The following is a 57,671-nucleotide window of genomic DNA, read 5'->3' as shown; positions in this document are numbered from 1 at the left end:
TTAGATGGGAGCAATAAGCGAATAAGTAATCCATTGGAATTCGAGCATAACACGATTATTTCCTTCGGAAATAATCGTGTATAAGTGCGCCCTTTACAGGGACTATTTTACCACCTTGCTTTTTCTTTTACAATTATTTATCTTTCTGTCATACTAGTTTGTATAGTTATTTAAAGATTAAGGGAGGAAACACACCATGACAAACATTTCAAAAAAATTAGAACAAATTGAAAAATTAAAAAAAGAGTTATTAGAGGAAAAAGAAAAAATTGAAAATACTTTAGGAAAAGAATTGATTAGCCAATTTGATTTAAACTACGAATCTTTAACAAAAAATGAAATAAAAGAATTTGTAAGTAATTTAAAAGATAGCTATGATTTAATGAATGAAGATCAATCTTTAAATTCTAGTAATTCAGTTGATTCACCTACAGTAGGTTAAACCTATGAGTAATCACTTTAAACAACTGCAACAAGAAATCAATCGAGTCGAACGATCCATTCAATTAGACTCTCAAAAGGAACGAAAAGAACGAACGAGAAGACTCATTCAAAAAGGCGCTTTACTAGAAAATTATTTTGAATGTGAACAGTTATCAGTTGCAGAAACAGAAGAATTATTAAAGATGTTTTCAAGTTATGTGAATGCGAATAAGACTAATAAATTTAAATAGTTAACTACTCTTTAAAAAATTAAGAAAATTAATTTTAAAAGTTATAATGTAGAAGAAAGGTATTTAAAAAAACAAGAATTGATGATTAAGAATGACTAATAAACAAGCTTTAGGTTATATGTTATTGGCTTGAAAAGATCTTAAATGAGATAAAGATCAAGCTGATAAATTATGGGATGCTATGTTTCAAAATATGGATGAATTTACTGAAGAAGAAGCTCAAGAAAAAGGGCATGAATGGTTAAATTCTCATTAATTAGTATACGTTTAAATACATTCATTAGATGGTAGTAGTAAGTCGGACAATTAACTTACTACTACACAATGAATACGCGAAACCCATCTAAAATTTTACATATAGTTATAAAAGGATACATTCAGTTTTTTTCAATCCTTTGATAGCAATAAAAAAAATAAAGGATGGAATAACTGATTGGTAACAGTTATTCCATCCTTTTAACCTTACTCATTTAATTTTAAATTAATCATTATTTTCATAATGATGGAGAAGATACTTTCTTAGTATCAGTGTTAAATTGAGTTGAAAAAATATTCATCGGTACTTTTTCATTTTCGGCTAGTTTAATTAAATCCTTTATTTTTTCCGTATTCAATTCTTGATTCAGATCCTTATCTAACACGCGATATTTAACGTCTTCTTTTAACCATTCATCAGCTGTCTTTTCTCCTACCCAAGTGGTTGCAATCTCTTTTTTATCTTTACCCGTAGCCATAACATAATCAAATGTCTGTTCCTTAGAGACGAGTTCAATCGAATAAAGAGTTAACTTACCGTTAGGGTTATTTTTTAACGGTTGAATGGTGTTTATTTTAAGAGTTGTATCTTTCAATTGATTGTATTGATTTTGATTGTTTTGATCTGTCAAAAATCCTAACTTTTTAGCAATCACTTCGTCCTTGTCGGGGATCAGTACTTGTTTACTTTCGGTTGTTTGTTCAATAATCAAATCTAGTTGATCAATTAATTTTCCAGAAGCTTTTTTCACTTCTGATAAAGAGGTTATTTTATCCTCAACTTTTTCTAAATTATCCGTCCAATTGGATATGTACCGTAAGGAATGATTTTCTGTATCTAGTCCGTAATATTTCCCTACTACATACGCTGTCATTTCTGCTTGGTATTCAAGAACAGGAGCTGCCTGCATAGTTAACTCTTTATTTTTCATTTTTTTATTATTATGCATCTCAGCATGTGCTAATTCATGAATTAACGTGTGTACATTCTCGGTTTCTGTATTTTTAGTATTAAGGGTAATAGAATGTGTAGACGGCATATAATACCCCTTAGCAGCCGAATCACGAAACGGCTCTTTAATTATTGGAATATTAGTGCTATTTGAATACTCCAGTAGTGATTGATTCAATAAATCTAAGTCTTTCCCTCCAAAATCAAACTGATTCTTTTTATTTGGGAAAATAGCTGGATAATCTTCTGGTTTCGCGTGTGTTTGTGTCACGTCAAAAACCGTCCCTAACTTAAAACGCGTAAATGTTTTGACGTTATCTGTAGACTGATTTTTCTTTATCCATTCCTTTTCTTCTATCGTTGCTTTCGTTTGATTTTTCCATTCACCATCTTTAGTTTTAAACTGGGTAACAGTCATTGGAACCCAAATTTTAATCCCTTTTTCTCCTTTTTGAACTGGAAAGCCTAATTCTTTAAATCGTTGATAGGATGCTACTCCATTTGCTCCTTTATGCTGCGAGCGAATCATGAATTGATTCCGGATAGAGTAATCTCTGAACTGGCTCATAAAATCAAGTAATTCCGTCATCTGTTCAGGTGTTTCTGTATAAGTTTGAACTTGTGTAGTCATTTTTTCGGTTAGTTGGTCAATTTCTTTCTTCTTTTCAGCTTCTGAACTTTTTTTATACTGGTTGGCCATTGCTATACTCCCCTCTTGGCTAAAGTAGCTTGACAGGTGTTTATCTAAAGGATAGGTATTTAATTCTTTTAAATACTTCAAACAGCCTTTTAATGAATTCTCCTGATGATCTGATAATGCTCCTGTATGATTAAACGTTGTAACTTGATACATTTTATTCTTTGTACTTTTTGAAACCGTTAATTCAAGATTTCCTGCTATAAATAACGGAAAATCTTTCTGAAGATGATTTTCCCTTTGTCTGTCTAAATTAATTTCAACTTGATCGGCAATAGTAGTACCCTCTTCGCTACTAAACCAATCATCGACTAAGAAATCGTTCAAAAATTATGAACTATGCTGAAGCTCATTTTTTAGCGTTATATCCTTTAATTCCAACATTAACTCATTCTCGTGTAGTGTTTTCAATAACCATTTATGAAATGTATTAGATGAGTTCTCCATGCTCAACAACTCCATCAGATTCTGTTTCTAAAAGTAAATAATAGCCTTCTTCATTACTTATATTTTCTTTCAGATCTGCAAAAATATACTCTTCTACCAGAATTTCTACTTCTTTTTTCTCTTCAGGAAGGTAAACAAGAACTTTATTCCCTTCTAAAACTCTTAAAGCTAACGCTAAACGATCAGACATAATCATCCCACCTTTCTTGTTTATTCTTCTTTAAGCATAAATAAAAGCTAGTTATAGGGCTAAAAATATGCCTACAACTAGCTTTTATGATTCAGAAAATATTAGTTATAAAATTAATTAGGGTTATGAGTACTTTTGTTAATGGTGATTATGTTAACTAATGAGTTAAACAACTAATTCCAATTACAATCTGATAACTTAGAATTGTTAAGAAAACTTTCATATTGATCGTAATCTTTTGATTTTATAGTTCTCAAAATCAGAGTTGCATCTTTACTAAATTCTGATGAATTAAGCTTTTGAGATACTCTATCAAATCTATCCATGCCATGTGAATACTCATTATTAATTCTGTTTATAAAAGTCTCTTCTATACCTTCTCCAAAGAATTTTTTAAATCTCCATAGGCTATCATTTTTTTCATCTATATAGCTTGGATATTTAAAAAATAATAGTGCTTCTAAAAATTTTCTAGCATTATTAGGGAAATTATAATATACATTGTAATTTTTATCGTTTATATCATCTTTAGCTACTGTATATATTTGCTCAAAAAGAAAATTAAATTCTGTTACTTTACTAGACATATATTTAGGCATTTGAGTAATGGAACTTCTCCAATTTCCATTTTCTTCTTTACTTTTATTTATAATTAAATATTTAGTTTGTTTTGCATTAATTTTATATCTCATAACATATTTTAAAAAATCTAAATTATGGGTGGTTATAAATATTTGGTCAGAATCTTTTGAAATAATTTCGCCAGAAATAAGACTGTATATATAAAATATATTATTTTCGTCTAAGCTAGAAATTGGATCGTCAATAACTATTATTACTTTTTTTCTCTCGTCTTCTGACAACGTCTTTAAACTAGCTAAATAATAAGCAAATGAAATAAGTGTCATTTCACCTTCACTTAAATTATAAGCTGGATTTCCTTGTCTAAAAATAGCAAATGAATACTGGTTATTTTTATCTTTATTTATATCTAAATGAAGTTCATCCTGCCCTAACCTATTATTTAAGTACGTATTTATTTGGTTTGCAGCATTTTTTTCATTTTTTTGATTTTTTCCTAATTTTTCTATCTTTTTACTTAGAGTTTCAATTTTCTCATCTGATTCTTGAAGAATTTTCTTCTCTTCTACTAATTGTTCCTTCAATACATCTATCCTTTGGTTTAAGTCATAATAATTATTATCTTCATACTCAATCTGAGAAAGTTTATCATTAATAACATCTTTTCTAAGTTCTTTTCTGCACTCATCTTTTTTTTCGTCTAAATTTTGAGCTGATTGGTTATTTTTCAAATATATTTTTTTATAAATATCATTAATTCCCTCAGTTTCTAGATAAAAACCATTAGGTAAGTCTTCTTCAATTTCTTCAATTTTTTGAAAAAGAGAGTTACTTTTTTTATCAATTACAGTAATAAGTTTTTCTATAAATAGTATTCCTATAGTTTTTTCTTGTTGAATATTATAATTTAATTCTTTTATATTTCTTTGATATTCAATATAGAAATCTTTTTCTGATAAGGGCTCCAAAGATAAAAGTTTCTCTTTCTCATTTACCAGTTTTTCTTTAAATTTTAATATCTTTTTTTCAAGTATTGTAACACTATCAGAAAAAAAATTATCTAGTTCTTCGTAACGATTATTTGTGAGTTCATTACCACAAAAAGAACAAATATCTGTTTCTTTATGAAGCTCCATACCATTTTTTGCCCATTGTTGCTTTTGAGGATTATCTTGAAATTCTTTTATAATCACGCTTGGTATAATAGTTTCTTTAATTATTCCATTAGTTTCATTCAGCAATTCCTGATAATTGATATTTGGAAATATTATTTTTGGGAAAGATTTTTTTCTTCTTCTTTTATCTTTTTTTATATTCATTTATAACTTCTGGACTTAAAATTGATTTATTATGTATACCAACTATTTTTTCTTTTTCTATTTCCTCATTCAAATTTCGGATGTCATAATGACCAATGAATAAATTATTGTCTTGTCTGATCTCTGTAGCAATTTTTACTTTTTTACTATGCAAATATTTTTCTTTTTTTCTTAATTCTTCTTCTAAAATTGTAAAATCATCTTTTTTTTTTACATCGTTATTTTGTATTTCACTCTTTATTTTGTTTAGTTCATTTATCTCTTTTTGGTTCTCTAAATTCTGTTCACCTAATAGAGTAAAAGTATTTATACCTTCATTTGAAAAGAAATTTAAATTTTTATGGATATATTGAGCATTAAAAACTTTAACTTTCAAATTATGTGAATTCACATTTTTTTCAGTTAAAGTTTTATTTGTTATATCGTCTGTAGTAATTTTAAATTGGATATCTTCATAATGAGCAGGTAATTCATTTCTTTCAAATGACTGAATTATTTTTGAAAAAGTACTTTTCCCTGAATAATTTTTCCCGTAGAAAACATTTAATTTTTTATAAACAGAATCAATATTCGAGTCATGCTTAAATTGGGAATACGATCCGAAGTTTCCAATATCTATTTTTTCTATCATGTTGTTTTCCTCACAATACTTTTCCTTCAGTTTATCATAGTATTAATAAATTAAAATTGTTATCTTTATAACTTGGATTAATTTTTGCAATAAGCAACCAACTAATTCAATAAAAAAGTCACTACTTCGTATAATATGAGATTATCCGGTCAATTAAAAGTTGCAATTGAAAAATTAGAAAATCATACTAATAAATCTATTGAATCAGAACAAATATACTCAGAAAAAACAAATATATTTAATCGTATGTTTAAAAATAAATAAGTATAAAACAAATATTTATACAATCCTAATCTGAAGTTAAGCAAGGTTTCACTAATTTCATCTTCATTGATTCCAATGTAGCGCTTCGTTATTTTCTCGCTGCTATGACCGAAGATTTCCATCAGTGTCGCCACGTCTTTGGTTTTCTTGTAATAGTGGTAACCAAACGTCTTACGAAGCGTGTGCGTCCCAATATCGTCTCTTCCTAACAGCTTAGCGACCTTTTGAAACATTTGATAGACCGTATTCACTTCCACATGGCCACCTTTGGTGCTTGGAAATAAATAATCCTCTGGTTCTAAGTCTTTTGTATAGTCTTGGATCAAGTCCTGCAGATTACTCAAATATAAAATGCGGGTTTTCCCTGTTTTTTTCTCGACAATACGAGGATTTTTGGAAGAAATCAGGTCTTGTTTCTTTAATTTAACGATATCGGACATGCGCAAACCGCTATTAATGCCGATCAAAAACAGAAAGACGTCTCTATCTGCGTTTTTATTGCGCCTTAAACAGAATAAAAAGTCGTTTATTTCTTGTTGTGTTCTTAATGGCTGGACGTTGTAACTCATTTAAAAGCCCTCTCCTCTCACAAAAGCGATACATGATTTTGCTTTTTATACCACATAATCGTGTGTTGGAGGGTGATATAAAAAAAGAACCCTATTGGAATAGGATTCCCGATACACGTTTTTATACAATTTCATGTATCAATGAAAATTAATTATTATTTTAAACTCGACTACTTTCTTTTAATAATGAGTGCTCCTATTCCTGAAATCCAGATATAAGAGAAGAAAAGAATCCATAAATAAAAGATTGAAATAGACTCTTTACCTAAAAGTGTAAAAACACCTAGGGATATAAATAAAATACCTAAAAAAATATGTGACGCATATGCAAAAAAACGAGAAATGTTTTTAATAACACGTTCGTCTGCTTCAGGGACATTATTTTTCTTTTTCTTTTGCTTTATTACTTCAATGACTGTCAAAAAGAGAGTTGCTACTATTCCACCAGTAAGAACTTCATATGGAAACTCGCCTTTAAAATAGTAAACAAGGAACGAACCCAAAATGGCACCTATAAGTGTACAGCTAATAATAAAGTATGGTCCCCATTTTGCTAATCGTTTATTGCTTGTTTTTTTATCTTTTGTATTCATTTATTGTCCTCCTCTAAAATAAATATATCGTCGATTGGTAAATCAAAATAGGCTATCAATTTTAACGCTAACTCTAGACTAGGATTATACTTATTTTTTTCAATTGCGTTTATTGTCTGACGCGTAACTTGCAGATCTTCAGCCATTTTTATTTGAGTTATTCCCTTTTCCTTTCGGATTTCTCGTATATAATTAATCACCTTCATTAATCAAACCTCCCAATTAGAGTAAAGATGTCTTTACATATATAATAACAAAACGCTAAATAAGCGTAAAGATATCTTTACGCTTATTTAGCGTTTTGTTGTTTTTGTAATATATATATTGAATATTGTTTTATATATGTTACTATATTTTATAAGATACAGCAAAGGAGGTCCATTATATCTGTGGATAATAGAGTGAAAATTGCACGTGTGCAGGTAAATTTAACACAACAACAATTGGCTGAAAAAGTAAATGTCACTCGTCAAACCATTAGTTTAATTGAAAAAGGTAAATACAATCCCTCTTTAAATTTATGTCTTAAAATATGTTATGCCGTCAATAAAACACTAGATGAACTATTCTGGAAAGAAAGGGACTAATATAAAATGAAAAAAATTACAGATGAGCGTTTAATATTAAAGAATTTAAAGAGTATCAGAGGTGCATATACTATTCAAACTTTAGGTATCTTAGGCATCTTAGGCTATGACTGGATTACTAGAGGATCAGAAGCAGTATTCGAAAGCCCCTTATGGTTTATTTTTATTGTTTCAACTACTGCCGGTTTATTCTTCTCTATGGATATTAGTGTATCTCATGAAACTCCTAAGAGAACTCCTAAAAAAAGCCTCGGTATCTCCACTGTTATTATTGCACTTATCTCTATTGCAGTTGGAATTTTTGTGCCGTTTTCTAGTAAATCTGATTCAATAAACGGATTAATCGTAGGAGGAGTATTATTTATTGTTGTTCTTATACCATATATTTATCTTTATTACCTACGTACCAAACAGCAAGATTAAATTATAATAACAAAAAAAGAACCTTGGTTTAACAAGGTTCTACATACATGACTTTATGTAATTTCGGGTATTCGGATTTCATGGTGGAAAAGGGCTTATAAATCACCCTTCTCCAAATTCTTAATAAGTGTGGAAAAATCGACACCAAAGTTGTCTGTAATGTCGTGATCATTCACTTCATACCAATTGAAAGTATCGTATAACATAGCTTTATTGAAAGCACTTGAATTAAATCGTGGCTTACGCTTTTTATGGAGCTTCTCATTGAAAAGGATTTTGGCTCGTAAGGCATCAAACGAGTAACCTCTACCCATTCGCTCTACCTGCCTAATAATGCTGTTAATTGACTCCGTATAAGCGTTAGTGAGCCTTTTATCAAAGTAGTTGAATATTTCGACATGCCAGTTGTCTACGGCTCTCACGAGGTCTTTATATGCGTCTTTAGAGTTACTGGACATACAACGGTGTCTCCATTGACTATAACGAAGACGACCTTCATCTGGATCAGGAGTATCCCATATCCAGTAAAACTCTTCTTTGAGTTCATAGGCTTCTTTTAAGGCAGGAAGATTACCTAACCAAGTCTCTAAGAGGAATGATTCACGTTCATTTAGATCGTGTTTACGCTTTAGAAGGATAAACCTTTCACGCATAAGGGTACGTCTTTCTTTTTGGCTCATATGAGCTTTCAAAGACTTTCTGACGTTATCTAAGGCTTGATTAGCCATTCTAACTACATGAAACTTATCTACGACCACTTTAGCGTGTGGAAGGATAGTGTTCACTGCGTCTTTGTAGGGCTTCCACATATCCATTGTGACGTACTCAATATAAGTCCTGTCACTGATTTCTGAAAGACGTTGGATGCCTGTTTCCTTGTTACGGTTAGGCTTGATGTCATAAATAGTCCTGCGTTCACGACACTTGTATCGTCTACGGTTCAATTGTAAGCCCACTCGCTTTAAACGAATGGGCAAATCCATAATTAGTTGATTTCTTGAACTGTGTTTGTACAACTTGTCAAAACCACATTCAGGACAACGTTCAGGTGGTCCGGCTGCTTCAACTTTAAACATCATATCGGTTTCATTTTCTTGTGGTGATTCTATTGTTTTAATGTCTGGTAGGGATAATAAGTCTGACATATTGTTCATCCTTTATTACTCTGCGGTGTTAAGGTATCAAATATAGATTTGATGTCGAAATCATCAGTGTTAAATTATTTTTGTGACCACAAATGCACTTAGAAAATCCCTTAAAGCATTTATATAATGGGTGATCGCAAAATAGTGTATGAAATCCTTTTGTAGACTTTGCTAAACTACTGCACACTTTAGTACAGTATTAGCTGGTTCACTTGAATAGGGAATTGTAAAAAAAGTTCCCTTAGCCTGCACAACAAGATAATTTCGAAACATCCTTATCAAAGGTAAGAGCAGCTAATTTTAATCCTTCTGCCATTGTTAAATATGGTGCAAGGCTGTCTTTTAAATCCTCGACTGTTAATCCAAACTTAACGGCTAATGTCGCCGCATATATCACATCTCCTGCATTTTCAGATACGATATGAACCCCTAGTAATTTTGAAGTTTTTGCATCGGCAACAAGCTTAAAAACGCCTGTTGTTTCACGATTTACTATTGCTCTTGGAACTGCATCTAAAGGCAATACAGATTTTTTTACTTCATAGCCTTTTTCTTTTGCTTGTTCTTCTGTTAAACCAACCGTTGCAATCGAAGGATTTGTAAAAATTACGCCAGGAACAACGGATAAATCTAATTTTTTATTTAATCCGCCAATCGCATTATCGGCAACAATTCCACCTTCATATGCTGCTACATAAACGAATTGAGGTCCTAATGTTACATCGCCTGCAGCATAAATCTTTTCATTACTTGTCCTAGCGTAGTCATTTATCAGGATTTCTTTTCGTTTTCCAACTTCAACCCCTGCGGCACTTAATTTCAAAGCATCTGTATTTGGTTTTCTTCCTGTTGCAACAAGTAACTGCTCTGATTCCACCACTTTTTTCTTACCATCTACTGTTACATGAACCTTTTTGATTTGCCCCTCTTGTTCTACACGCTCAAAAGTTGCCCCTTTTACAAGGTTAATACCTTGTTCAATTAACGCTTTTTCTACGGCTTCTGAAATTTCTTGATCATATTCTTTTAAAAGTCGCTCACTTCTTTGCATAAGCGTGACTTCTGAACCTAAATTATGAAACAATTGCCCAAGTTCCATTCCGATATATCCTGAACCAATAACCGTTAATCGTTTTGGTACCGTTTTTAATTCAAGTAATGTTGTACTTGTTAGATAATCCACTTTTTCAAGTCCTGAAATCGGCGGTAAGGAAGGAGAAACGCCCGTTGCAATTAAGAAACGCTTTGCAGAAAGTTTCTTCCCGTTAACTTCAACTGTATTTTCATCAACAAATATTGCTTCACCTTCAATTAACTCAAAGCCATATTCATCAATTAAATTGACATATTTTTGATTCCGAAGTTCGCTTACTAACTCATCTTTATGCTTTACTAAAGGAGCTAATTCCACTTTTCCAGCAGATGTTTGTAAACCTATAAATGGGTTGACTTTTGCCAAATGATTGATTTCCCCAGCTCTAAGAAGTGTTTTTGATGGCACACAACCAATATTTACACATGTTCCCCCAACGGTTCCACGCTCAATCATAGCTACTTTTGCCCCATATTCAACCGATTTAATCGCAGCCGAAAAAGCAGCCCCGCCAGAACCAATGATAAGTAAGTCATAGTCTCCCTCATCACCTAAAACTATTTTTTCTTCAGATTGTACTTCTTCTATTTCTCCAGGCTGGTATTTTGCTTCATCAATTGCCTTTTTTGCACTTTCCACCCCAATATCATCGGGTAATTCAAATACTGCTTCACCACGACGAAAACTAGCTTCAACGTTCTTAGCTCCCACATTTTCAAGTGCTACGGCTACATGTTCTTCACAACCTGTACAAGTCATTCCTTGAATATTTATCTTAAATTTATTCATTACCTCAACCTCCTGTTTTATCTTAAATTTTCCTATTTCCTTATTTCATACCCTAAATCAGTAATTATTTCTTCAATTTCTTCTAAACTAGTTTTCGATTTATCAAATGTAAGTTGGGTTTCTCCTGATCCTTCAACTTCTATATCTTGAATACCCTCTAAATTAGAAACGGCGGAACTCACCGTAAGAGCGCAAGATACTCAAGTAAAACCATCTATTTTAAACGAAACAGATTCTAAGTTTTCTGATGGAACCTCACTTGTTTTTGAACCTTCTTCAACTGCTTTTTGACCACACCCAGAAAGGACAACAACCAATCCAAATATAATGAATAGATATATTAAATATTTCATCATGCCTTATATCCCCTGACTGAACAATGTATAGATAAGCATTACCCCAGAAACGATTGTACTAACCCATAACAACTTCTTCGTTTTCTTTGAACTATTTTTTTGTTTCCATACAAGTAAATGAGCAAAAGAAAGCATAACAACAGTGATAACAATAAACCAAATTCGATATGGCGCAAACGTAACGGCAAGTGTTCCAGCTAAACCACTTAGACCAAGTGGTATTAAGATCGCTAAGCCAATTCAACAAAGACTTGCTAAAAAAGCTGAAAACATCGAAGCAATTGCAACAACTCTTTCTTTCATTTTTTACATCTTCTTATTTTTATGTGATTTTTCATATTTAGAATAAGCATAAAAAGTTAAACCAAGAAAAACAGCTAAAACAGGAATCAGAACAAAATCTAAATAGCCTGTTATTGCACCTAATCCAAGCGTACCTAATAAAATAACTAAAATAGGTGTAGCACAACATAACAAAACCAAAAATGTACCTATAAGCCCTGCAATAAAGGTCTTTTTATGTTTCATTTCAAAATTCCTTTCATTCTTCCTCAATTAGGGTTTCAATTATCGGACAAGCATGTAAACTTTTTTCATCTGGACATCGTTGTTTTAAGTCGTCTAACATAGTTTCAATTCGTTTTAAATCCTCTATTTGTTTTTGAACTTCCTTTTGTTTTTTAGAAACAAATTCGAACATATCTTGACAACGAACTTCATCTTTATCTACAACACCAAATAATTTATAAATCTCGTTTAAAGAAAATCCAAGTTCCTGTATTCGTTTAATAAACCCAACACGCTTAACGTCATCATATGAATATATCCGATAACCAGCTTCCGTTCGGTGAGGTTCTTGTAGTAAATTTTTTCGCTCGTAATATCTAATCGTTTCTTTATTAACGCCACATTTTTCTGCAAACTCACTAATGCGGTAAATCATCTTATTTCACCCCATGAATATTATAAACCGTGTACCATAGTACACGGTCAAGTAAATTGGACTATTTTATTTTTTTCCCAACGTATCACTCGTATGTGATTGATACTTTTATAATACTATTGATTGTCCTAACATCCCACTAGAAAATCCGATTTAAACACCAGTTGTTTTTAAACTATTAAGAAAGTAATTCCACTATATATTCCGAAGACCCGTAATTTCATGTATGACATTTACTAAATAACGAAATTTAATCAAACATGGTCTCTTGAATAAAGTAAAAAAATTAGCGACAATATCAATATCTATAAAGTTACATAAAAATAATAATTATAAGGAGTTTAAAAAATGAATAATATAGTTATTTTTTTACTTATTGCAATAATAATATCCCTTACTTCAAGCATTAGACAGTTAAAGACAGAAGTTGATCTTATAAAAATGAAATTGACTACTATCAGTAAGCATGTTGATTTACCCGATCCAACAAATAATGAACTAAAAATAATTGTTTTAGAGCTTATCTCAAAGGGAGAAAAAATTAAGGCTATTAAAGAATATAGATTGGCTACTGGAGCTGGGTTACTTGAAGCTAAACAGTATATTGATCATTTGAGCAAATAAGAATCCCTATTTTATAAAGGTCTTAGATACACGTTTTTAAGCAATTTCATGTATTTATTCAAAATAACCCTAATAAATTAAATGGAGGTTAATAATTATGAGCGAACCATCCCTTGTCCCAGAATTACTAATTACCGATATAGAATCTAGCATAAATTTTTGGTGTACTCTATGCGATTTCTCAATCCAATACGAGCGAAGAGAAGAAGGGTTTGCTTACCTCGTGTCAGGTAACACCCATATTATGCTAGAGCAGAGAGGTTTTTCAAGAAATTGGATAACAGGAGACTTGGATGTCCCTTATGGCAGAGGAATTAATTTTCAGATATCGATTGAGTCTGTTGATCTTATCGTCAATCGATTGCAACAACAAAAGTGGCCGCTTTATATGGATCCAGAAGAAAAATGGTATCAAAAAGGAGACAGAGAAGTGGGGGTTCGACAATTTTTAGTTCAAGATCCAGATGGTTATCTTTTACGCTTCTCAGAACATCTTGGAGAACGCAGTTTATAATTTTTATACAGGGCTGTTTAGCTCCTATCTAAAATTGACACTTACCAGGTATTGATCTGATTAATTTTTCGCTGTCTATTATAAGTGTCGATTAAAATATTTAGATTTCCTAACTTAAAAAATCATGTATATATACCCTTGATTTAATAAGGTTTTATATACACGACTTTATCTAATTTCATGTATTTAATATTTATAAAAAGCATTAGATAACTTAAAGGAACGATTGGCTATATAATTTAATTGATCTTTCCATATTGACTAAACAAAATAAGGTCACTATAACTACTGTGACCTTATAAATTAATTTAATTAGGAATAATTGAATTTATCTATTTTTGTACACTGTTAATATCCATATCTAATATTGGATATGGAAGTCAATTCTTTTAGTTTTTTAGATTGATAGTCTGATAGAGTAATTCCATCATTTCTGATTGCTTTAGAAATATCTAAGTTCATACGACTTAAAATCATAGGAATAGAAGCGCCCTTTTGTTCTAATTCTTCAAAATAATTCTCTAATACATTTTGTAGCGACTCGTTTTCTAAGTTTGTTTTTAAATCATCTAATAGATCAGTAATAATATTTGCTGCTTGTTTTGCTCGTTCATTTCCTCCGGAATACCATTTTGTTTTGCCCATAAAATATCGCTCCTTAATTATAGTCACACGTGAGTTTAGTTGCTATTGTACTTTCTTTATAGTCTATTGAAGTTAAACTATTTTTGCTAATATAGCGCAATTGTCGACACCTTAAATGGTAAGCATACTCTATTATAGTTCTGTATTAATTGTCCCTTCAATAAACTTATTTATTGATAATAAACAATTTAGAACTACTCTTTTTTTTAGTCTAGCTATTTATACATAACTTAAGTAGATTAAAAGTCATCTAATGACTCGTCAAAATGACTATTTTCAGTCAGATTGTTATAAAATGCTGCATATATACAATATACATATGGTTTTAACCATAGAAATCCGATTCCTAGAGATAGAATGCTTAAAATGCCCCAGCCAATAAAGCTTAACTGTAATACAAAGTATTCCCACTTATGGCCATCCATCATTTTTCTACTTTCTGTTATGCAATCGAGAGCAGATACTTTTCCATTTTCAGTTAGTATTTTTTGATCTTTATAAATGAAATAGGCTTGAGAATAAGATATTGTTTTTATAATTCCTGGTACGATAAAAAGAAATGCCCATAATAAGGTAAAAAATCCGGTGAAAATATAAATTAAAAACGTACCTAAAAAGTATTTTTTAGTGAATATTTGAAAAGCTTGTTTAACTGGTTCAATACGCATAGTTGGGTTTCTTAACCAATCTAAAAAAGTATATGAAATACCAATAGCAATAAACGTAGATAAGGCTCCAATGATAGTAGACAAAAAGTCTTCAGTATATGATGACTCATAACTGTTAATATTCGTCCCTATATCAGAAAATAAACCGATTCTTTGCTGAATAAAGGAATAGGATAATAAAGTAATCGCTACCCCTATTATTGTTAAAATTATTGGTATAGCACTTAATAAAATGGCTTCTTTCCATCTGCCACGTAATACCTCTTTCACCTCCGCTTTTAATTCTTTTCGACTCTTATATCTTTCCAAAAAACCATTCCTCTCGCTACTTGTTTTTACCTATCTGTTTAGATTGAAATAATAGTAGGTATAAAATATTATTTCGAAGAAAATAAGTTATCTATTATGTGTACCATTCAAGAATAACCTTTCTAACCCCCTTCTAATCGACACCTTATTATCTACCAAATAGTCCTAATTTAATAGAACTTATTGGTTTCCATAGTAGCAACCAGTGGTTGCTACTGCTATTTTAGTTATTATTTCTTTCTATAAGAAAAATAATGATTGTAAAAAAGTAACCCTGTATTAACAAGGTTCTAGATACATATTTCTATGTAAAATAATGTATTTTAGACCATAAGTACACAGGATACTTGTGTACTTATGGTCTATATTTATCAATACAAATTTTTATCTAATTTCATATATTAATTATTGCTGTACAGAAGATTGTAGCGGTTCTGTTAAAAATTCTTGTGATTCTTCGACATAAATACGGTGCCAAACCATAAAAGTTAAAGCTGTCCATATTTTACGCGAATAATCTATCTTACCTATGCGATGATTAATTAAGAGGTCTTCAATATAACCTTTATTTAATAAATGCTCTGTTTGAGATTCCCGTATAATCGTCAATGCCCAATCATACATTTCATCTTTTAACCAATGACGGATTGGAACTGGAAAACCTAATTTTTTACGGTAAATAACATTTTCTGGAACAATGCCTTCTACGGCTTTTCTTAAAATATATTTAGTAGTCCCATGAGCAAGCCTTAAATGTGCAGGTATTTCTCTAGCAACATTAAATACTTCTTTATCTAAAAATGGTGTTCTTAATTCTAATGAATGGGCCATTGTAGTTCTATCTGCATTTAAAAGTAGATCTCCATTTAGCCAAGTATTAATATCAATTAATTGCATGCGATCCACTGGATTACGCCCTACTGTTTGCTGATAAAATGAATCAGTCACATTTTTGAACGGGTAGTTAGCATTATAATTGGTTAACAATTTTTTCTTTTCAAGCTCTTCAAAAATCTTTGCATTTCCAACGTACCGATGTTCTAAAGGAACGGTTCCTCTAAGAAGAAAACTCTTCCCTTTTACTCCATCAGGCATCAGCTGAGCTAACTGATGGATAGCTTGGTTGGTATACTTACCAGTAAGATTAAACATTCTCAACGCATGTGGTTCATTATAAATACCATACCCTCCAAATAATTCATCAGCTCCTTCACCAGATAACGCAACTTTTACATGCTTTCGAGCTAATGCTGACAAAAAGAATTGCGGCATTGCTGCAGGGTCAGCTAAAGGATCGTCCATATGCCAAACAAAACGTGGAAATTCAGCCATGAATTCTTCTACAGTAATCGTATGACTAAAGTTTTCTACTTTTAACTCTTCTGCCGTCTCTTCAGCTAAATTAATTTCATTGTATCCGTCTCTTTCAAATCCAACGGATAATGTCTTAAGCTTAGGATTAAACTCGCGTGCCATTGCTACAATGATTGACGAATCAATTCCTCCTGATAAGAAGGAACCAACTGTAACGTCTGACCTCATATGTTTTTCAACGGAATCCCATAAGCTTGTTCGAATTTCTTTTGTAAAAAAATCTTCTGATTTGTTAATGGGTGAAAAATCAGCCTGCCAATATCTCGTAATTTTTACTGTCTCATTTAATTTCTTTGTCATAAAATGACCAGGAAGTAGTTCCTTAATTGATTGGTGCATCGTTTCTGATCCTGGAACATATTGAAAAGTTAAATAATTTTGTAAAGCAATTTGATCTAATTGTCGGTCTTGAACCACTTTTAGAATAGCTTTCTTTTCAGAAGCCACATATAGGCCTTGTTCTTCTACTGCATAATAAAAAGGTTTAATCCCAAAATGATCACGAGCTCCAAAGAATGTTTTTTCTACTTTGTCCCAAATCACAAATGCAAACATTCCTCTTAATTTATCCACTACTTCTTCTTTATAGGCTGAATAAGCTGCAATGATAACTTCGGTATCACTATCCGTTTTAAATAAATACCCTTGACCACTTAGTTTTTTCTTAACTCTATATAATTATAAATTTCCCCATTAAAAATAATCCAATACCGTTCATTTTCATAAGATAATGGTTGGTGCCCTTTTTCAATATCGATAATACTTAATCTTCTAAAACCTAAAGCAATCGTATTATCTTTATAATACCCTTCTTCATCTGGTCCTCTATGTACAATCATTTTATTCATCTCATTAATATTGTTCTCTATTGTTTTTTGTATTGCATTTTCCACATTGGAAATATACCCAACAAATCCGCACATATCAATTCTCCTCTTTTTGAGTTCCTTTTTATTGATTAGTTCTTCTAGTTAAAATTTTTTAAAGACTTTTAAACTAGCGACATTTTCGAATTTATGTATTTTTATTTTGATTAGTGAAAAATAGATTTTAATTAAGCACTATTAAAAGTCTAGTATTTTTAAATTCCCAATTGTTAGTACAGCTATTATCTTCGAATAGCAATCACTTTAAGCGATTGCAGATTGATATTTTAAGTCCTAATTTTTTGTTAAAGAACCAAAAATTAGGCATTTGTCTCATCTTTAAACCACCAACAGATAATCAGATAGAAATTATTGAGATTGTTACCATTGGTAAAAGAGAAGAAAAAAGTATTTTTAACCGCTAAAAAAAGTATCTCTGAAATTGAAATAAAAAATCTTTTACAGATCTAATTTTAAGAGAGTCGCTCGCTTGTTTTTAGCAGCTACCTATTTTCTTCAATATATGATTTTATAGAATCTCATGTATTCATAACATGAAATTGGATGTCTAACTCTTAAACACAAGTTTAAATCATTACTATCCTCCTTAACTTAATAACTATATTCTCTCAATTTCCGCTTAAAAAGTAACGCACCTATTCGTTTACAGTTAGCAACCACTGGTTTACATACACTAAAAATCAAATAAAAAAGTACTTCAGTTATAAATTTTTAAATGAAACTGTAGTTTTATCAATACACGTTTTCAAACAATTTTATGTATTCTCATAAAATCAATAGTACCTAGTATTCGATTTCCTAAATAAGATTGTTTACACATTATCACTTATAAGTTATACTAAAAGTATGAAAAAATATAATTTCGATGTCTATGAAAAGAAAACGGTGAAGCTCCCTTTTTGGAGTATTTAGATAGTTTAGATGTAAAATCTAGAGCTAAAGTATTAAGAGCAATAACTATTGTGGAAGATTTTGGAGTCCATTCTCCACCAGGATATATCGATCACTTAGATGATGGCATTTACGAACTTCGAGTAAAATTCTCAAGCAACATTTTTAGGTGTTTATATTTTCATTTTAGTCATAATAAATATATTATCACACATGGTTTCACGAAAAAAACACAAAAAACTCCTTCAAGAGAAATTACTAAATCCAAAGAGTATCGTAAAGACTATCTAGAAAGAAAGGGTGAAAATGATGGAAAATAAACTAAAAAGTTACTTCGACACCCAAATGGAAACACCAGAGTTTGCTGAAGCGTGGAAAGAAACTGAAGCTAGCTATCAAGCTGCAAACATTCTTTTAAGAATTAGAGAAGAAAAACATCTAACTCAATCTGAATTAGCTACTCTAACTGGAAAAAAACAATCTTATATTTCTCGAGTAGAAAAAGGGTCACAAAACATTAGTGTACAAACATTAAGTGACATCGTGGAATCTGTAGGCGGAAAACTAAAAATGGAAGTAGTCGTTTAACTTTGTCACGATTCCTAAAATAACACCTACAAAAAGTTTAATCTGATATGTAATTAAATAAGACTAGTAGTAGATAAACACAATAAAAAGGGTCACAAAACTCACATATGTTTTATGTGAGTTTTGTGACCCTTTCCTTTTCGATACACGATTATATGCAATTCCATGTATTGATAAGTCATAATACTTAGAATAAGATACTTATAACACTGAACACAATTTAAAAAAATTGGAGGAATAATTATGTTTCTAGTATTAGGAATTATTGCTATAGTAGCAACTGTTTTAAATCTTTATTTATATAAAGTAGGCAAAGATTATAAAGTAGCAATGTCAATGGGATTGTCATTCACAGCACTGACGCTTGTTGCAGAGCACAGCATAATATCCGATTGGGTAAAGGTAAAAGATTGGGCTGCTTTATTAGATGTAGTACCTACTATGACAACAGTCCTATGGGTTTTAACGATTATATCAATATTATTAAATACAATTCCGATACTTTTAGAACTAAAAAAACATGATTAAAAATAATCAAATGTCTGATAATAATCACCCAAAATCGACAGTTAGTAGGCATGGATTTGGTTGCTTTTTCTATGTCGTTTATAAGTGTTGATTGTCTAATCATCTCGTTCGTTTCAAAAAGACCCTATAAACATAGATAGCTATGCTTATAGAAGATGAAATTAACTTTATCCGTTTGGGGAAAAATAGTTAAAATAATTTTGTTTATATAATACCTAAAAAAATACATAGGGGGTTCGTTATGAAAAAAAATTAATTAAGTTTGCAACAGTTTTTATTTTGGTAAGTGGACTAGGATTGTTATTCAGTTCTATAAATGTAGAAGCTGCAACGGCTTATCCAAATGGTGTTTATTGTAATAAAACCAAATGTTGGGTAGACTGGAATAAAGCACAGAGTGAAATTGGCAAAATCATAGTTAATGGTTGGGTTCAAAGTGGTCCATGGTCTTAAAACTAGAAAGGAACTAATTTATGAATAATAATGAAGGAAAAATTATAGATGCCATTAGCAAAGCCTATTCAGATCCAGAAATAAAAAAAGACAGTGAATTTTCTCAATCATTATTTGACTATGCTAAAAAGATTTCTGATGGTGATGATTATAGACTTGTTTGTGTAAAGTTAAGTAGAAAAATCAACTCTTACTTAATGGCTAACGAATTTAAATCTCCTCAGACATTAACTGATTTAAACGCGATTGTTGGCAAAGAAGTTGCGAATTACAGAGGAGCTTCTTCTGTTAGTATGTGGGGTTCTAACCTCTTCTAATAAAGTTTGACTGTCCTAATTTATCAGAAAAAAAATACAATGGTATGAATTAAAATCCCAAACGGAAATTTAATAATGTCTCACTAATTTCATCTTCATTAATCCCAATATAGCGCTTCGCGATTTTCTCGCTGCTAAGACCAAAAACGTAGCCACGTCTTTGGTCTTTTTGTAAAGTGGTAACCAAACGTCTTACGCAGCGGTTGCGTGCCAATATCGTCTCTTCCCAATAGCTTAGCGACCATTTGAAACATCTGATAGACCGTATTGACTTCTACATGTCCACCTTTGGTACTGGGAAACAAATAACCCTCCGGTTATAGGTCTTTTGTATAATTATTTTAAAAAAACAACTTTGATCTGATAAGGTTATAGATACACTATTCTAAGCAATTTCATGTATTGAAAAGCAATTATCGAACTCTATAATATATCATTTTTGATATATTATAGAGATATACAGAGATTGATAGGAGTTTCTATGAAAAAATACGAAATAGAGTTCTATGAAGATAAGAAAGGCCAAAGCCAAATAGTAGATTGGATCAAAGAACTAGATAGTAACCCGACTAAAGAAAATAAATCCACCATAAAAAAGCTCTATTATCAAATGGAACGTCTGGAGTATGACAGAACTTTTATAGGGGAGCCTCTTGTTGTTAAACAGATTGAGGGTAAAATTTGGAAATTACGCCCAATATCTAATCGCGTGTTTTTTGCAACCTTAGAAGTTAATCCCTTAATTTTATTACACCAGTTTAGAAAAAAATCCCAAAAAAAAACTAAAAGAGAAATTGAACAAGCTAAACGTGAATTAGCTGATTGGTTAGAACGCAAGAAAGGATGATTAGCATGAAATGGACAAATGTAAAAAAAGACATTAGTAGTATCTCTCAAGAAGACAAAAATCTTATTGAGTTGACTGCTTTATTAGCCAGTCTCCGTAGAGAAAAGAATATAACTCAAAAAGAATTAGCTGAAAAAGTACATGTCTCTCAGGCTCAAATAGCTCGTGTAGAAAACTTTTCTTACGCTCCTTCTCTAAAGACCATTACAAAAATTGCAGATGGTTTAAACTTAGAACTCACATTCATTGACAAAACAACTAAAGAACTGGTGAAAAATTAAATTATACGACGAAATTTTGTTGTTCTAAAATCAAAAGAAGCTCTCTCAACACTCGAATTAGGAGTACTGAGAGAGCTTCTTTTGATACAACGATTTCATGTATTAATAAGATGTTTTTGAATTATTGTTAAGCACAATAACCGATCCAACAATTACAAATATAAGAGCTAATAAAATATACGCAACTGCATGTGTACCATTGATTATGTAGTTATATGCATCTCCTCCTACAATAGCATTTGCTCCACCTATCATATCACCATATATATCTTCTTCCATGGGTGTATACACCCATAATTTATATAATCCAGTACATCCAAACACGGCAGCTAAAGAATACGATAAAAATGCCATGGTGTGTGTCTTATCATTATTTAATTTTATATTATCCAATTTTTTTCCCTCCTTTATGATTTTATTCTATATTAAATACCAATTTCATGTATCAATAATAAATTTATCTGTCGCTATATGCTTCTAACCAATGATGGGATTGTAATTCTTTTAATGTTCTAAATGGTACAATTCTGCTTCAAAATATTAAAAGTATAGATTCTACAGCTAAAATTATTGGTAATCCTATTCATCACTTAGAACAAAAATTGATCGAAAAATCACCGCTGAAATTTTTAAACTAATCTATATGCATTTGTATCTTATAATTTCTTTTGTGACTTCTGATCAACAAAAGAGTCATATTCCTCTTTGAAAACTTGAAGAAATTCTTCTAATAGCTGTTCATCTTGCTTTTGCACAGCTACATTTGACCAAAAAGATACTTCACTTGATTCATCCTCGGTTTCATCAAAAATGTCTGACCAGTCTTCAATAACAGAATCCGTCAGTGGTTGGAAGTGGTCAATTATTGATATGCGTTTATCAGTTGAACATTCTTCTTTAAAAAAGACAATGAACGCTTTAACATCAGCCATTGATTTTTGAACTTCATCAGATTCTTGAATTCTATTTTCTAACTCCCTGCGACTTTCAGTCTTACTTTCCTCAGTAAACCCCTCGAAAGTAATCTCCCATAGTAATTCGCTTAAAAAATCGATTTTAGGTATATCCAATGGAAATATAACGTTATAATGGAGCATCTCTTTAAAAGAAAGATAATCAACTGAGTAGTGCTTTCCATCTTCATTAAAGGTACAAAAAATATCCATCACTATTTCGTCTGTAAAAGCATCTTCAATCCATTTAGCGGTAAAAGTATATCCACCCCTAGAAACAGCATCCGTTGTGTCTGCTCTATCCAATTCTTCTCTCAACTGAACTAACTTTTTTTCGATATTACCAACAGTAACCTCTTCCTCTTGGTAATAGTGTTTCTTCCAGTAGTTAGCGATAGTCTGTATTATTTCATCGTTAAATAAATAGTTTGTTACAACCTCTTTTAAGATCATCCTTTGTCTTCCTCCATTCTTTTATTTCAAGCCCAATCCATGAAATAAATACAATGTACTTATTTCACTTCACGTTCCAATGTATTTAGGATCGAAAATAGAATGTCTTTATTCTCATCAGGGACGGGAAAATCTATTGTTTCTCCTTTTGTCACAGAGAAAACTGACTGACTAAGAAACTGTGAATCAGCTTCTATAATCTCTTTCACAGTTTCTTTGGTCGCTTCAAAATGAAATTGTAATCCTATCGCATTGAACAGGCGAAACCCTTGGTTTTCCCACTTTTCAGTAGAATATAAAAGCGTAGCATTGCAAGGTTTTGTAAATCCTTCACCATGCCAATGAAGGACAGTATATTCTTTACTCGGATGAAAGATTTGCGTTAAAGAGGTCACCGAGTGCCAACCAACTTCTTTAGGAGTAGAAATAATGTCGCTTCCATAAGCTTTAGCTAATTGTTGTGCACCTAAACAAATTCCTATCATCGGTTTCCCACTATCGACGACTTCTTTTATCAAATGTCGTTCATTTTGTATCCAATGTTCTGTATCATTCGCACTCATCGGTCCACCTAAAACAATTAAAAAAGACACTTCTTCCGCTTTCGGAAAAGGCTCTCTGTTAAATACTTTAATCATTTCGACTGTATGATTATTCTCTTGTATCCAGTCCATAATTCGACCAGGTTTTTCAAATGAAACATGTTGAATAATATGTATATTCATACTACCCTCCTTACTAACTATAATAGTTCAGTTTTCCATAAAGCTTTTTTATTAACCAATTATGTTTCTTTGTATTTTTTGTTTCTCAGTAATCTATTTTAAACAGTCTTAATAGTTATCTAAGCTATAATCAAACTCAATTTCCATACATTATTTTATTACTCATTTATTCGCGACCTCCATAAGATATCGTTCCTTTTATTTAAGTTATATAGTAAATAAAGGGTTGACCTACGGTTTCTCATTTGCTAGCCGAGGTGAGAGAAAGTGGTGAGATGAGCATAGTTGTACCCTAGCAAAGCCTAAAATAGATTTAAGCTGAACTAGAGTACGAATGTGTCTATTATGTATGTTCTAGCCTCGGATCGAGTCGGAGCCTGCTTCACATGCTATATCGTCGGTGTTGTTGTCTCAACACGCTTAAAACACTCTTAAAATCCACCCTAAGAGTATTGTTTTAAGCTACCAGTCTAAATCAGACCTGGATTACCGCCCCCACCAGTTCAAATCGGTCGTGGTCACCATTCAGAACAATAGAGGATATAGCGACCCTATTTGATTGTTCCTAGCATTCCTTATTGCAGCGGCGTATGCTTAACCTGTCTACTTAAATGCTGTCACGCACACAGCTTGGCTCCTGTGTTGGTAAAAAAGCCAATTGCCATTTGTCCAGGTGCTTGGTATAATGACAATACATAAATCAGAATAATTTGTTGTCCTACGAACGCCAATTCGTGGGGCTTTTTTTTATTTAATTTTAGTGTTGTATCGAGCCTAACGCACTTGAATTGTGATGTAAATGCTTTTTTCCATTAACAAACTATACAACAGTATACTAGTATACTGCATGAAACAAACGTTAGTATACTGGTATACTAACGCGTAGTTTGTGTAGAGATTTTTACATGTGAAAACAACTATTCAACGGTATACTGGTATACTATTGTATAGTTTTCATTGGATATAAATGAAAAAAATTTATAGGAAAATGTTACTTTGTCAGTGATCGTACTGAATTATAAGGATAACGCACAAGTACACTAGTATACTTATGCGTTGGTATACCAGTATACTTGTGCGTAGTATACTGGTATACTGGTATACTTTTTAACTTAAGCATAAGTATACTGGTATACTTATGCTTATATTTCATTTTTGTTACATCTACACATAAGTAACTTTTGCAGTAGTATACCGTTGCATATTATGTTTGTAAATGTTAAAATTTATACATAAGTATACTTATGTATAAATTAGGAGGTAAACAAATGAACGGAAAAGTTTATGTTGTTGGAAACTTTAAGGGCGGGGTTGGCAAAACAAAAACCGTAACTATGCTGGCATATGAAGCAGCTACATATTTAAAGGAACGGATCTTAGTTATTGATATGGACCCTCAAGGCAATGCTACTAGAGTGCTTGCTAAAACTGGAAATCTTGATAACATATCAAAATCAATTACTGATGGTTTTCGAAACGGAAACCTTACCGATGAAATCGTTCATGTCATGGATAATTTAGATATGATACCAGCAAATACATCATTTAGAAATTTATCAAAGATTCTTTTTGATAAATACCCAGATAATGAAATAGCTCAAATTTCTTATTTAAAAGAATTAATTGAGCCCTTCAAAAATAGTTATGATCGTATTTATATAGATGTTCCACCCACGATATCTGATTACTCAGACAATGCTATGATAGCTGCCGATTATTGTATTATTGTTCTTCAAACCCAAGAACTCTCATTAGATGGTGCCCAAACATATATTGCTTACATGCAATTTTTATCAGAAAACTATAATGCCCACTTACAAGTTGTTGGAATTATTCCTATGATGTTAAGACAAGGTGGACGAGTGGATACTAGAGTTTTAGATCAAGCAAGAGAAATGTATGGCAGCAATGTTATTGACACTATTGTAAATTACCAAGAACGTTTAAAAGTATATGATGTAGAAGGTGTTCACATGAACACTAATGCAAATGGAAAAGTAGAAATGTGGGATGGAAAAGCTCACCAAATTTTCATAGATGTTTTAAATGAATTGAACGACCATGAATCGTATTTAGAAAATATTTAACTGCTTAGAATGGGAGAAGGGAGTATTTTATGAGTAAGTCATTTGAACCAATTATCAAAAGACAAAAAAGTAGTCTCCAAGAAAAAAATGTATCCATAAAAGGAACTAATGACTTTGGTAGATCACCTATCCATTCACCAAATGATCTTCCAATTGAAATCAAAAAAACACAAATTCAAAAACAATTTAAAGTACAAGAGAAAAAGGTACCCGAAAACTTTTTTAAAGCTACAAAAACAGCTAAATTATCTCCTGATGTATTACTAAGATTAAACACATTAAAACCTTTTATTGAAGAGTTAGAAGAAATGGATAAATCAACTGTAAACGATATGATGCAAATGCTAATTGAAAGTTATGTAAACGCACGCTTAACTAACCGTCAAAGAGAGGGTTACAATCAAATGTACGAACATCTTTACGAGCATTCAAAAAAATAAGTTTGGAGAAAATAAGTTAACTATACAAAAGTATACTAGTATACTTTTGTATAGTTAACTTTAAAGACCCGTAGATAACAAAAGACTTTTTAAGCTTATAATTTTAAAAATACTCACACAGACACTGTTGAATAACTTGCGTAAGTATACTTTTGTGTAGATATTAAATGTAGGAGGCCTTCAAGTGAATAAATTTTTCAAATCCATAACTAGCGACTACTTTGAAGATATTTTAGTACGATTAGCTCATCATTCAGCAGGAATTGAAGGAAATACGATTTCTTTACCTGCTACCGTTTCTATCATTGTAAATGGTACTTTACCCATTAGTTCCGGCGCTACAGTTAGAGAATTTTATGAGATTGAGAACCACAAGCAAGCTTTTGATCATATGATAAATCATTTAATAAATGAAGAGACCCTTTCTACCACCATTATTAAAGAAATACACGCTGATTTAACAGATCGATTACAATACGATAAAGGTCAATTTAAAAAGAATGAAAATATGATTTTAGGTGCTGAATTTCAAACATCTTCACCATCAGAAACACCTTTGTTCGTTTCTCAATTAATTGATAATTTAAATTATCGTTTAAGTATATCTAAAGATAGGGAAGCTAAATTAATGGCTATTTTGGATACTCATATTCAGTTTGAACGGATTCATCCATTCTCAGATGGGAATGGCCGAACTGGTCGGATGATGATGAACTATTCTTTATTACAGGAAGGATTTCCTCCATTAATTATTGAAAAGGATACAAAAGCACAGTATGTTGAAATTTTAGCAACTCAAGACGTAGATTCTTTTGTAACTTTTGCTAAATCTACCTTAGATAAAGAAACTAAACGAATGATAGCATTTCAAAATATGGATCAAGAAAAAATCAAAGAAATTGAAGAATAAGCTTTTTAGGCTTTTATTCTTCATTTTTTTTGATTTCAAGTGTCTCTCAGAAGCATTTTAAGAACGTTTTAATTTGTATGTATCTATATAGTTGCCTAAGTTACATTAATTTTTACCTATATAATGTATTTCAAATTTTTTTTGCTATTTGTTATATCGATAGCCCTATTGGTGTTTCTTAACTCGTGGGGTTCTCTACTTAATCTAAATAAAGATTTCCTGAAAATAATCATTAGTGTATGAACCAAAAATTAGACACTCGAAAAAGTGTCCTTTATAGATGAGCTATTTTATAGTGAGTCGTCTGTTATAATTATGAGTAGGAGGGATTTTTATGAGCCAAAAAACAATTTTTAATTTAAAAGAAAATTTACTTGAAACGTATGACGTTTCACTTGATTACAATGGTGTCTCCGGTAAGCGATTAGCCGAACGGTTAGGAGCTTTGTCAAAAATTGGATTAACAGAACAGAATGGTTCTTATCGTACTGGTTTTTCATTTGAAGAAAAAGAAGCAAAAGAACTGGTCATGAAATGGATGAAAGAAGCCGGACTTTCTGTACATCAGGATGGAGCAGGCAATGTATTTGGTCGGCTGGAAGGCAAACGCCCAGGTGTACCTGCCGTATTAAGTGGTTCTCATGTCGACAGTGTCCCAAATGGTGGACACTTCGATGGTCCATTGGGAGTATTATCTGCTTTGGAAGTTGCAGAAGCTTGGAGAGAGGCAGAATTCACACCAGAAAAACCTTTTGAAGTCGTTATTTTTTCTGATGAAGAAGGATCGAGATTCCATGGTGGCTTGAATGGAAGTGAAGCTTTTATGGGATCAGGCGACTTAGACGAGAAGATAAAAAAGAAAGACACTAATGGGGAAAGTTTTGAAGAAGTATTGCAAGATGTGGGGTTAAGTCTAGAAAGTTACTCTACTGCCAAACGGGATTTGGATGATATCGAAACCTTTATTGAAATACATATCGAGCAAGGAAAACGTTTAGAAAAAGAAGGCCTTCCATGTGGAATTGTGACAGGAATTGCCGGACCTCACTGGCTGGAATACACCTTTCAAGGAGAAGCGGGTCATGCAGGGAATACACCGATGAATGACCGGAAAGATGCCTTACTTGCTGCCAGTGAGTTTATAGTCAAACTCACTCAAATTCCACAGCAAATTAATGATACCGCTGTAGCCACAGTAGGAAAACTTCATGTAGAACCTAATGGAGTTAATGTCATCCCTGGGAAAGTTACCTTGTATGTCGATAGTAGAGATATCTATGAAGAATCAAGAGATACCTTAGTCAATCGCATTATTCAGCTTGGAGAAGAAATTGGAGTATCACACAAATTGTCTGTTACGTATAAAGAAACCTTAAAGAGCCCACCTGTGCCAATTTCTGAAGACCGGCAAGAGCTACTTGAAGAGGCTATGAAAGTAAACAGCATTCGTCCTTATCGTTTGCCAAGCGGAGCAGGACACGATGCAATGGTTCTCGGAGAACAAATTCCGATAGTCATGCTGTTTGTTAAGAGTAAAGATGGCATCAGCCATAACCCGGCAGAATGGTCAGACTTAAATGACTGCATCCAGACCATACACGTACTCAAAACCTATATAGAAAAATTGCAGTACTAAATTCCAAATAAAAAATATAACCTTGTAGTGCAAAAAAAGAACACAAAAAACGGTGTAGTTCATACTACTTCGTTTTTTGTGCTCTCGACTCTTATTCTGCTTTACATGACAGTATTAACTTATTTATATCCAATTCAACTTTTCTTACTTTAGGTTACTAGTGTAGTAAGCGACATACCTAACCTATACCTAATTAAGTATTCCTATAGAAAAATTTATTATATTTTTTATTTTGTACTTAAATCATCTATTGTTTCTTTTAGTAGTTCATATTCTGATATCGATATAGTGGTTTCTTCCATATTTTTTTCTAGTAGTCTATTTAGAGATTCCATGCGGCCTTGCAAAGTACCATTATTGTAGTGGTTAATTATTATTTCTTTTATCACACCAAACATAATAATCATCTCCTTAAATCTATAATGAATAAATTGGATTTTACTCTATTAATAATATCATAACTTGACGTCTTCCATTTTATTAAAATTTTCGCAATACCGTTCCCAAAAACAAGTGTTTTTGGGAATTGGTTTTTATACTAAAACAAAACACAAAAATCCTTATAAAATCAGCTTTTTCATAATTACCAAATTCTATTCCCATAATCATTACCAAATACCATTACATTTAATGAAAATAATGATACAATATAAAAAGAAGCAATATTAAAAAATTCAACAAATATACTTATATATAATAAGAAGAAACTTATAATGAGGTGAAATCATGAAGATTGCTTATGCACGAGTATCAACTGACAACCAAGAACTTTACCGCCAATTAGACGCATTAGAAAAAGTTGGATATGATAAACTCATTCAAGAGAAATTTACAGGTACACAAAAAAAACGTGCCGGACTAGATACACTATTTATGACTGTTCGATCAGGAGACATCGTTATTATTGAATCAATCAGTCGTTTAGGTAGAAGAACACTAGACATCTTATCAACGGTTGAAGAACTTAAAAATCTAGGAGTAGAAGTAATTTCGTTAAAAGAGAATTTAGATACCTCTACCCCTACTGGACAAGCTATGTTTCAAATGATGGCTGTAATTGCTCAGTTGGAACGTGATTTGACGGTACAACGAGTAAATGAAGGTTTAACATCAGCGAAAGCACGTGGAGTGAAACTTGGTAGACCTATATTGGATAAACAAAAGGTGAAAGATGCTTTACGCTTATATGATTCAGGACATTATTCGGTTAAAGACATTATACGAATCACTGGTATCTCTCAAGGATCATTATATCGAAAGTTACAATTGAGAGACTCAAAACAAATTTTAAATAAAGCAATAAAAACAACTTAATCAAAAATAAATAGAAGGCATTTTTTATCATGATAATTATTTTAAATAATACTTACCTATCGATTTATTTTTTAAATGTTATAATTTACCAATAGCAAAATCTAAGATTAAAGTTTATATTATAATTTATAACAAAGGTTTTAAAAGTACTTGAATTTAGTATATAGCAAATTTAAGTATTATAGGGCTAGAAAAGCTTTAAAATAGGAGGAAGCAAAATGGATAATAATGACTATTTAAATAGGTGTTCAAACCAATTTTCTAATTTGGAAAAAATTAAAATTGACCAATCTCTAATAACAGTCTCATACGAAGAAAAATTTAAAATTCAATGGTTGGCAACAAAACTAAAGATTTTTTCATTTATTCATTATATTGATAAAATTGATATAGATACTATCGAAAATTATTCATCTATTTGTACAAAATATGCTTCAAAAAAACACAGAGGTTTACCACGTGGTTTCCAAAATGGAGTAGTTTCTTTTAATGTATTGATATCAGAAACTGTTACAGACGCAGCAATAGACTTTGTTCTTTCAAGACCTAAAAAACATTTTTCTTTATTTGAAATGCCAATTATTTATGATATAAGTCGCAGTAAATTATATTATTACAAGGGTACACCAATTTGGGGTTCGATGTATCAAAATTATTTAAGAAGTTATATTGAAGATCATTTTAATGTGTGAACTATATTAATCATCCCTGTCAAAAAACGTTAAAAAATTGAATGCTAAATAGGGAGAATTGAACCAAAAATATTACCAAAAGTAACTATTTTTGTAGAACATCACTTGGAATTGAAGAGAGCAATGCACCACAGACTATTACATTTATTTTATCCATAAACCAATATGCATTCCTCTACACAAATATACAATATAACTTTATAAACATAATATAATGTACATGGTCAACAAAAACCCGATTTAACTTAGTATTAACTCAATCAAATATAGTAATATTGTAATTACAGGAAACTATATTTCACAATAGTTTTTTAAACAGGAGGTATGTATGAATAAAAATAATGATGTTCTAATTAAATTTTCTTTAACAGAAAAAGATTATTCTCGTATTTTCTTATATATGAGAATAAAATATGCTATAAAAATTTTAATTAGCGGTTTTTTAATATTAATGATCTATTTATTTACTTTAACGGATCTTTCGTTGCTAACGAATTTTATTATTTCTGCATTATGTGTCCTTTTAATTGTTGTTCCACTCTCTTATTTTGCTGTAATTTATAAAGCAAAAAAAGAATTTAGAAGTAACTATGGTTTAAGAGAAGAACTTACTGTTGAAGCAAATGATTTAGGACTTAATTTAATTGCTTCGAATGAGCATAGTCATCGTGACTGGGAACATATTTACTCAGTTCGAGAAATCAGACATGATTTTATTGTTTATTTTTCTGAATCTCTAGCATTTTCTTTACCTAAGTGCTACTTTAATTCTAAAGAAGATATTTATCGGTTCAAGGAATTAATATCAAAATATTTAAATCCTGATAGAATACATTTAAAAAAATAAATAATTTTATCTGAAAATATTCCTTATTTTAATGAGTGTTCTTTTTCAATACTCTTAGTTTAATTAATTATCAAAAGAATTACTTGTTTTAAATCAATATGTATAATAGTATATTGATTTCTTTTTAATTATAAAATTTAAAGGAGCTAGGATAAATTCCTAGCTCCTCTCATATATCCACATCTTTATTTTATAAGTATTCTAAAATAAAGGTGTGGATATTACTTTATAAATAAATTAAAAACGTAATTTTTATTATATGTTTATTTAAAATTAATTACTCAATAATCTCGATATAACTACTCCACCAGTACTAATAACAATTGGAGTTGACGTACCACCTGTGCTTGCTATAGTAAACAGCATAGAAGCTAAAATAAGCACTACACCTACACTAGTAACAACGTTACCGAATGTTGCATCTTGTCGAACTAAATATGGTTCTACTACCTCTACAGGAACAACATTTGGATTAATAGGATCATCGGGATTTCTTAAAGTTAAGGTGAATATTATTTTTGGAGTAGTGACTAGCCCGCTTGTCAAAGTTACAGCTTTTGAAATTTCGTAGTTATATTCTACTTCTAAATCTGAGGATAAAGTTATATACGTTGATATAAAACCATTGTTAATATTTGAAGCAAAACTATAAATTAATTTATTTGTATCAATATCTAATTCTAATTCGCTGGCAATAGATTCTCCCGATGTTAATGTAGTTAACAATGATGTAGTTATTTTAGGTTTTCCTTCTGATATAACAATACTATTTAATGAATTACTTTCCCCAATATCAGTATCTAATGAAGCTTTATATTCTAATTTATAGTATCGATCATTAACTATAATGTGGGGTTCACTATCCATTTCTACACGATAATTGGAAATTTCGCTAAATGGGAAGATACCTGCAGCTACAGTTCTCAACTCTTGTTCGATTATAGATTCATCTGTTTTTATAACCTTATTAACTCCGTTATCTCTGCCTGATTTAATGTTATTATCAATTTCAATTTTACCTTCTCCACTACCTAGACTAATAGTCGAAATTTGATCAAATGCCCAATTTTCTGGCAATGCAAAACCTAAATTACCACTAAATCCTGTTGACATGTCACTAACAAAACTAGTTACAGCATACCCTGCCTTAGATACCCTAGAGCAAGCATTACGCGTGCCATAAATACCAATTTTATAAGAACCAAGTGTTTGCATAGTCGAATAAATCGCTTGAAAATGGGGTAATATTTTACTACTAATTTCATCATCAGTTGAATCATAATCTACAGCAAAATAGATAATAGTTCCCTCTTCAAATCCATAACTTTTTGCTGCTGTGTAAGCCATCTTAGCATCTTCACTACCTTGTGTAGCATTAAAATAGGTTGCAGATCCTCCATACGTTTGATAAATAGGAAATACTGTTAATCCTGCGTTAAAAATTGTTGCAAGTTCTCCAGATTGAATTTTTTTATTCAATAGTGTTCCCTTAACATTTGTTAAATAACGGCCAACTGTTTCATATCCTGCATTAACAAGTGTTTGTGCTCTAGCCGGAGTGATTTCTGTAACACAATCTAATGCTGTTCCCTTTCTATTTGGGTCACCAGTACTAACAAGAAGAGAAGACCACGATTGTGCACCAACAATTCCATCACCCATAAGACCAGAGAAAGTTTGAAACGCACTAACTTTTTCTTTAGTACCATTTCCAAAAATACCATCAAAATCAACTTCAAAATTGTTGAAAATTAACGCTGCTTGTAACAAGTGAACAAACTGAGTCGTCCCATCTTGACTGCCTACCTGTAAAGTTGGCAAATTATTTTTTGTTGTAGGTCCAAAATTACCATTTGCTACACTATCCGATAAACCTTCTTCATATTGAATAGCATAAATTAAAGCTTGTTGCGTTCCTCTAGAGTACACTCCATCAGCTGGTTGAATATAAAAGTTTTTCCGATTAATATATCGTTTGTTTAACCATTGTTGAATTGTTCTAATTTTTTCAGTACCACCATAGTTTTCTAATGTAACATATGCATCCATTGTTAAAAGTGCCTTAAAAACTTTTGGTGTTACTTTTCCATCTTCTGATAATCCCATATTACCTTTCATTTTTGAAATTGCAGATTCAGTCTCTGGTCCAAAAGTCCCGCTAATAGACCCCGGACTATATCCCTTAGAAAATAATGCACTTTGAATAATCTTAACAATATTAGTGTTCTTATCATTCACTCCCATACTAATAGTATTGTATTGGCGTTCTAGTTCTGATAATGTCCCAGATCCAAAATTATTGGATGTAGCAGTAATTCCTAATTCTAATTGTAATGCTTTTGTTAGAGCATACATCGTTGACCATCCAGTAATTCCATCCTCATTTACTGTAGTATAACCAGATCTACCTGAATAGGTCTTATTTACCCATACTTGTGCTGCCTTAACCGCTTCATCTGCCATTACTAATTCCTCCTATTTTTTATTAATTCTATTTCTAAATTCTTTAGTTCCTGTTCTTCTAGTATTAATTGACGTTTATCATCCGTCATCTATTAATTAGGCTGAGGGTACTGTTGACAAGTTTTATTTACAATCTATTTAATTAATTAAAATAGATTGTAAATAAAAGGATAACTTGTTGACTTGTTTTCGACAGCCTGTTATGATTTAAACAAGAACAAACGTTCGTACGAGTAGTGAAAGGAGTTTAATCTTATGGAAAATATCGACCCAGCTTTTTGCTCTACAAATTCTCAAATCATTAGTGAGCTTTATGCTGTCTTATTAGCAAAAGAAACCGTAACCAAATTATATATATCAGGTCTTATTGATAAATTCAGCGCTGATTTCACTCTGTGGTCCCTTGAAGAAGAAATATCTGAGTATATTGGGATACTATATGAAAAACAGGATATGGATTCCGTCAATAAATATGGCGAGGTACTCTATTCTAAAGCAAAAACCGAGTGTGAAGTTCGATGGAAATCCGCTTTATAAAGCGGATTTCTTTTTTTAGTATTTTAAAATTACTGACTACTCTGTATTAATGGACTTCATCAGACTAATTAAGTAAAGTTATAAAAAAACTTCAAATTTTTTAGTTAAAATATCTGTAGGTTGGTTATATATTATGGTTTAAATTATTCTACAAACAAAAATGCCATTAGCTTATATGATATGAGCTAATGGCATTTTTAAATAGTTTGATATTTTATTTTGCAATGGAATTTTTTTTACTACTTAAATAACTTAAAGTTGTGTAAGTATCGGGAATATTTTCATTTGCCATCTCACGACGGTAACGCGCCCTAAGCTGTCTCTTCGTCATAATAGGATACTCCTCTCTAGTTACTTTGTCTGGATGTGTATTCTTTAAGTTTTCTAACAGTAACCAATTAGCTAGCCGTTGAATTTGATTACCTTTAGGAACTTCTCCAAATTTTATAATATACGTATCCATCAACCAATTAATAACGAAAATTCTCTCTTTAATAGTCAAAATTTCTCCTGATTTTTTTTCCATCTTCAAAATTTTAGTAATTTCATTATCTAATTGGTCTGGAGAAGTAATAACATAACTTATATTAATGGCTCTTTTATTTTCAATTAGTAAGTTCATATTGTATCTTCCTTTCTTATATTCTTCATTTGTATTTTATAAGACTCAGAAATTTTAGTTGTACTAGAATGAATTAACTGTTGTACAGCTTGCTTAGAACAATTCATTTCTTCACTCGCTTCTCTTTGATTAAGTCCTTTATAAAAAACCAAATAAAGGGCTTCATATTGTTTTGTTGTTATTATTACTTTAGAAAAAATTTCATTGAAATCTGACATAAGTATTACGGCATCCATATCTCCCTTATCTAACGCAGCCGTATGAAAGTAATGGTAATTGGCAAGAAAACTAGCCACTCCCTTCGCCGTCATAAAAGGTGTATCAAAAATAGTATTATCCTCGTTACTTCTTTTATTTAATTCTAGCATTAGTATCACTTCCCGCGTATATAGCTACTTCTCCAAAATCTTTGGTTTTAATTTTGTATACATCCGGAGATAATGTGCCTAAAATTTCATATTCTAAACCTCCAAATTTAGCCGGAGATAAAATACCAATCTCTTTTCCTCTAATGTAAGGTCCTTTGATATTATAAACTCTCCAAGTTTGAACAGATTGAGGTAAACTCAATTTATTATCTATCTTAGTTTGACTTTTGCTTTTTTCATTATCTTTAAATTCTTTATTTATTATCAATTTGTCTCCAGGATAAATAAGATCAGCTTTTAGGTTATTAATTGATTTTATTTCTGTTACAGGAATTTTATATTGATTAGAGATAGACCATAGTGTTTCGCCTTTAGTCACAGTATGCAAAGTTTCATTAGGAGTATTTATACCTTCCTCTATATCTTTTTTAAACTGGTTAATTGAAATCCCCCAACTATTTAAGTAACTATCGGGGTCTAAATGAGTTGTACCACCTAAATTATGAGTAACCCAGCTATGGGTTTTTACTCCTTTGTCTGTTACTTTAAAACCCTTATTAAGAATTTTGGGTATATTAGATTCATCTGCTAATTGCCTTATAAGCCAAATATAAGCTTTATAATCTTTTTTAAAAATCTCTAAGTCTTTCGTTCTTGCTAATTCTACTTGGGCATACGCATAGAAATTAGCTGGTTTACCAGCTCCCCATTGTTCTAGTCCAGTTGGCGCAATTTGAATGATTCTACCTCCACTTCCTACCCAATGGCTTGTAAAAGCTGCTGTATGATTAGTTGACATATGGTTCACTTCGTTTTCTAAAGAATCAAGACTAGTATTATTTTCATTTCCAGATTCATGCACGATTATTAGATTTGTATCTTTTAATTCTCTTTTAAACAATCCAGTAATGTACTGCCTTTCAATTATGAACATTTAAACTCTCCTTTCAAAAAAACAAGTAAACTTGTTTACGAAAAAACTAAAAAAATATAAAAATTACTATCTGTTTATTTTTATAAATACATCATAACAAAAACTTGTAAACTTGTAAACAAAAAAAGAAACTAGACCTCTAACAGGGCTGGTTTCTCTATCTACTAGTACATATATCTTTTTAATTACTTTTTTTCCAAACTTTTAATAATGCAATATAAGCTTCTTTTTCCTCATTGCTTAATATTTTTTCTTGATCATTTATAAGCTTTTCTAATAAATGTGCACTATCTATATTTAAAACTGAAGCTAAGGCTTTATATCTGGTACTTACATTTTCTTCTACACGTATCGCAAAAGGTCTTTTTACCATAATTATTTTTCTCCTTTATATTAATCTAATGAGCATTATTTCTTTATTCTATTATACTACGAAAAAGATAATTTGTAAACAAGTAAACAAAAGCTATTTCTTTGTTGTAACTTTAGTAATATCAAACATTCCCATAGCAGATAATCCCAACGCTGTTCCTAAAAAAAGACGCATCTTTAAAGTTTCATCTAAATAAAATATTCCAGCTAATATTCCTAATATTATTGTTACTACCGGTATAAACTTACTTGGTATATATTTTTTTATAAATTGAGATAATCCAGTAATCATTGCTACTATTATTGTAAATTCCATTTTGCAGCCCCTCTACTTGATAAATATTTCAATTGTTTGCTAATTATCTTTATCTTCTATTCTATTGTTATTCTTCTTTTATAGTTTTCCTCATCTATTTTAAATCAATTAGTATTACTCAGTACCCTTCATACTTATATAATTAAACTAAACAATATACTGACAAGAAAAAGTAAATTTCTAAAAAAATTAATAAAGAAGTTAAGTAGGTAAACAACTGGAATTTACCTCCTTAAATTCCATTGACCACGTCCTTATCTATGGTAATTAATATACTTCTAAATAAATAGTTCTAATTTGGATAACGATTGAGCTTTTTTCTCAGTTCTTCATCGAGAAAAATTACAGACATGCTGAAAGCTACCAAATAAGATTATTAGTTAGGTACATTTTAAAAATGAAGATAATCGTGTGATGACTCATTTTTCCTGATTATTTTTAAATTAAACTATTTTATTTCAATAATTTTTATTTTTAATAGTTGTCAAAACAACCCATAGCTTAATTAATATGTATAACCGGTAAATACCGGAATAACTATAGAAAGGAGGAAAATAAATATGCCTTGTAACGAATTTTATTACGGTGCACAAAAACTTTGTATTACAAGTTCTGGAAATAATGTGATTGGAGATTTTACTTTACGTGAGTTGCACTTCCACTTACCAGAAACACTAAACTGGACAATGTACTTACAAAAGAGAGATTATTCTGGTGCTACTCGTGGCGGTTGGATGGACCGTGGATCGAGAACAGGATATACTTCCGTGACCAGTCCATCATCAAGAACGTTTACAGATGTTGGTTCTGGAGAATACCATATCCAAGTACGAGCAACTAATGGAGAAGTTTATACTTCGGATGTAATCAGTCGTTAATATCATAAAAAAATACGCAATCCTTTCGAGGATTGCGTATTTTTTTGTTTTCTCATAATATTATCAATTAAAAAATCTGGTAATGTCAAGCGCAAAAGTTATTGATATGAAAACATAAGATTTCTTATGTTTTTAAAATTAAAAGAAGTAGTAGCAGAGAAGATTTATCAACTAAAGAATTAGATTTCAATCGAAAATTCACATCTTTTACATAATATATGAGTGCAAATTAATTTATCAATTTTAATAGAATTATATAGAACACTTGCAAATTACCAAAACTCTTCGTATAGTTATACCATAAGTATTTACTATAGAAATGGAAAGGGGTTAGGGTTATGACTAAAAAGATAATGATTTCACTAGGAGTTGTACTTTTAATTGTTGGGGGTTTATTTGGGTTTACTAGAACATCTGAAAAAAACAATGCACAAGCCAACGAAAAACCGGAAGACCTTAGAATTGTTACAGCGTTGTCGGAAGCTTCTGTAAGCCCATATTCATCAGTTCCAGATAGCGCAGGGTTTCTTTATGAGGAAGATTACATTGAAGCTTTCTACGGATTAGCCACTACATTGAATACAACACAAGAAAATACCAATAAAGTAGAAATACAAAAAACCGTTTCAATCATTGATTCAATGATTGAAGTTTTAAATCATGTTGATTTCGAAAATGAAACATTTTACCTTCAATCATTATATGCTTGGAAGGATGGCAACCTAACTAATTTAGAAAATGTTTTCAATAGTATACAAAGCATATAGATAATAATATTTAGCTGAACATAAAAAAAAGACGGAGTTAATTTTCCGTCTTTTTTTGCTTTTATCACATAAGAAATAATCAAACTAAATTCTACCCGTAAGGTAAACGATGATATTTTTAATCTATAGGAAAAACCGTAGGAGGTTGTCAGTTAGTATACTCGTTACACGCTGATTCATAAACCAAGTCATCTAGGAGACAAGGCGAAAACGACTGTATTCTTTTTTATAATTTCAACTATTAGTATTTATTTAATAACATCTAACCGACAAATTAAAGTAGGTAACTGACATTATTGATCTCTGAGGACACATAAAAGTATTTCACATCTCTTTCAATAACCTTATATAGTTCCTTTATTTATTATTTTTTATTAAGATTGGTATTCAAGTTATAGTGATTCATTTAAACTAATCACGTTAAAGCATCTATATGATGTGCAACAAAATCAAACGACACGCTATATATTGTGTTATAATATTTATATAACTTAATAGTAAGGATGGTTACTTGAATAAAGAAATCGAGAAAAATCTAGCTATATTTGAAGATAAAATACCTTTGCTTTTTAATAAGAAAACATCTATAAGATCATCTCAAGTACAAATGAGTCTTGATATTACCGAATTCTTATATAATTCTTCTAAAAACATATTGTTTTTAGAAGCTCCCGTAGGCACTGGGAAATCTCTAGGAACTTTAGTCCCTTCAATATTATACTCAACAAATCAACAAAATTCCATAACCTATGCTACTTCCACAATAAACCTTCAAAATCAAATATTTGATTCAGATTCAGTTACTCTTGAAAAGTTAGAACTAATAAAACCTAATGAAAAAATACTCGCTCTAGGAAAATCAAATTATATTTGTAGAGCAGCTTATCTAAATTATAGGGATAAATTTTTAGAATCTGAAATAGAACAGTTAAATAATTACTTTGATAATTGTTTATACGGATATGTTTCAGAATTAGAAAAAATGTACCCAGGGTTTAATAGATATAAAATAAAAAAATATTTATTAATGAGTAACTTAAGTGGAAAGTGCTTTGGAAGTTGTCCTAGTCATGAACACAGATATAAGTATAAAGACAATAGAAACAAATTAACTATTACAAATCATGATCAGCAAATACAAACGTATCTCAATCTTAAATATGGATATAAAGAAATTATACCTAGCAATCCTGGTATAATAGTTTTTGATGAAGCTCATAGTTTAAAAGAAAATTTTTTAGGACGACTTGAACAATCTCTTACGTATAGCAAACTTAAAAAAATAAAATTAAAAAGAGACTCTACTAAATATAATGCGCTTGTAAATAAGTTAAAAAATGAAAAGATAAAATATGTCAATTCAAATTTTGAAAGTAGTATGAGATACCAAGTATCTGATGATATTTTGGAAATCGTAAAATCTATTAAAAGTATTATTGAATCAAATATAGCTCAAATGATTATGTCTAAACGATTTTCTAATTCTTCAAATACTCATGATGAATTAGAAATCATTTTAAATCATTTAATAGCTTTTATTGATAACGAAAAAAATACTTCCTGGTTACAGTTTGATGGTAATATTGAACTACATTATGTATCAAATCATTTCAATAAGGAATTTAAAAAATTCATAACAAACGTATCACAATTTAATAAAATTATATTTATGTCTGGTACCTTGACCTCTGGAGAGCATACGAATGAGTTCAAAATTAATTGGGGTTTAAACGAGAATCAATATATATATAAAAAGTACTCTAGTGCTTTTAATTTAAAAAAGCAGACACTCGTATATGTACCAAAAATTTTTCCACATCCCAGCAAAGACGCTAAAAACCATTTAGCGGAACTAGAAGACTGTCTACCTGAACTACTTAATTTATCATCTGGTGGGGCTCTTATTTTATGCACATCTAATGAACATGTAGCGACTATATCTAATAATCTCAAAAAAAATCCAATAAACAACAATATGGTCTACACCCAGGGAGAAAGTAGTGTCTCACTCATTAGCGATAAATTTAAGAAAGACGAAAGTAGTATTCTAGTGGGATCTGGTAGTTTTTTTTCTGGATTTTCTGTTGAAGGGCGCTCATTAGATAAAGTAATACTAACTAAACTTCCCTACCCTGTTCCTACAGATCCCTATATAAACCTTATATCTTCAGGATGTGATGAGAAGGATGTTTTTAATACTTTCATAAGGCCAATGATGTTTAAAAAATTGGAGCAGGGCCTAGGTAGACTAATTAGAAGCAGGAACGACTATGGAATACTTACAATATTTGATTCACGAATATGGGGAAACTCCGATACTCTTCATTTTTTTGAAGAACGTAATTATAAGTTAACACCATATTTAGATGATATATTTGATTTTATGAGAGAGTCCACTTCTAATGGTGTTCAAATAGAGCATATGGAATATAAACGTTCTGATTTAAATATTCCTTCATTTTCACTATCAAGAGCTACAAATAATTTTTCAGAAGAAAGTAAAACAAATTTTGAAAAAAACAAATTAAATACGCTTAGTAATTCAAACAAGGATAATTCAGATTTGATTGGATGGTTAAGAAACTTCGTACAAGAAAACAAAATAAAGAATAATAATCCCAATCCTCGTATTTCATATTCAAGAATCAAATATCCAAAAGATATTTACCAAATTGCTATTAATTTCTGCTATCGAAAAGAATTACCTTTAGACTTAGTTAGAAACTCTTTTCCTTATTCATCAGATAGACAAAGAAATAATTTCAACAGAATTATACCCACTATAGCTGCATCTGTAAAAATAAAAAAGAGTAAAATCATAGAATAGATACAACAATTCATTATATGACAATTTTATTGAAAAAATATACGTCAGTACCATACTCAACAGTCAATGTCTAACATGTCAAAAGTACTACCAGTAGAAGTTCAGCGTTTAAAGAAAGAATTTTAAACGCTGAATATATCGTTTTTTTTATAGACGAAAATTTCATTCCTTTAAAAAAGGAACAATTTAGTCACACAAAAAATTGAATCCCCTATTTAATTATTAAATAAAGCAACGTTATTACCAATAAAATTATTATCGCATTATACTTACTTTAATAAGAAATATATGGTTATTACTCAGATTGTATACTGCTTATTTACATATCAGTTAATCTTATCGCATCTATATAGTTATTAATTATCTTAAGTTAAACGGAGGTTTTAAGTATTATTAATTATTACTACTTAGTTGAAAAAATTGCTAAACAAACTTTTCAAAGTAACAAATTAACATTAAATAAGTTTACTTATTTTATAAAAAATAATAAATTAGTTTCTATTACTTTTATCCTTATGGAACTGTCAGTAATAATAGTGTTTGTATTAATAATCCTTGACAAGAAATTAGGCAATTTTAGCTGGGGGGTTCCTCTTTTAGTAATAATTTGTTTATCATTTCTATATTATAAAACTAATAAATTAGAAAGAAATTTGATTACCCCTCATAATGAACTTATTCTTTTTAAACAATTATTAGAAAAACAAGGATTTAAACACAAAGAAGATATAGAAATGCTACAAAATCAAATTGAAAAAAATTTAATTGAAGAAAAAAATGCTATTCTTACTTCTTTTAATTTTATATCAAAAGTTTTTTTCTTTTTATTTTGGGTTCCTGCAGGCTTCCTTTTAAACCTATTTTTCTCTCAACAAAATGAAATTCTATATGAGAAAGATTTATTCCTCTTTATTGTATCATTATTGATTATTATGATTACTGTAATAGCACTACTTATCATGGTTATGCCTATAATCAGAACATCAACTTATTCAAATAAAAAGCAAATTTTTCTTTATCTAGAGGATGTTAAATACTACTATGCCGGTTGTACATTAGAGACTAATGAAAACAGTCCGTCTCTATAAGTTTGACTCTCAATATTCTTTAACTGCTAAGGTGCCTTTAATAAATTGTTAGGCAAGAGACACACTGAGTTCTAAACGAAAATATCTCTGCGTGTCTTTATATTATTATCCAATTTAATATGAAATAGGAGTAAGCAAAAAATCTATACAACAACCATTATTGATTGTTGTATAGATTTTTATGTTGAAGCTTTATTTGTCATACTCCTAGCTCACATCAGGTGTATTATATTACCAGTTGTCCACCTTGCATAGCTGTTTTACTAGATCCTGTTCTATACCACATACTTCTTAATACACTGGATTCTCATCTTTACACAATTTTAGTTTTTCATAAAATTATAGTCATTAACCTTAAGTTATGACTCTGTTTTCGCTGTAAATATCAAAGATTAAGGAAATTAGGAGTCGATTACGACTTTAAAGTTCTATTATTTAAACTAAGTTAGAATACCTTGCTTAACGGATTAAAACTATGATTTCTCTTATCTATTGATAGGAAGAACATAATTAATTTAAGTCCTGAAATTCATATAGATTAGTTAAAACTTTTTGGTAGTAGTTTTTATGAGAAATTGCCTCGATAATATCTTTGTCTTCTAAACCGATTATTTTCATAACATGATATTCTGATACTATATTAAGAATTTTTGCTACTTTAATTAGATCAACTGAAGAGAAAATCTTTAGTTGATCATTTGAGCTTCCATGAGTAATAAAGTTTCTAGTATTTGAGCACATTATTGCAAAATCTTTTTTTCCCTTACTATTATTAAAATTGTATCCTTCTAAATTCAACTTATTAAGTAAATCATCTGGCATATCTCTCAACAGTTCAAGTGTTTTTTTTCTAAGAGTAGTGTCATCTAAGTTATTTAAATTGGATAGAATTTTTTCCTTTAATTCACCTCTGATTTGCTTCAATGCACTTTTTATTAACTCTTTTGCTTCAATTAATTCGTCATTTACTTCTTTTTTTCCACTAAAAAATTCTCTATGTAATACTTCTAAATTAAGAGAAGCATCTAAAAAGGAATTTTCAACATAGTTACCACCTGTAAAAGTTACGGAAAAATTTTGAATAATTACTTTTATTTTTTCAAAATTTAATAAGAATATATTTAGATATTTTCCTAATGCATCAGCAATAATATCATATGAATATGGAGGATATGGTTGATAAGAACTGCTTCTTTCTTTCTGTTGTAGTGTATAAAACCTCCCACTACTTCTAATTTTATTTCCTGATATATCCTCTATTTCAGAAGGAAAATCTAAAAATTGAATATTAATTTTTTTACCCAAAAATAAGTTGAATAATAGGCTAATTCTATAAATTAATTCATGGAGTTCTTTAATCGTTTTATCCTGATTTAGTGTAATTTTATAGTAGGGGGTATATGATAAATTAATCTCTTGCACACAAATACCTTTTAATTTTTCTATTGGCGCTACCTTTTCTTCTAATAGTCCACCAATTGATTCTAATTTATATTTTTTTAAAGCAGGTTCTTCATAGTAGTAACTTTTATTAAGGTCATCAGAATTCCATGGATTTACCCAAGACCAATCTTTTAAATTATTATATGTAAAACTAATTTCTCTATGAAAAAAACTATCTACATCTGTTATAGGTTTCGAGTCAATAATCATACTATCTGCAACTATCTTTGTATACTGCACACTACCCCCTTTCGTGTGTGAAACACGGACATTGGTTAAGGTTACAATTTCCGTTCTATTTACCAAACCATAAAAAGTTCCCCATACCTCTCCAACATTAAAATCAGTATCTATAAATTCTACATAAAGTTGGTTGTTAGAATAGCTATAAGTCAAATTTCCTGGTAAAGAATCTTTAAAATCGGCGTTATCGGACCAAACTCCTCCAATAATAAATTCATCTGTTAACAATCTATCTGTTAATTTCAAATTAAATCTCCTTTCGATTTAACTAATGGTAAAGTGTAGATAATTTTATCATAATCAAGACCTAAAGTTTTATCAACACAACGACTAATCTATCTTTCTTATGTAAAAATCGAAGATTGTTCTTTATATGTTTAATAGACAATTACAATCTACATTCAAAAAGCTAATAAATACGGTCTCTTCTCGTGACTATTATGGGTACACCCTAAATCTACATTAAAATAAAAAAGAAACAGTTAAATTTAAGGTCTGACTTTTAAATGAAGAGGTTAATAATTTAGTTAGTGATTACTATTCACCCGTATATCCATATTTCATAGTGTTCATCCTTTTTTATTGACTATGAGTTATGACACCACGTACTCTTTGATTTTACTGCAGCTGAAACCCATATTTATTACTCTTAAGTATTGACTATGGTTGAGAGTTATAATAAAGCCAAAGATGGTAAAAAACAGAATATGGAACAAGTATGAAATATAGAACGTGCTTTTACCCCATACCTAAATTTCAAAAAATAGAGATGTAGGTAGGGAGCAAACCACTTAAATACCAACAGATGATTATAGGTGAGGTATAACTTCGTTGAAATAAGATGATACTCCCGTAAAATTTACTTTTACTAGGTAAATAAAATTATATATTTTTAATATCAACTATTTTCCGGATCACGAAGTTATTATCATTCTTTGCACTTTCAAAGATAGTTTGACCTAGTTTTTTATCTAAACTATTAATTAAATCTATTTTATGAACAATCTGACTTTTAACGATTGCGTTGTCTGACTCCATAATGCTCTGAAGATTTTGACCGATTATTTTTCTATATTTCTTCTTTTCTATCAGTTTAAGTTGTAAATGAGTGTTGTTCCATCTAACATTAAGATTATCTGAGTTGGTCCATAAAAGTGTACATTGCATTAATAAACTTTCTAAACTTGTTCTAATTTTGTAATTTTGATAATTATAAAGGAAGGTTTGAAGCATCTTACAAGCCTCCACTTGATTTCCTGGGTTAGTGAATACTAATAGGATTTTAGCAATCTCAGCAAACTGGTTCTTTCCTAAGCATTCCAACAACAACAAATGGCTTAATATCAGCATTGTACTGTCAACATAACTCATCATTGATTCGCTTGCAATCTCATAATCTTGAAATTGAATGAGTCGAGTAACCACTTCTTTTTCTCTTTCTATAAGAGATATGTCATACCTCAATAAGAAAATCATGAGGTGATAAGCACTCAGTTTGTCTTCTACAAATTGATTACTAGAAAGAATCGTAGCTGATGTTGCTATAAACAATTCACCAAGCATGTTTTCTTCTGGTTTTTCATCCAACATAGTCAGTATATTCTTCGCTTCATGATACGGATTTGTTCCGTATCCAGCATAGATACCATTTTTCCCTTGAGTGAGATTTCTATTGTGTATGTCTTCAGTTTTCAATTTAATAAGAATATTTCCAGATTCTATATATTTATTTTTTTCAAGCCTATATTCATTAGAATAGAATTCAGGCCACTTATTTTGAATAAATGTTTCCATTTCTTTTTGACTTTCATTATCTATATTTTTCAATAGCAAAAAAATAGTTTGGACACTTTTAAGTTCATTGAAATCAATACTTTCTTGTGAATACTTAATAAGGGTATCAACTGTTCTGTTGGAATTGTCAACACTAACTAATTTATAATCAGTGTAATTCCCGGATAATAACTTCAGAACATCAAGGTAATAACGTCTCTTAGGTGATTCTAGAAGATTTAAACCAAATTCCAATATATAGTTATCATCAACACGATTACTTATATTTTTTAAACACTGAAAAATATAAGCTTGTAAAGATACCATACTATTTTCATCTTTAACCCATGAATCAATTTCCAATTTGAGAATATTCCAATATTGTTCAAAATCATCGTCGTTTAAGTAGTAACCAATTTCAGACATCGCAATAAGATTTGCACTAAATTTATTATGACTTGGTTTAGCGTTGTTTGAGAATTGATAAACTTTTCTGGCATCTTCCGGGTTCATTTTTTCAAGCAGTTTATCAAAATGGTGTGTTATCTGAGTTGTTTTTTTACGATCCAGTGTAACTATTGTGGTACTTAAAAGTGTCATTACCCATGGCCAGTAATCTGTAAATTTGCTCAATTGGTACGTTAGCCTCTGAATTAAAGTATATATTCTATTTAAGTGGGTAAGAGAACCAAACATCATGGCTTGATAATATATATCAGCTATATAATCACTTAAAAATGAGATGTCACCGTAAGAACTCCAGCTAGAATAGCTTCTCATCTCATTTTTTTGCCTTTCTTTTTCAATCCATTCAAGTAAGTTTTTCTCATTTCGATCAATTAATGGGTAATATAGCTTTTCGCGGCGACTATTCATTCCCTTTTGACCTGTTGTCTCTCGAAAGTATTCATTTTTTGTTTCCGCTATATTAATTTCTCTATTTCTCAAATCTATTAGAATGTCTTGAACAACCCATTCCGCAACCGTTCCGTTGTAAGACTCAGCAAGCGCTAATGCTTCTTGTAAAAGTGTTAGCGATTCATCATACTCTTCCAAATAATACTTCTGATTTGAGATCCATCTTTTCTCGACTACTTCATAATAAGGTTGTGGCAGAATTTTACCTAAAGATTCCAGAAAAAGACTCATATTAAATTCTTCAATAGTTGCTTGTCCAAACATAGTCAACAAGTATTTTGAACAATAAAAATCAAAGTCTTTCTTGTCAAATTGTTTAATTTCATTACCAAAAATGAAATTTCCAAAGAAATTTCGACATGACTCATTAATCAATTTTTCTTTACTAAAAATAAAATTATTACTTGATTCAACTGCTCCAGAGTTCGTATTCAAAATCTCTGATTTTCCGTCAAAAGATTTACTTGTTTCAGATATATCATCCTGTCCACTCTTGGATTTAACCATACGTTTATATGTTAGTAATACATCGTCTACTAAATGTATTGCACACTTCTCAATAAATTCACTAAAAGAGTTAATATTTGCATGCTTGGGTTGCGTTGCTCTAAGTAATTCAATCTGTGTTTGCGTTTTTTCTTTTTCGTCACCTTGACAAAAATAATAGAGCGAAGGAATCTGGTACTTATTTACAATATCAATTTCATTTTGTACACCTGGAGGCACGCCATCTTTATTATCAATCAGAAATATACATACATCACTATCTTCTAGGCCTCCAGTGTAATGGTCCAGTGCGGAATTTACCGATGGTCCTTCAGATTCAAAAGAATACACCTCAAACAGACCTGTTGATTCTAATGTCTCTTTTACAGCAATACGAGCTAGCATATATTTTTGATCAGTAAGTGTTTCCCCAGTCTTCGAGCTGATGAAAACTTTTAATTTATTCCTAGGATTTCTCATTCTATTCTTTTTCTCCTTCAGTTAGTTTATTTAGTCGAGTATAAAATGGATTCCTCCACGAGGAAATATTCCGCATTTTAAGCATATCTTTTTTTTAGTTAACAATAGTAATATTTCATTCTATCATTGATTTAAGTGAATCAATGATAGAATGTTTTTCTACTTAGAAATTCAAATAACTATAATTACAGATATTTCTGAATAGTATATTCTTAACTATGTAACTTTAAAATAACTATTAAGAGGTGTACAAGATGAACCAAGATGAAAACAGCAAAATTGTAGCAGTAGGTAGCCTAGATTTTTCCCATTATATAAAATTTAATATTTATCGACAGAGAAATCTTTTTTCTGTTGTGAGCATAACTAGTTTACCACTTTTCGCAATTATTTATAGTGGCTTACATATTATAGATTTTTCAAACTTATCAATGATTGATTATTTACTAATCTTATTCAGCTCTTTAATCTATACACTATTGATACTTTTGGGGATATTCATTAGAAATTATAAAGCATATAAAAATGATCCGTTAATAAAAAAAGAAGTAACATACATTATAACTAATAATGGTGTTAGCCAAGTAAATCGAACTGTAACAGCTAATTATACTTGGAATGATTTTATAAAAATAAAAGAAAGTAAAGAGATGTTTTTCTTGTTTCTTTCTCCAACAAGAGCTATTGTGATACCTAAAAATTTCTTTAAAAATAACATTGATATTAATTCATTCAAAACCTTAATTAATAATAATGATTAAAGTGATTATACTTTTTCACTGTTTTAAATAATAGCTATGGAATAAATATCTTTTTTCAAATATATACAGTTTGATTTTTTTGCCATAAATAATATTGGCATCATTTATGTATAATATTATTTCTTTCTCTCTTCTTCAGTTTTTATTATTCTTTCTTGTGTAATTAATTTTCAGATCTAAAAGCTAAAATTCATCTATTATGTTGGCTAACCAGTGATCGTAAAGTTAAAAAGAAGTCAAAAAAAAGTGCCCCTAACTGCTGAAGCAGTTAGGGGCACTTTAAGAAAAAATTTTTTTCTGTAATGAAACAATATAGAAAGGAATAAAAAGATGTTTTTTTTAAAAATCATCTTTTTTTATTTTGTTAAGAACTCATATCTAAGTATCTTTTTTTGAGCTATTAAATTATTTTCTCCAGCGTTTTTGTAAATAGTTAATACAAGCATATATATCTTTTTTAGTAAACTTTTCATCCTTATTTTCTTCTTCATTGTCTTCTTTTTTATCACTTAGATCAATTATTTTGTATTTATAAAAATCAATCATATTCCAACCTCCAATATTCCGTCTAGTTTATTTTTTGTTTCATCACTTAGGTGATGAGTAATCATGACAACAGTGACACTTGGATTGGATAATAAAATGGTTTCAATTTCTTGGGAGCTTTGTTTGTCTAATCCAGATGTGACTTCATCTAAAAAGATTATATTTTTACTAAAGTTTAATGCTCTCGCTAAAGCTATTCTCTGACGTTGACCTCCCGAAAAATTATTTCCGTGTCCTATAATTTTATCGGATAGTTTGGCAAAATCATGAATTCCTAGTTTAGTTAAAATAGGCAAGAGATGTTCATTCGTAGTTTTTGTATTTAAAGATATATTATTTTTAATAGTCTCATTAAAAAGATATGGTCGTTGTTCAACATATTCCATTAAATTTGTGATACTAGATTCAGATAGCTCTGTGTAATTTTTTTGATCAATATAAACAGTTCCCGTGTCTGGGTTTAATCTTTTTAATAATATTTTCAAAAGTGTAGATTTTCCTGAACCACTATCTCCGATTATCGCATACTTTTTTCCTTTTTCAAAAATGTAACTTACGTTCCTTAATACGGGTTTATTTCCGTAACTAAAGGAAACATTTTCTAGTCTGATAGTATCTGTAAAATGGTCTATTTTTTGTGTTTGGTTTCCTTTCTTTAAACGAGATGTAGTTAAATTTTGTTTTAATATTGGCTTAACAGATTTTATGGAAAATAAATTAGTCGATACTTGAGAGAGATTAGTAAAAATAAGACCAGATAAATTTCCAGAGGTAGTAATTACTCCGATTGTAATAACCCCTAAATAGGCTAGAGTAGCTGTAAAAAACATCATGAAAATTTGTGAAAGTACACTAACAAAAGAAATCAAGGTATTCAAAGCACCAATCGTTTTGATATAATTAACTTTTTGAGTACCCAAAATCTCTGATTCATCATTCACTTTTTGAGTCATAATAGTTAAGCAATTGTGATAGGAAAAAACTGAAAAGCCACCTAAAATATCATCAATTTTCTCTAAAAACGTACTATTTGTACTTTTTATACGCAAGGTTTGTTTTTCCATTATCGTACTAAATCCCTTTGGCAAAACTACCAAAAACAAACTAAAAATAAGGGCGACAATGGCTAAACTATAATGATAGTAGATTAAAGATCCTATAGCGAAAATGATTGTTGTCATATTTCCTGTTAAATTATAGAGACTTCTAAATCCATTGTCTTGAATAATTTGCACGTCATTATTCATCCAAGAGACATAATGGCTTTTATCATTTTTTTCATAGTCAGTGATAGACATTCGACTGATATTTTTTGCAAAATCTGTTCTAATATCATTGCTCATTAACTTTATAGTATGTTCTTCTAATACAGAACTGATATAACCTAATAACAATGTTGCTATCCAGATAAGTAAGCTAATAAAGCTCCATTTAACGATTCCTTGAATATTTCGATTTACTAAATTGTTTAATATAGGAGATAAAGACATCGAACCTAATACTTGTCCTAAAGAAGTACTAATTGTGATTATAAAAATTAATATGTTTAATTGTTTATGTTTACTAATATAATTGTACATTTTTATCAGCTACTTTCTTTTCTAATATATTGTAAAGTTGCTTATAAAAATAAAGGATTCCTTCAATGCCTGTATTAAAGTTACCATCATCACTTTTCAAATGGTAATCAGGGTATAACCAACCATTAGTAGATACATTTTTAAATTCTCTTATAATAGTATATTTAGAAACTGCTTTTTTTAAATAAATATCCTCATTATAGAAAGAGTATGCTAATAAAAATGTGTCAGCAATTCCTGATAATCCATATTTATATGAAGGATTTCTAACAAAAGTCATATCGATACTTTCTATAAGTTCTTTACAAAACAAAGCAATTTTTTCATCATAATAATAATCTAAGTATTTTATAGTAACTTGTATTAAACCTGCTGTGCAATTTACATAGGGCGAAAGATTATTTTGGTCATTTAAAAATAGTTTTTTTTCAGATTCTAGTACTTTGATATACATTTTTTCTAAAAGTAAGTGAAATGATTTTCTATATTTTTTTTCACTGTTAAATGTAGTTAGGTGTGCTTGTATATAATTTAAATCTGACTCAGATAATTTAGGTAAGTCACCTTTCAAATTATTTTCAATATTTCGAAAAATTTTATTAATATTTTCTGGTTTATATTTTTTTACACTTGTAGTAATGTTACTTGAACAATTCATGTAGTTATTAATAAAATTAATCTCATCCCTCAAACTTTTAATTATATGAGCACCTTCTTCTATTTGGAGTTCTTTCCAAGAAAGCAATTCTGAAACAAAACTATATAGTTCTATAAAATTATATAGATAACAAAATTTAAGGAATAAATGCTTTGTTTGTTGGCCCGTAGGATCGATTACTAACAAGTCGTTAGCGCTGCAAGTCAAATCGATAATCAAGTACCCTAGCCTTTTTTTATCTATTGTAATGCCAGTTTGTTCTTTTAAAAGAGTAGAATCTGTAAAGTATGTTGTACTTACAACATACTTTAAATTCCCAGTACTTAAAAAAGAAGAGTCTGTATCTATGAAAAATATATTTGAATTATCGTCTATTAAGAAATTATTCAGAGATATATCATTATGATAAAAGCCTAAATCATGCATTTCTACAAACTTAATGAATAATTTATCTACAAGACTATATAATTTTTTTTCCTGTTATGTATCTCTTTTTTATTTTCTATAGGGATTACTGCCAATGTCAGCTCTTCTTTTAAATTAGATAAACTTTTTCCTTGTATATATGACCTAATTAAATAAAAGTTATCTTCTTCAACAATTGTCTCAATTAATTGAGGCACATAATTTTTTCCTTTCAGAAATAATAAATTTTTAGTTTCATTTTCCGCTAAATCAACACTTTGGAAAGTAGTTGATTCACCTGTTTTATATCTAAACTCTTTGATTATAACTTTTTCTAAACTATTTTTATTAACAGCTTCATATACACCTCCATAATTTGAAAATTGAATACTTTTTTCTATTTCATAATTGTCTAATAAGTAACTACTTATTACTTCATTACTTTGATACTTCTCTAGAGGATCTTCAATAAAATTAGGTTTTAGATATCCTACTTTGTTTGCATCTGCAGTAATTTCATTATTTGGTGAAATTATTACTCTTTCTTTTCTAGAAATAGTGCCATATCTATAATAAATAACTTTACAATCCTTATATCTAATATCTGTTAATATTCTAGGACCTTTTTCTTTTTTCAGTTTGCTATATAAATCCCTTACTATTTTTATAAATTCTATTTCCGTGCTGGGATAAATAGTAATTAATTTCCCTGAGCTAATTCTATTAGCATTTTTGCCTAAAAACATTTGTAGATGCTTTTTTTGTGTGTATTTAAAAGGAATTTCATAACTATAACAATAAGTTGCGATTTTTTTTAAAATGTTATGGTAGTTATCATAATACGCTGAAATATGAATTTTCCATCCTTGTTCAGGTAATTTTTCAGATTTAGAAGTAATATAGTAGTTAAAAATGCTTTCCATATAAAACCCTTCTTTCTAATGATAATTTAATCATATATAATAGTAAAAAAGAAATAAGTTTCATATAAGAAACGGAGGAATATTTATGGAAAACATTGGAACTATTATTTTTAGTTTAAGAGAAGATAAAGATCTATCTTTAGAAAATTTGGCTAGTGGTATTTTATCTAAAAGTCAACTCTCAAAAGTAGAGCGTGGCCTTTCTGATATTTCTGCTACAAAATTTTTAAAACTTTTAGATAAGTTACATATAACATTCAGTGAATTTAATTTATTATATAAAGATATATCTACTTCCCCAGAAAATATTTATCTCCTCAAGATGACTCAGGCTTTAATTTCTGGAAATCTAAATCAAGCTAATTTAATAGAATCAGATGTTTGGAAATTTCATACAGAAAATTCTTCGATATATGCAAAATTGAATTACATCATGATCAAAGCCATGAGATTACAGATAGAAGATAAAAAATTAGATACAGATAGCTTGGCCTTTCTGATAGATTACCTTTTTAAGGTTTCTAATTGGACTAGATATGAATTAATTCTGTATGGTAATACAATGACTTCTATTCCCTTAGAATCTATAAATTTATTGACAAAAGAAATTTCTTATAAAACAACATTATATAAAAAATAAATTTAAGTATTATTATTAATTTATTATTTAACACAGTGATTTTAAATTTAGAGGCAAAAAATTATACTCAAGTAGATTACTTTATAAGAACGTTATCTTCCAATGAATTTTTAGATATCCAATTAGGTGAGAGATTCTTAAAAGAATACGCGAAAGCATTGTACGACTATGTAAGAGATCCAGTAAAAATTAACGAAGAAAAAAACTTAAACCTTCTAAATATTTTAAAAATTTTGGATTCAGATAATCTTTTTATTGCATATAGTAAAATTTTTGAAGATTTCAAAAATGAAACAAATTAAATAATCTCTTTTTTTTAATATATACTTTTTTTGTATTCAATTAAAAATGAGAGGAGATAAAATAATATGAGTAACTTACAAAAATTACAAGAGTTAAAAGCCGAACCATATGGAAAAGTAATTGTCACAGCTTATTGCCCAATTATAATTAGCTAAAATTTCATTTTTATAGTTAGTGTTAGATTACTTAATATAATGAATATAGATTGGCTATCTTTGTGTCCAATAAATTAATAGTATAATTTATATACTTTAATTACCGTGAAGTTATGTTAGTAGCAATATCAAATGTTAGTGAAATAATATGACATTTGAGTTTATTTCGTGGATAATTATCCTGTTTTAAAGTTGAAATGGTCTTAGAATCGATTATTTTTGATTCCAGAAATGTAGAAAAATGTATCTCCAATATTTTTATGGAGATACGTTTTTTTATGATCTATTTACTATCTGAAAAATTAACTTTTAATTTATTATTATATATTTCTGTTCCTTTAATTATTTATTTTGTTGCTGAAACCGCACTGGTAACACTTCTTGCTCGCATCATATATATTCTAGTAGCCACTTTTCCACCTTGCATAGTGGCTTTACCAGACCCTGTTCCATACCACATGCTTCTTAAAACACTTGGCCCACGAATAATCAGTACGCCAAAACCAATTAGCAACATAAAACTGTACCATTCGAAGGTTGTACTAGATAATACTTCTACAATCCCTACCATTAAGCCCATTTGGACAATAATACTCACAATTTGGCTTAGAAATTCGCGCCACCATACAGACATATAATTGTATTCCTCATTAATAATAGATATCGCTGCCCATACACTCAATAACTCCAACAAGACAAGATCCGCATGATAGATACAGATTTTGATTAAGAAGGTCGCAAATACAATAAGTACGAATAATAGTAAGATAAGAGTACTAATAACATTAGGAGCGACTTGCGAGACGTCTTCTATGTTAATAAAAGAATTGATTTTTTCTGCAGTCATACCACCAATTGAACTAAACATCCATTCTCCTAATGGATAGACAATCATATCGAGCGAAAAAATTAAAATTAACGGTAGAATTAGTACCATTGCACTAGCCTTAAAGGAATCGACAATCAATCCCCATACAGAAGCGTCTCGACTGCCTTCCGCTTCAGATAATAAAAAAATCAATACTTTAGCTAAAGCGATGGTAACTAGCATAACACCACCAAATGCTATGAATATTCCATACAATTGAGAGAAAAAACCACTCAGTGCATTGTGATCAAAAATAAGCTTTCCTAAAAGGTTAAAGGTTGTTTCTAGCAAATCTGTAATCCAGTCTGAAAACATTTTGGAAATCCTTTCTCCCATATTTACCACTCACCTTCTTCAACAGAATTCAGTTTCCACTCTCCATCTTCTATATTCATTTCAATCTCTACCAAACTTGGTGTAATTGTAGAAATACTTTCAATTGAAGCACTGTGATTTACTGTCTCCAATTCAGGATTTACGTTACTTTCCTCAATGCTAAATTCTTGCCAAAAAACACCATTATCATAACTTTCTTCACTTTCTCTTAAAAAAACAAATTTTTACTAAATACAGAATCTGTATTAAATTCATATTCTTCAATCTCTTCAGTAATTTTTTCTTGGTAGCTTTCTGTTAAATAAGGAAAAACATCCTCTTCTAAACGAGCTTGTAAATCATCATTATCTAAGTCCGAAAAACGTTCTCGCTCTTCGTGTAGCGTCAAAAAAATTTCTAGCTGGTTTGTGCTCTTTTCTATTGCTTCTTCTTCGTTAAATCCGCATCCGGATAAAAAGAATGAAACACTCAATAACATTAACCCTTTCGTTCCTTTAATCATTTTGTCACTACCTTCCTTAGTTCATTGACTTAAAAAATCCGGCCGCTTCAGTTATTATTTCTTGTTCTTTTTGCTCTTTTGCTTTTTCACGTTCTTCAGACTGTTCCTTTTCTCGTTCGGTTCGATTCTCAGCGTCTGTTTTCATGTAGGCTTGATAGTTTTCTTTATCTTGTTCGAATTTTTCTAGTTGTTCAGCTGTAGAATGTGTGTGTAGTCACTTTGATTCAATAAGAATTTGGGTTGCGGAAACAACTCGAATTGAAAAGCTTTTTTCGCTTGAATGGGGCGTTTGTTCTGAAAGACAATTAAACTCGTATCATCTGCCATTTGCATAATTTCACCAGCCGTCATTAAATCTCTTCCCGTGTAGCTTTGATTTTCGCTGGAACTGCTAGAATTGTTCTCTTTACCATGTTGTGTGCTCTCAGACTCGGTTTCAACCTTTACGGTAGCTTTATCCAATAAGCGTTTAAAGTACTCTGCAGTAGTCGAATTCGCAGCGTTTAAGCACGTTTTCACGGCACAGTTTCCTAAAATACTTTCCGCTTTTTTATCGCCATATTTATCCTGCAATTGCGTCAAAGTTTGAATAATAGTGGCCACTCCAATTCCATACCCTCGACAAGTAGCTAAAAATTCTTCATATCCTGGAAACTTACCTAAGTTTACAAATTCATCTAAAATAAAGTTCACTGATTTCGGCAATTTTGAGTGGTTCTCAGACGCAAAATCATAGAGTTCGTTAAATAACTGGCTAAAAAAGATATTGATTAGCCCTTCCCATGATTGATCCATCACCGGAATAATCACGTAAAGCACCATCTTTTTGCGTCCAATGTCTCGTAAATTAAAATCGCTAAATCGTGTGAATTCGGCGACTTCATCATCCACAAAGTCGGATATTGTTGTTAGAAGGGACATAATGATACTTCCTTGCATGTCTCCTTTGGCTTTTTTATAGCCTAATTCATACGCTCGTCTAGCTGGGTGCTTGCGTTCAAGTTTTAAAAACTCTTCATCTAAGCCACTTTCGCCATCCTCATCTGATTCAGGGTCGAACTCTTGTAAAAAGTCTAAGATGCCCTCCATATTTCGTCTTTCAGGAGGCAATTCATACTTTACGAACAAAATAAGAGCCTTTAACAGTGCTCGTTGTGAGTAATACCAAACGTCTCTTTTACTGTCTTTGTTAGCACTGTCCACAATTTTAGTCGCCACTGTGGTGGCATGAATATCTTTTTAACGTAATCAATAGGGTTGTGTCGGTCAGAGGCCAACATATTTGAAAAATTCAAGACCCGGACGTCGTATCCTTGCTGCTGTTTAACGGCAGCTGTTTGCTCATAAACTTCTCCTTTTGGATCCGTCACAACGATGCTATTTTCCGTTTCATTATAGACATTTGTAATCACAAAACTTTGGGTTTTAAAAGACCCTGGTCCTCCCATCCATTATATTTCGATTGGGTTTCGATTCAGTGGGTTGAATAATGACCTTATTATTTAAAATACCTAAAATGGTTCCTGTCATTTGTTTCCCTCCCCTTCAGTTGGTTGATCAAGCGAAGCGGTAAAGTTTTTCAGTATCTCTTGTTTAGATTGTGCCAGGTAATTTTTACCGTCAAAAATTTCTTTTTCGCGTGCCCAGCGTGCTGAACCATGGTATTGGTTTCGTTCATCGGCTTCCCATCCCTCTTTCTTTTCTTTAGACGCTAATTTGATTTGAACAAAGGCACAATAAAGGAAGAGACCAATGGTTCCCATTAGAAATAATGGATTGTTTGTTTCGATTAACGTTTGGATTGTTTGAAAAGGATGAAGAAGTGTCTCTTTTACTGTTTCGAGTAAGATAGTGGTCGTTAAAGACAATTTAAACTCGGATAAGGTCAGTATCAATTGAGTCAACACTACCAAGCAACACACCGAAAGGATAAAACTAACGAGAAACCAAACAAGTTTCTTTTTTACTTTGTTAAAAAAATTGTTCA

The 57,671-nt window shown here is 30.4% G+C and carries 61 protein-coding genes and 5 pseudogenes; 28 read left to right on the top strand and 38 right to left on the bottom strand.

Translation table 11 applies throughout. The annotated features are described in order from the left end of the window. Positions 1–196: 196 nt before the first annotated feature. Positions 197–442, top strand: a complete 246-nt coding sequence (locus BR65_RS00655) for a hypothetical protein (protein WP_034536189.1) — start codon at positions 197–199, stop codon at positions 440–442. A 4-nt stretch (positions 443–446) separates the two neighbouring features. Beyond that, the gene (locus BR65_RS00650) at positions 447–674 is read left to right on the top strand and encodes a hypothetical protein (RefSeq protein ID WP_034536188.1); all 228 of its coding nucleotides are present in this window, start codon (positions 447–449) and stop codon (positions 672–674) included. Positions 675–1,168: 494 nt separating this feature from the next. Here BR65_RS00650 and BR65_RS13405 read toward each other — a convergent pair whose 3' ends face one another. From BR65_RS13405 to BR65_RS00615, 7 genes and pseudogenes are all read right to left on the bottom strand, one after another. Further along, positions 1,169–2,905 (bottom strand): ArdC-like ssDNA-binding domain-containing protein, encoded by a 1,737-nt coding sequence (locus tag BR65_RS13405; protein ID WP_051932578.1) that lies wholly within the window; start codon positions 2,903–2,905, stop codon positions 1,169–1,171. A gap of 103 nt (positions 2,906–3,008) precedes the next feature. After that, positions 3,009–3,215, bottom strand: coding sequence for a hypothetical protein (locus tag BR65_RS00640; protein ID WP_007723374.1), 207 nt, complete (start codon positions 3,213–3,215; stop codon positions 3,009–3,011). 173 nt (positions 3,216–3,388) lie between these two features. After that, entirely contained in the window at positions 3,389–5,116 is a 1,728-nt protein-coding gene (locus BR65_RS00635; protein ID WP_034536187.1) for an AAA family ATPase, read from the bottom strand. Then, entirely contained in the window at positions 5,097–5,747 is a 651-nt protein-coding gene (locus BR65_RS14140) for an AAA family ATPase (RefSeq protein ID WP_034536186.1), read from the bottom strand. The genes BR65_RS00635 and BR65_RS14140 overlap by 20 nt, the downstream gene beginning before the upstream one ends. Before the next feature lie 287 nt (positions 5,748–6,034). Further along, positions 6,035–6,580: pseudogene (locus BR65_RS00625) on the bottom strand (tyrosine-type recombinase/integrase); the annotation flags it as partial. Positions 6,581–6,750: 170 nt separating this feature from the next. Next, positions 6,751–7,173 carry a hypothetical protein gene (locus tag BR65_RS00620; RefSeq protein ID WP_051932577.1) on the bottom strand — a complete coding sequence of 141 codons (423 nt, stop codon included), beginning with the start codon at positions 7,171–7,173 and terminating at the stop codon, positions 6,751–6,753. After that, positions 7,170–7,379 carry a helix-turn-helix transcriptional regulator gene (locus BR65_RS00615; RefSeq protein WP_034536185.1) on the bottom strand — a complete coding sequence of 70 codons (210 nt, stop codon included), beginning with the start codon at positions 7,377–7,379 and terminating at the stop codon, positions 7,170–7,172. The genes BR65_RS00620 and BR65_RS00615 overlap by 4 nt, the downstream gene beginning before the upstream one ends. A gap of 183 nt (positions 7,380–7,562) precedes the next feature. Here BR65_RS00615 and BR65_RS00610 point away from each other — a divergent pair, with 183 nt between their 5' ends. Together BR65_RS00610 and BR65_RS00605 are read left to right on the top strand one after the other, a co-directional pair. Then, positions 7,563–7,760 carry a helix-turn-helix transcriptional regulator gene (locus BR65_RS00610; protein ID WP_034536184.1) on the top strand — a complete coding sequence of 66 codons (198 nt, stop codon included), beginning with the start codon at positions 7,563–7,565 and terminating at the stop codon, positions 7,758–7,760. Positions 7,761–7,766: 6 nt separating this feature from the next. Then, positions 7,767–8,183: a membrane protein gene (locus tag BR65_RS00605; RefSeq protein WP_034536183.1), complete on the top strand. Its 417-nt coding sequence runs from the start codon at positions 7,767–7,769 to the stop codon at positions 8,181–8,183. A 95-nt stretch (positions 8,184–8,278) separates the two neighbouring features. Here BR65_RS00605 and BR65_RS00600 read toward each other — a convergent pair whose 3' ends face one another. The 6 genes and pseudogenes from BR65_RS00600 to merR all read right to left on the bottom strand — a co-directional run bounded on the left by BR65_RS00600 (position 8,279) and on the right by merR (position 12,509). Next, on the bottom strand, positions 8,279–9,328 hold the full coding sequence (locus tag BR65_RS00600; RefSeq protein ID WP_010778038.1) for an ISL3 family transposase: 1,050 nt from the start codon (positions 9,326–9,328) through the stop codon (positions 8,279–8,281). A 241-nt stretch (positions 9,329–9,569) separates the two neighbouring features. Beyond that, entirely contained in the window at positions 9,570–11,210 is a 1,641-nt protein-coding gene (gene merA, locus BR65_RS00595; protein WP_034536182.1) for a mercury(II) reductase, read from the bottom strand. 32 nt (positions 11,211–11,242) lie between these two features. Next, positions 11,243–11,395: pseudogene (locus BR65_RS13560) on the bottom strand (heavy-metal-associated domain-containing protein); the annotation flags it as partial. Between the two features lie 15 nt (positions 11,396–11,410). Continuing rightward, positions 11,411–11,566, bottom strand: coding sequence for a lipoprotein (locus BR65_RS13900; RefSeq protein WP_002360746.1), 156 nt, complete (start codon positions 11,564–11,566; stop codon positions 11,411–11,413). A gap of 306 nt (positions 11,567–11,872) precedes the next feature. Further along, complete coding sequence (merF, locus tag BR65_RS00585; RefSeq protein WP_002414843.1) at positions 11,873–12,094, bottom strand: mercury resistance system transport protein MerF; 222 nt, start codon at positions 12,092–12,094, stop codon at positions 11,873–11,875. A gap of 13 nt (positions 12,095–12,107) precedes the next feature. Beyond that, positions 12,108–12,509: a mercury resistance transcriptional regulator MerR gene (gene merR, locus BR65_RS00580; RefSeq protein WP_034536178.1), complete on the bottom strand. Its 402-nt coding sequence runs from the start codon at positions 12,507–12,509 to the stop codon at positions 12,108–12,110. 348 nt (positions 12,510–12,857) lie between these two features. Here merR and BR65_RS14000 point away from each other — a divergent pair, with 348 nt between their 5' ends. Together BR65_RS14000 and BR65_RS00570 are read left to right on the top strand one after the other, a co-directional pair. Continuing rightward, the gene (locus BR65_RS14000) at positions 12,858–13,133 is read left to right on the top strand and encodes a hypothetical protein (RefSeq protein ID WP_034536177.1); all 276 of its coding nucleotides are present in this window, start codon (positions 12,858–12,860) and stop codon (positions 13,131–13,133) included. 97 nt (positions 13,134–13,230) lie between these two features. Further along, the gene (locus BR65_RS00570) at positions 13,231–13,647 is read left to right on the top strand and encodes a bleomycin resistance protein (protein ID WP_211251470.1); all 417 of its coding nucleotides are present in this window, start codon (positions 13,231–13,233) and stop codon (positions 13,645–13,647) included. A gap of 348 nt (positions 13,648–13,995) precedes the next feature. Here the strand turns inward: BR65_RS00570 and BR65_RS00565 are convergent, their stop codons facing one another. The 3 genes and pseudogenes from BR65_RS00565 to asnB form a co-directional block, all read right to left on the bottom strand. Beyond that, complete coding sequence (locus BR65_RS00565; RefSeq protein ID WP_034536171.1) at positions 13,996–14,292, bottom strand: bacteriocin immunity protein; 297 nt, start codon at positions 14,290–14,292, stop codon at positions 13,996–13,998. A 239-nt stretch (positions 14,293–14,531) separates the two neighbouring features. Then, complete coding sequence (locus BR65_RS00560; RefSeq protein WP_034536168.1) at positions 14,532–15,269, bottom strand: DUF975 family protein; 738 nt, start codon at positions 15,267–15,269, stop codon at positions 14,532–14,534. Positions 15,270–15,674: 405 nt separating this feature from the next. Further along, positions 15,675–17,566, bottom strand: a pseudogene (gene asnB, locus BR65_RS00555) (asparagine synthase (glutamine-hydrolyzing)). Between the two features lie 863 nt (positions 17,567–18,429). On the opposite strand from asnB, the gene BR65_RS00550 reads away from it, so the two are divergent. The 5 genes from BR65_RS00550 to BR65_RS00530 all read left to right on the top strand — a co-directional run bounded on the left by BR65_RS00550 (position 18,430) and on the right by BR65_RS00530 (position 20,307). After that, positions 18,430–18,741 (top strand): type II toxin-antitoxin system RelE/ParE family toxin, encoded by a 312-nt coding sequence (locus BR65_RS00550; protein WP_051932575.1) that lies wholly within the window; start codon positions 18,430–18,432, stop codon positions 18,739–18,741. Then, on the top strand, positions 18,728–19,009 hold the full coding sequence (locus tag BR65_RS00545) for a helix-turn-helix domain-containing protein (RefSeq protein ID WP_231549406.1): 282 nt from the start codon (positions 18,728–18,730) through the stop codon (positions 19,007–19,009). The genes BR65_RS00550 and BR65_RS00545 overlap by 14 nt, the downstream gene beginning before the upstream one ends. A 243-nt stretch (positions 19,010–19,252) precedes the next feature. Further along, entirely contained in the window at positions 19,253–19,537 is a 285-nt protein-coding gene (locus BR65_RS00540; RefSeq protein ID WP_034536161.1) for a hypothetical protein, read from the top strand. 279 nt (positions 19,538–19,816) lie between these two features. Continuing rightward, on the top strand, positions 19,817–19,990 hold the full coding sequence (locus BR65_RS00535) for a class II bacteriocin (RefSeq protein WP_081901336.1): 174 nt from the start codon (positions 19,817–19,819) through the stop codon (positions 19,988–19,990). 20 nt (positions 19,991–20,010) lie between these two features. Beyond that, the gene (locus BR65_RS00530) at positions 20,011–20,307 is read left to right on the top strand and encodes a bacteriocin immunity protein (RefSeq protein WP_034536157.1); all 297 of its coding nucleotides are present in this window, start codon (positions 20,011–20,013) and stop codon (positions 20,305–20,307) included. A gap of 49 nt (positions 20,308–20,356) precedes the next feature. Here BR65_RS00530 and BR65_RS14045 read toward each other — a convergent pair. Then, positions 20,357–20,624, bottom strand: a pseudogene (locus BR65_RS14045) (site-specific integrase); the annotation flags it as partial. A 164-nt stretch (positions 20,625–20,788) separates the two neighbouring features. Between BR65_RS14045 and BR65_RS00520 the strand changes: the two are divergent. Next, on the top strand, positions 20,789–21,154 hold the full coding sequence (locus tag BR65_RS00520; RefSeq protein ID WP_034536153.1) for a type II toxin-antitoxin system RelE/ParE family toxin: 366 nt from the start codon (positions 20,789–20,791) through the stop codon (positions 21,152–21,154). A 5-nt stretch (positions 21,155–21,159) separates the two neighbouring features. Continuing rightward, positions 21,160–21,435: a helix-turn-helix transcriptional regulator gene (locus tag BR65_RS00515; protein WP_051932570.1), complete on the top strand. Its 276-nt coding sequence runs from the start codon at positions 21,160–21,162 to the stop codon at positions 21,433–21,435. A 102-nt stretch (positions 21,436–21,537) separates the two neighbouring features. Here BR65_RS00515 and BR65_RS00510 read toward each other — a convergent pair whose 3' ends face one another. The 3 genes from BR65_RS00510 to BR65_RS00500 form a co-directional block, all read right to left on the bottom strand. Continuing rightward, positions 21,538–21,828, bottom strand: coding sequence for a hypothetical protein (locus tag BR65_RS00510; RefSeq protein WP_051932568.1), 291 nt, complete (start codon positions 21,826–21,828; stop codon positions 21,538–21,540). Between the two features lie 263 nt (positions 21,829–22,091). Beyond that, positions 22,092–22,841 carry a DUF6557 family protein gene (locus tag BR65_RS00505; RefSeq protein ID WP_034536151.1) on the bottom strand — a complete coding sequence of 250 codons (750 nt, stop codon included), beginning with the start codon at positions 22,839–22,841 and terminating at the stop codon, positions 22,092–22,094. A 59-nt stretch (positions 22,842–22,900) separates the two neighbouring features. Beyond that, complete coding sequence (locus tag BR65_RS00500) at positions 22,901–23,566, bottom strand: type 1 glutamine amidotransferase (protein ID WP_034536149.1); 666 nt, start codon at positions 23,564–23,566, stop codon at positions 22,901–22,903. Positions 23,567–24,834: 1,268 nt separating this feature from the next. Here BR65_RS00500 and BR65_RS00495 point away from each other — a divergent pair. From BR65_RS00495 to BR65_RS00480, 4 genes are all read left to right on the top strand, one after another. Further along, a complete protein-coding gene (locus BR65_RS00495) occupies positions 24,835–25,653 on the top strand; it encodes a ParA family protein (RefSeq protein ID WP_034536147.1) in 819 nt (272 codons plus the stop codon). A 29-nt stretch (positions 25,654–25,682) separates the two neighbouring features. After that, positions 25,683–26,093 carry a hypothetical protein gene (locus BR65_RS00490; protein ID WP_034536146.1) on the top strand — a complete coding sequence of 137 codons (411 nt, stop codon included), beginning with the start codon at positions 25,683–25,685 and terminating at the stop codon, positions 26,091–26,093. Positions 26,094–26,277: 184 nt separating this feature from the next. Continuing rightward, positions 26,278–27,003, top strand: coding sequence for a Fic family protein (locus tag BR65_RS00485; RefSeq protein ID WP_034536144.1), 726 nt, complete (start codon positions 26,278–26,280; stop codon positions 27,001–27,003). A gap of 334 nt (positions 27,004–27,337) precedes the next feature. Further along, positions 27,338–28,639, top strand: coding sequence for a M20 family metallo-hydrolase (locus BR65_RS00480; protein ID WP_034536142.1), 1,302 nt, complete (start codon positions 27,338–27,340; stop codon positions 28,637–28,639). A gap of 227 nt (positions 28,640–28,866) precedes the next feature. Here the strand turns inward: BR65_RS00480 and BR65_RS13740 are convergent, their stop codons facing one another. Next, positions 28,867–29,037, bottom strand: coding sequence for a hypothetical protein (locus BR65_RS13740; RefSeq protein ID WP_156098825.1), 171 nt, complete (start codon positions 29,035–29,037; stop codon positions 28,867–28,869). Between the two features lie 328 nt (positions 29,038–29,365). Between BR65_RS13740 and BR65_RS00475 the strand changes: the two genes are divergently transcribed. The 3 genes from BR65_RS00475 (at position 29,366) to BR65_RS00465 (ending at position 31,492) form a co-directional block, all read left to right on the top strand. Continuing rightward, positions 29,366–29,953 carry a recombinase family protein gene (locus BR65_RS00475; protein ID WP_034536140.1) on the top strand — a complete coding sequence of 196 codons (588 nt, stop codon included), beginning with the start codon at positions 29,366–29,368 and terminating at the stop codon, positions 29,951–29,953. A gap of 218 nt (positions 29,954–30,171) precedes the next feature. Further along, positions 30,172–30,645 (top strand): hypothetical protein, encoded by a 474-nt coding sequence (locus tag BR65_RS00470; protein ID WP_034536138.1) that lies wholly within the window; start codon positions 30,172–30,174, stop codon positions 30,643–30,645. A 328-nt stretch (positions 30,646–30,973) separates the two neighbouring features. After that, the gene (locus BR65_RS00465; protein ID WP_034536135.1) at positions 30,974–31,492 is read left to right on the top strand and encodes a YcxB family protein; all 519 of its coding nucleotides are present in this window, start codon (positions 30,974–30,976) and stop codon (positions 31,490–31,492) included. Positions 31,493–31,765: 273 nt separating this feature from the next. On the opposite strand, the gene BR65_RS00460 is transcribed toward BR65_RS00465, so the two are convergent. After that, positions 31,766–33,955, bottom strand: coding sequence for a glycoside hydrolase domain-containing protein (locus BR65_RS00460; RefSeq protein ID WP_051923449.1), 2,190 nt, complete (start codon positions 33,953–33,955; stop codon positions 31,766–31,768). Between the two features lie 255 nt (positions 33,956–34,210). Here BR65_RS00460 and BR65_RS00455 point away from each other — a divergent pair, with 255 nt between their 5' ends. Beyond that, positions 34,211–34,492 (top strand): hypothetical protein, encoded by a 282-nt coding sequence (locus BR65_RS00455; RefSeq protein ID WP_034536133.1) that lies wholly within the window; start codon positions 34,211–34,213, stop codon positions 34,490–34,492. Positions 34,493–34,706: 214 nt separating this feature from the next. Here BR65_RS00455 and BR65_RS00450 read toward each other — a convergent pair whose 3' ends face one another. The 5 genes from BR65_RS00450 to BR65_RS00430 form a co-directional block, all read right to left on the bottom strand. Then, entirely contained in the window at positions 34,707–35,114 is a 408-nt protein-coding gene (locus BR65_RS00450) for a hypothetical protein (protein ID WP_051932566.1), read from the bottom strand. Continuing rightward, the gene (locus BR65_RS00445; RefSeq protein ID WP_034536131.1) at positions 35,111–35,482 is read right to left on the bottom strand and encodes a DUF134 domain-containing protein; all 372 of its coding nucleotides are present in this window, start codon (positions 35,480–35,482) and stop codon (positions 35,111–35,113) included. The genes BR65_RS00450 and BR65_RS00445 overlap by 4 nt, the downstream gene beginning before the upstream one ends. Then, on the bottom strand, positions 35,466–36,416 hold the full coding sequence (locus BR65_RS00440) for a LysM peptidoglycan-binding domain-containing protein (RefSeq protein WP_051923447.1): 951 nt from the start codon (positions 36,414–36,416) through the stop codon (positions 35,466–35,468). The genes BR65_RS00445 and BR65_RS00440 overlap by 17 nt, the downstream gene beginning before the upstream one ends. A gap of 181 nt (positions 36,417–36,597) precedes the next feature. Then, positions 36,598–36,789, bottom strand: a complete 192-nt coding sequence (locus BR65_RS00435) for a hypothetical protein (protein WP_034536128.1) — start codon at positions 36,787–36,789, stop codon at positions 36,598–36,600. 93 nt (positions 36,790–36,882) lie between these two features. Further along, on the bottom strand, positions 36,883–37,104 hold the full coding sequence (locus BR65_RS00430; RefSeq protein WP_034536127.1) for a hypothetical protein: 222 nt from the start codon (positions 37,102–37,104) through the stop codon (positions 36,883–36,885). A 560-nt stretch (positions 37,105–37,664) separates the two neighbouring features. Here BR65_RS00430 and BR65_RS00425 point away from each other — a divergent pair. The 4 genes from BR65_RS00425 to BR65_RS00410 all read left to right on the top strand — a co-directional run bounded on the left by BR65_RS00425 (position 37,665) and on the right by BR65_RS00410 (position 42,664). Further along, a complete protein-coding gene (locus BR65_RS00425) occupies positions 37,665–37,982 on the top strand; it encodes a hypothetical protein (protein WP_034536125.1) in 318 nt (105 codons plus the stop codon). 338 nt (positions 37,983–38,320) lie between these two features. Next, on the top strand, positions 38,321–38,749 hold the full coding sequence (locus tag BR65_RS00420) for a hypothetical protein (RefSeq protein WP_034536123.1): 429 nt from the start codon (positions 38,321–38,323) through the stop codon (positions 38,747–38,749). 511 nt (positions 38,750–39,260) lie between these two features. Further along, the gene (locus BR65_RS00415) at positions 39,261–41,576 is read left to right on the top strand and encodes an ATP-dependent DNA helicase (RefSeq protein ID WP_034536121.1); all 2,316 of its coding nucleotides are present in this window, start codon (positions 39,261–39,263) and stop codon (positions 41,574–41,576) included. A 536-nt stretch (positions 41,577–42,112) separates the two neighbouring features. Next, positions 42,113–42,664, top strand: coding sequence for a hypothetical protein (locus BR65_RS00410; protein WP_034536120.1), 552 nt, complete (start codon positions 42,113–42,115; stop codon positions 42,662–42,664). Positions 42,665–43,174: 510 nt separating this feature from the next. On the opposite strand, the gene BR65_RS14040 is transcribed toward BR65_RS00410, so the two are convergent. Next, complete coding sequence (locus BR65_RS14040; protein WP_244877136.1) at positions 43,175–44,596, bottom strand: ApeA N-terminal domain 1-containing protein; 1,422 nt, start codon at positions 44,594–44,596, stop codon at positions 43,175–43,177. A gap of 636 nt (positions 44,597–45,232) precedes the next feature. Then, entirely contained in the window at positions 45,233–48,007 is a 2,775-nt protein-coding gene (locus BR65_RS00395; RefSeq protein ID WP_034536118.1) for a hypothetical protein, read from the bottom strand. A gap of 254 nt (positions 48,008–48,261) precedes the next feature. On the opposite strand from BR65_RS00395, the gene BR65_RS00390 reads away from it, so the two are divergent. Then, positions 48,262–48,768 carry a YcxB family protein gene (locus BR65_RS00390; protein ID WP_034536117.1) on the top strand — a complete coding sequence of 169 codons (507 nt, stop codon included), beginning with the start codon at positions 48,262–48,264 and terminating at the stop codon, positions 48,766–48,768. Positions 48,769–49,173: 405 nt separating this feature from the next. Here the strand turns inward: BR65_RS00390 and BR65_RS13735 are convergent, their stop codons facing one another. Genes BR65_RS13735 through BR65_RS00375 form a run of 4 tightly spaced genes read right to left on the bottom strand, consistent with a single transcriptional unit; the run spans position 49,174 to position 52,880 of the window. Continuing rightward, positions 49,174–49,314 carry a hypothetical protein gene (locus tag BR65_RS13735; protein WP_023176412.1) on the bottom strand — a complete coding sequence of 47 codons (141 nt, stop codon included), beginning with the start codon at positions 49,312–49,314 and terminating at the stop codon, positions 49,174–49,176. Next, a complete protein-coding gene (locus BR65_RS00385; protein ID WP_023176411.1) occupies positions 49,311–50,894 on the bottom strand; it encodes an ATP-binding cassette domain-containing protein in 1,584 nt (527 codons plus the stop codon). Before BR65_RS00385 ends, BR65_RS13735 begins: the two co-directional genes overlap by 4 nt. Beyond that, the gene (locus BR65_RS00380; RefSeq protein ID WP_034536115.1) at positions 50,878–51,978 is read right to left on the bottom strand and encodes a protein kinase family protein; all 1,101 of its coding nucleotides are present in this window, start codon (positions 51,976–51,978) and stop codon (positions 50,878–50,880) included. Before BR65_RS00380 ends, BR65_RS00385 begins: the two co-directional genes overlap by 17 nt. Before the next feature lie 26 nt (positions 51,979–52,004). After that, a complete protein-coding gene (locus BR65_RS00375; protein WP_034536114.1) occupies positions 52,005–52,880 on the bottom strand; it encodes a class III lanthionine synthetase LanKC N-terminal domain-containing protein in 876 nt (291 codons plus the stop codon). A gap of 85 nt (positions 52,881–52,965) precedes the next feature. Between BR65_RS00375 and BR65_RS00370 the strand changes: the two genes are divergently transcribed. Both BR65_RS00370 and BR65_RS14205 read left to right on the top strand, forming a co-directional pair. Continuing rightward, positions 52,966–53,520, top strand: a complete 555-nt coding sequence (locus BR65_RS00370; protein WP_034536113.1) for a helix-turn-helix domain-containing protein — start codon at positions 52,966–52,968, stop codon at positions 53,518–53,520. Continuing rightward, positions 53,517–53,822, top strand: coding sequence for an Rgg family transcriptional regulator (locus tag BR65_RS14205; protein WP_425304614.1), 306 nt, complete (start codon positions 53,517–53,519; stop codon positions 53,820–53,822). Before BR65_RS00370 ends, BR65_RS14205 begins: the two co-directional genes overlap by 4 nt. Before the next feature lie 502 nt (positions 53,823–54,324). On the opposite strand, the gene BR65_RS00360 is transcribed toward BR65_RS14205, so the two are convergent. From BR65_RS00360 to BR65_RS00345, 5 genes and pseudogenes are all read right to left on the bottom strand, one after another. Then, positions 54,325–55,182 carry a conjugal transfer protein TrbL family protein gene (locus BR65_RS00360; protein ID WP_034536111.1) on the bottom strand — a complete coding sequence of 286 codons (858 nt, stop codon included), beginning with the start codon at positions 55,180–55,182 and terminating at the stop codon, positions 54,325–54,327. A gap of 2 nt (positions 55,183–55,184) precedes the next feature. Then, positions 55,185–55,313: a hypothetical protein gene (locus BR65_RS14130; RefSeq protein WP_280512907.1), complete on the bottom strand. Its 129-nt coding sequence runs from the start codon at positions 55,311–55,313 to the stop codon at positions 55,185–55,187. Positions 55,314–55,390: 77 nt separating this feature from the next. Further along, entirely contained in the window at positions 55,391–55,684 is a 294-nt protein-coding gene (locus BR65_RS00355) for a hypothetical protein (protein ID WP_034536110.1), read from the bottom strand. Positions 55,685–55,700: 16 nt separating this feature from the next. Continuing rightward, positions 55,701–57,214, bottom strand: a pseudogene (locus BR65_RS13545) (VirD4-like conjugal transfer protein, CD1115 family). Then, positions 57,211–57,671, bottom strand: a 461-nt coding sequence (locus BR65_RS00345) for a hypothetical protein (RefSeq protein ID WP_034536109.1), incomplete at its 5' end; no start/stop codon positions are given. The pseudogene BR65_RS13545 and the gene BR65_RS00345, both read right to left, overlap by 4 nt.

It is taken from the genome of Carnobacterium inhibens subsp. inhibens DSM 13024, assembly GCF_000746825.1.
Lineage (GTDB): Bacteria > Bacillota > Bacilli > Lactobacillales > Carnobacteriaceae > Carnobacterium_B > Carnobacterium_B inhibens.
The sequence above is the reverse complement of the archived record's forward strand: the minus strand, read 5'-3'. Positions and strand labels throughout refer to the sequence as shown.

What these genes read in the sequence shown, in the direction of transcription:
- BR65_RS00395 (WP_034536118.1), bottom strand. Translation starts at nt 48,007, where the DNA reads ATGAGAAATCCTAGGAATAAATTAAAAGTTTTCATCAGCTCGAAGACT.
- merA (WP_034536182.1), bottom strand. Translation starts at nt 11,210, where the DNA reads ATGAATAAATTTAAGATAAATATTCAAGGAATGACTTGTACAGGTTGT.
- BR65_RS00480 (WP_034536142.1), top strand. Translation starts at nt 27,338, where the DNA reads ATGAGCCAAAAAACAATTTTTAATTTAAAAGAAAATTTACTTGAAACG.
- BR65_RS00370 (WP_034536113.1), top strand. Translation starts at nt 52,966, where the DNA reads ATGGAAAACATTGGAACTATTATTTTTAGTTTAAGAGAAGATAAAGAT.
- BR65_RS13900 (WP_002360746.1), bottom strand. Translation starts at nt 11,566, where the DNA reads ATGATGAAATATTTAATATATCTATTCATTATATTTGGATTGGTTGTT.
- BR65_RS00515 (WP_051932570.1), top strand. Translation starts at nt 21,160, where the DNA reads ATGAAATGGACAAATGTAAAAAAAGACATTAGTAGTATCTCTCAAGAA.
- BR65_RS14140 (WP_034536186.1), bottom strand. Translation starts at nt 5,747, where the DNA reads ATGATAGAAAAAATAGATATTGGAAACTTCGGATCGTATTCCCAATTT.
- BR65_RS00385 (WP_023176411.1), bottom strand. Translation starts at nt 50,894, where the DNA reads ATGTACAATTATATTAGTAAACATAAACAATTAAACATATTAATTTTT.
- BR65_RS00355 (WP_034536110.1), bottom strand. Translation starts at nt 55,684, where the DNA reads ATGATTAAAGGAACGAAAGGGTTAATGTTATTGAGTGTTTCATTCTTT.
- BR65_RS00500 (WP_034536149.1), bottom strand. Translation starts at nt 23,566, where the DNA reads ATGAATATACATATTATTCAACATGTTTCATTTGAAAAACCTGGTCGA.
- BR65_RS00380 (WP_034536115.1), bottom strand. Translation starts at nt 51,978, where the DNA reads ATGCATGATTTAGGCTTTTATCATAATGATATATCTCTGAATAATTTC.
- BR65_RS13735 (WP_023176412.1), bottom strand. Translation starts at nt 49,314, where the DNA reads ATGATTGATTTTTATAAATACAAAATAATTGATCTAAGTGATAAAAAA.
- BR65_RS14000 (WP_034536177.1), top strand. Translation starts at nt 12,858, where the DNA reads ATGAATAATATAGTTATTTTTTTACTTATTGCAATAATAATATCCCTT.
- BR65_RS00425 (WP_034536125.1), top strand. Translation starts at nt 37,665, where the DNA reads ATGCCTTGTAACGAATTTTATTACGGTGCACAAAAACTTTGTATTACA.
- BR65_RS00545 (WP_231549406.1), top strand. Translation starts at nt 18,728, where the DNA reads ATGATGGAAAATAAACTAAAAAGTTACTTCGACACCCAAATGGAAACA.
- BR65_RS00605 (WP_034536183.1), top strand. Translation starts at nt 7,767, where the DNA reads ATGAAAAAAATTACAGATGAGCGTTTAATATTAAAGAATTTAAAGAGT.
- BR65_RS00420 (WP_034536123.1), top strand. Translation starts at nt 38,321, where the DNA reads ATGACTAAAAAGATAATGATTTCACTAGGAGTTGTACTTTTAATTGTT.
- BR65_RS00460 (WP_051923449.1), bottom strand. Translation starts at nt 33,955, where the DNA reads ATGGCAGATGAAGCGGTTAAGGCAGCACAAGTATGGGTAAATAAGACC.
- BR65_RS00455 (WP_034536133.1), top strand. Translation starts at nt 34,211, where the DNA reads ATGGAAAATATCGACCCAGCTTTTTGCTCTACAAATTCTCAAATCATT.
- BR65_RS00505 (WP_034536151.1), bottom strand. Translation starts at nt 22,841, where the DNA reads ATGATCTTAAAAGAGGTTGTAACAAACTATTTATTTAACGATGAAATA.
- BR65_RS13740 (WP_156098825.1), bottom strand. Translation starts at nt 29,037, where the DNA reads ATGTTTGGTGTGATAAAAGAAATAATAATTAACCACTACAATAATGGT.
- BR65_RS00540 (WP_034536161.1), top strand. Translation starts at nt 19,253, where the DNA reads ATGTTTCTAGTATTAGGAATTATTGCTATAGTAGCAACTGTTTTAAAT.
- merF (WP_002414843.1), bottom strand. Translation starts at nt 12,094, where the DNA reads ATGAAACATAAAAAGACCTTTATTGCAGGGCTTATAGGTACATTTTTG.
- BR65_RS00490 (WP_034536146.1), top strand. Translation starts at nt 25,683, where the DNA reads ATGAGTAAGTCATTTGAACCAATTATCAAAAGACAAAAAAGTAGTCTC.
- BR65_RS00390 (WP_034536117.1), top strand. Translation starts at nt 48,262, where the DNA reads ATGAACCAAGATGAAAACAGCAAAATTGTAGCAGTAGGTAGCCTAGAT.
- merR (WP_034536178.1), bottom strand. Translation starts at nt 12,509, where the DNA reads ATGATTTACCGCATTAGTGAGTTTGCAGAAAAATGTGGCGTTAATAAA.
- BR65_RS00465 (WP_034536135.1), top strand. Translation starts at nt 30,974, where the DNA reads ATGAATAAAAATAATGATGTTCTAATTAAATTTTCTTTAACAGAAAAA.
- BR65_RS00360 (WP_034536111.1), bottom strand. Translation starts at nt 55,182, where the DNA reads ATGGGAGAAAGGATTTCCAAAATGTTTTCAGACTGGATTACAGATTTG.
- BR65_RS00440 (WP_051923447.1), bottom strand. Translation starts at nt 36,416, where the DNA reads ATGTTCATAATTGAAAGGCAGTACATTACTGGATTGTTTAAAAGAGAA.
- BR65_RS00620 (WP_051932577.1), bottom strand. Translation starts at nt 7,173, where the DNA reads ATGAATACAAAAGATAAAAAAACAAGCAATAAACGATTAGCAAAATGG.
- BR65_RS00655 (WP_034536189.1), top strand. Translation starts at nt 197, where the DNA reads ATGACAAACATTTCAAAAAAATTAGAACAAATTGAAAAATTAAAAAAA.
- BR65_RS00430 (WP_034536127.1), bottom strand. Translation starts at nt 37,104, where the DNA reads ATGGAATTTACAATAATAGTAGCAATGATTACTGGATTATCTCAATTT.
- BR65_RS00435 (WP_034536128.1), bottom strand. Translation starts at nt 36,789, where the DNA reads ATGGTAAAAAGACCTTTTGCGATACGTGTAGAAGAAAATGTAAGTACC.
- BR65_RS00640 (WP_007723374.1), bottom strand. Translation starts at nt 3,215, where the DNA reads ATGTCTGATCGTTTAGCGTTAGCTTTAAGAGTTTTAGAAGGGAATAAA.
- BR65_RS00450 (WP_051932566.1), bottom strand. Translation starts at nt 35,114, where the DNA reads ATGAACTTACTAATTGAAAATAAAAGAGCCATTAATATAAGTTATGTT.
- BR65_RS00520 (WP_034536153.1), top strand. Translation starts at nt 20,789, where the DNA reads ATGAAAAAATACGAAATAGAGTTCTATGAAGATAAGAAAGGCCAAAGC.
- BR65_RS00475 (WP_034536140.1), top strand. Translation starts at nt 29,366, where the DNA reads ATGAAGATTGCTTATGCACGAGTATCAACTGACAACCAAGAACTTTAC.
- BR65_RS00635 (WP_034536187.1), bottom strand. Translation starts at nt 5,116, where the DNA reads ATGAATATAAAAAAAGATAAAAGAAGAAGAAAAAAATCTTTCCCAAAA.
- BR65_RS00495 (WP_034536147.1), top strand. Translation starts at nt 24,835, where the DNA reads ATGAACGGAAAAGTTTATGTTGTTGGAAACTTTAAGGGCGGGGTTGGC.
- BR65_RS00530 (WP_034536157.1), top strand. Translation starts at nt 20,011, where the DNA reads ATGAATAATAATGAAGGAAAAATTATAGATGCCATTAGCAAAGCCTAT.
- BR65_RS00445 (WP_034536131.1), bottom strand. Translation starts at nt 35,482, where the DNA reads ATGCTAGAATTAAATAAAAGAAGTAACGAGGATAATACTATTTTTGAT.
- BR65_RS00565 (WP_034536171.1), bottom strand. Translation starts at nt 14,292, where the DNA reads ATGGGCAAAACAAAATGGTATTCCGGAGGAAATGAACGAGCAAAACAA.
- BR65_RS00615 (WP_034536185.1), bottom strand. Translation starts at nt 7,379, where the DNA reads ATGAAGGTGATTAATTATATACGAGAAATCCGAAAGGAAAAGGGAATA.
- BR65_RS00470 (WP_034536138.1), top strand. Translation starts at nt 30,172, where the DNA reads ATGGATAATAATGACTATTTAAATAGGTGTTCAAACCAATTTTCTAAT.
- BR65_RS00570 (WP_211251470.1), top strand. Translation starts at nt 13,231, where the DNA reads ATGAGCGAACCATCCCTTGTCCCAGAATTACTAATTACCGATATAGAA.
- BR65_RS00600 (WP_010778038.1), bottom strand. Translation starts at nt 9,328, where the DNA reads ATGTCAGACTTATTATCCCTACCAGACATTAAAACAATAGAATCACCA.
- BR65_RS00650 (WP_034536188.1), top strand. Translation starts at nt 447, where the DNA reads ATGAGTAATCACTTTAAACAACTGCAACAAGAAATCAATCGAGTCGAA.
- BR65_RS00375 (WP_034536114.1), bottom strand. Translation starts at nt 52,880, where the DNA reads ATGGAAAGCATTTTTAACTACTATATTACTTCTAAATCTGAAAAATTA.